Source organism: Streptomyces sp. S4.7 (assembly GCF_010384365.1).
In the GTDB taxonomy this organism is placed as follows: domain Bacteria; phylum Actinomycetota; class Actinomycetes; order Streptomycetales; family Streptomycetaceae; genus Streptomyces.
In genome coordinates, this window is sequence record NZ_CP048397.1 from 7,145,592 (window position 1) to 7,203,262 (window position 57,671).

The window sequence follows — 57,671 nt, forward strand, 5'->3', positions numbered from 1 at the left end:
GGAAAATCGGTCGACAGACAAGTCGGTGGAGCACTGTGATGGCTTCGACCGCCCGCCGCACGGAGCGGGCCCACCGCAGGAGTTCCTCTTGGCGACCGGGAGAACCGCGGACCCCCGCCCCGCGATCGATGCCGTCCTGGCCAGGCGCCTGGTCGACACGCAGTTCCCGCAGTGGGCCGGGCTGCCTCTCAAGTCGCTCGACCCGGCGGGCTCGGACCATGTGATCTACCGGCTCGGCGAGGACCTGTCCGTCCGGCTGCCCCGCCATGCGGGAGCCATCGGGCAGGCCATGAAGGAATCCGAGTGGCTTCCCAGACTCGCCCCGCACCTGCCACTGGCCGTCCCGGTACCGGTGGCGGTGGGTGAGCCCGGCTTCGGCTATCCGTGGCCGTGGGCGGTTTCCCGCTGGCTGGACGGCGAGGTGGCGACTGCCGAGGCCCTCGCCGACTCGTCCCGCGCCGCCGTCCAACTGGCGCGATTCCTCAGGGCACTTCAGGAATTCGCGCACGAGGACTTCCCGGCCGGGGCCGCTCGTCGGCTGACGCCGGCTCACGTCGGCCTTCGTCGCCACACATCGGCCACGGGGAGCGGCCAGCCGTGCGCCAACTCCCCTACTCGGATGCGGCGTTGGGGTGGGGCGTACGTGAAAGTCGTGAGAGTTCGTACGAGATTCCCGGGATTCGGTCACGGGCGCGGAAACCTGGAGAGCTCACTCGGCGCTTTCCAACAGGCCGGGCGCCGACCCATGCGATGGGAGACCGATCAACGATGTTCACTCTGGTACGGAGCAGAGTGCGGACGGCCGCGCTCGCGCTCTCGGCCGTCGCGGCCCTCGCCTTCGGCACGACCACCACGACCACCACGACCACCACGACCGGCGCGACAGCGGCCCCCGCTCCCGCTCCTGCTCCCGCGAAACAGGGCCCGACCTCGGTGGCGTACGTCGAGGTGAACAACAACAGCATGCTCAACGTCGGCAAGTACACCCTCGCCGGCGGCGCCGACAACGTCTTCGACGTCGCCGTGATCTTCGCGGCGAACATCAACTACGACACGGGCACGAGGGCGGCGTATCTGCACTTCAACGAGAACGTGCAGCGTGTTCTCGACAACGCCGCCACGCAGATACGGCCGTTGCAGCAGAAGGGCATCAAGGTCGTCCTCTCGGTGCTCGGCAACCACCAGGGCGCGGGCTTCGCCAACTTCCCGACCCAGCAGGCGGCTTCGGCGTTCGCCAAAGAGCTGTCGGACACCGTGGCCCAGTACGGCCTCGACGGCATCGACTTCGACGACGAGTACGCCGAGTACGGCAAGAACGGCACCGGCCAGCCCAACGACAGCTCGTTCGTGCACCTGGTGACGGCGCTGCGCGCGAACATGCCGGACAAGATCATCAGCCTCTACAACATCGGCCCGGCCGCGTCGCGGCTCTCCTACGGCGGCGTCGACCTCTCGTCCAAGTTCGACTACGCCTGGAACCCGTACTACGGCTCCTGGCAGGTCCCCGGCATCGCACTGCCCAAGTCGAACCTGTCGCCGGCGGCCGTCGAGATCGGCCGGACGTCCCAGAGCACGGTCGCCGACCTGGCCCGGCGGACCGTCAGCGAGGGGTACGGCGTCTATTTGACGTACAACCTCGACGGCTCCGATCGCAGCGCCGATGTCTCCGCGTTCACCAGGCAGCTGTACGGCAGTGACGCCGTCTACACACCGTAGGGCGCGACCGGACGCCCCGGCTCGCGTGGGGCCGTGACCGTGCGAACCGCGCCCCCGACAACGATATCAGGGGCGCGGTCGGTGCCGGACGTCCGATGCCGGGGCGGTCAACGGGCGTGGCAGTCAACAGGCACGGCGGTCAGGGGCGCGGCGTGCCGACGGTGCTCACTCGAAGAACTTGAGGCCGAACCCGACGTTGGTGTTGGCGCCGGGGACGTTGGCCCTGCGGTATGTGGTGTTGCCCCACCAGACGGCCGTGCCGCTGTACCAGTAGCGGTTGGCCCATGAGTACGGCGTGCCCTTGGCGACCGCGTGGAACATGGTCGGGAACCGGTTGCCGGAAGGCGGGCCGGCGGCGGCGTCGCCGCGCGGCAGGACGAACGTGTGGTGGCCGGGGCCGTCGACGTTCAGCGTGGGGTCCCAGCCCGCCATCATGGTCGAGGCGTGCGAGCCGAACAGGCAGCCGTTGCTCTTGTACCAGTCCCACACGTACGTCGGATCGCCCCCCGCTCTCAGCCGAAGGTCGGCGATGCAGTACTGGTTGCTCCAGCTGCCGTTCGCCGAGTACACGACGTGCAGTTGTCCGCCGGGGTCGACGATCGGCTGTGGTGCCTCGTTGATGTACGGGTTGCCCACGACCCGTTCCCACGGCTCGCGCGGCTGCGATACGACGTAACGGCCGCCCGTCGTCGTGGTGGGGCTGTTCATCCGGGCGATGTACAGGTTCTGCTCGATGTTGGTGTCACCGGCCCAGCCCGACCATACGAACCAGCGCTGGCCGCCGAAGGTGAACGGCACCCCGTCGATGGCCCATTTGTCGTCGGGCAGGGCGACCTTGGTGGCGGCGGAGTAGCCGGTGTCCGGGCTGGCCGAGCTGATGTGGTAGGTCCGGTGGGCCGCGCCGGTGCCGGCGGCGAAGTAGATGCGGTACTGACCGTCGTGGTGCACGATCTCGGGGGCCCAGACCTCGCCGAGGCTGGCGGTGTCCCGCCACACCTGGTGCTTGGGCGCGGTGGCGACGCCCTCCATGGTGGACGCCGAGCGCACCGCGATGCCGCCGTCCACGGACTTGGCGGAGACGTAGAGGTCGCCGACCTTGATGACGCTGGGGTCGGCGCCGCCGACGAGCGGGCGGCCGAGCGTGGACGGCTGGTCGTCCGTCACCGCGGTGACGGCTTCGGCGGTGGTCACTTGCCCGAAGGCGAATGTGCCCACGAGTCCGAGGGAGACGATGTTGGCGAGCCATCGGGTGGGGGACAGGGGCATCAGGTTCCTACTGATCATGTCCACGACAGAGAGCGCTCTCACCTGCTGACCATCAGGTGAGCGGCCGTCAAGAGGGTGAGCGGTCCCGCCCCTCCGCCGACAGCCGTGCGATGAGCTGTTTTGCGACAGCTCTCCGTCGTCCGTCCTCAACGGCTGCTGAGCCGGCGGTTCACTCCGGCCGCTTCTTGTCGGCGTCGGCGTCGGCGACGGCCTCGGTCCCGTTCTCGTCCGCGGCGCGCGGTGCGCCTCCCGTCTGCGTGGCGTTGCCGCAGAGCGTGGAGGCGGCGCACAGGTCCGCTCTCGGCCGGATCGGAACACCGTTGGAGCGCAGCACCTTCCGGACGTCGAGGATCAGCGGGAAGACCTCCTGGTTCCAGTCCGAGCCCTGTTCGTCCCAGGCCCGCTGCTCCGACTCCACCGCCCTCCGGTCCTCCGCGAAAACCCGCTCGGTGAAGCGCCGGATCAATGGCCAGGCGAGCCGGAGCGCGCCGGGGACGGACGGCTTCCGGATCATGAGCAGACCGTAGACGTGATTGGTGCGCTGCTCGGCGTCCTCCGGTACGTACGCCACCCACAGCGAGAACGCGGGGAGTTCGGCCTTCTCGGGGAGTGCCTGAAGGGTCTGGTACGGATACTCCGTACGGATGGTGATGACGTCCGGCGACTCGCCGCCGCCGATGCCTTCGGCGGAGAGCAGACCCGCACCGCGGTCCTTCTTTCCGCCGGCGGGAGTGAACAGGTACCGGGCTTCCACGGAGTGCGGACCGGTGTCGTAGCCGAGCAGTTCCGGGCGGATCCGGCCGATGACGCCCCGGTGGAGGAACTGGTGGTTCATGTCGAGCAGGTTCTCGTGCATGAACGAGTAGTGGCACTGCACCGTGCGCGAGAACGTCATCGTCCTGTGCTCGGACGAGGCGAAGGCGGGCAGGTCGGGAAGTGGTGTCTCGGCGGCCTTCTCCGGGTCACCGGGGAACACGAAGACCAGTCCGTACGCCTCGCGGACCGGGTAGGCGCGCACGCCCCGCGGCGGCCGGTCCACCCCCTTGGGGAGATACGGGATCTGCGAGATACGGCCGTTGCCCCGGTAAGCCCAGGCGTGGTAGCAGCACCGCAGGGACTCACCTTCCACGACACCCATGCTCAGCGGTACCTGACGGTGAGCACACCGGTCCTCCAGGGCGTAGACCGCGCCGCTCCCACCCCGGTACAGCGCGATCCGCTCACCCGCGAAGGTGGCGGCGAAGGTGCTGTTCTTCCGTACGCTCCCGGACACGGAGACCGGATACCAGAAGTCGGGATTGATTCCGGTACGGCGGAGGTCGGCCACGGCGGGGGCGGGGGAGGGAGCGACGTGCCGCTCGTTCGCGATTCGGGGGCCGCCGGTCCCGTCCTGTGCGGACTGCGTCTCGGTCATGCGATTCTCCCTCGCCCGCGGCTCGTTCCAGTGATGGGCCCAGCTCCGGTCCGGACCGCGACACGATCGCGGACAACGCGGGACCGGCGATCTCGGGCAGCCTGTCCCATACAACGGGCGTCCGGTGGGAACAGCACCTTTTACGCATCCGGTGGAGCGACATCGGCGAGCGGGAACGGCCCGCCACGAGGATTCGCGGGCGGGCCGGCAGGGCCCGGGGACGTCCCGAACACCGCGTCCGCACCGGACGGCGCGAGCGCGCGGACACGCTCCACCAGCCCCGGCCCGTACGTCGCGGGCGGTCCCGAGGCGGCCCACCACCGCCCGCCGTCCGGCTGCCGACGCGCGTGACACACCGGGACCGGGGCCTCGTGGAACCGGGATCCCGCGACGGCGCCCCTTGGGACGCTCCGCCGGGCGACCCGGCAACAGGCGTTCGCAGTGGCGGGCGGGGTCACTCCTGCGGGGTGAGCAGGACGATCGGGATCTCGCGGTCCGTCTTCTGCGCGTACTCGTCGTACAGCGGGAAGATGCCCGCCATCCGGAGCCAGAGGGACTCACGTTCGGCCGGGGACGCGACCCGGGCGCGAGCGGTGAACCGCCGGCCGCCGACCTGCACTCCGACGCTCGGGTCCGACCGGAGGTTCTTGAACCACGCCGGATCCTCGTCGGCGCCGCCCTTGGAGGCGACAACGACGAAGTCGTCGCCCGCGGTGCCGTAGAGCAGGCACGTACGGCGCGCGATGCCGCTCCGGCGGCCGGTCGTGGCGAGGATGAGCGTGTAGACGCCGTTCGACTCGTGTCCCTCGGTGCCACCGGAGGCCAGATACGTACGAGTCTGCTCCGCGACCCAGTCCCACTGGGAGTCGGTGGCGTGGTCGAGGTCATCGGCGACAGCCATGACGGGCGGTCCTTTCTTTCAACGGTCTTCCAAGGGAATTCCGGGATGGGTACGTGCTGATGGGCGATCGGTCTCAGTCGAGCTTCTCGACGAGTCCGATGACGACGCCCTCGGGGCCGCGGACGTAGCAGTACCGGTAGAAGTTCGCGTACTGCGCGACCTCGCCCACGAGTTCGGCGCCGTGGGCGCGCAGGCGGTGCAGGACGTCGTCGACGTCGTCGACGGCGAACGTGATGCGGGGGATGCCCGGGGTGTTCACCGGCGCCCTCGGCGCCACGCCGGTCGCCGCCGGCGCGTGGAACGTCGACAGTTCGACCCGGCTGTGGCCGTCCGGGGTACGCACGAAGGCGAGGTCCGCCCGGACTCCGTCCAGCCCGACCAACTGGTCCACCCACTCACCCTCGACCGCTGCCTCGCCCTCCAGTTCCAGGCCCAGTTCGACGAAGAACGCGACGGCGGCCGCGAGACCCTCCACCACGAAGCCGACGTGATCCATCCGGTAGATCGTCATTTCCTCCTGTGCCAGGCGGCCCGTCGTGGCCGCTCGTGCTCCTGGGACGGAGTCGGCGCGATGTTCTCGACACAACAGTGTCTGTGACGGCCGTCACAGGGTTGCCGGGCACGGCGAGGTGCGGGCATCCGACGGAAGCAGGAGGTCGGTCTCCGATGCCACGGACCCCGGCTTCGGTGGCCGGGGTCCCGTGGCGGTGGTCCGAATCGGAGGTTCTTCGCGACTCCCTAGCGACGGCCGAGGGCCCGGTCGACGGCCTTGATCAGGTCGCCTTCGGGGGTGTCACCGTCCAGGGACCAGAACATCGCGCCGCCGAGTCCCTTGGCGCGGACGTACGCCGACTTGGTGCGCAGCACCTGGGGGTCGTCGTACGTCCACAGCGTCTTGCCGTCGAAGAGCCAGGCGTGGCCGTTCCTGAGGTCGCGGTGCACGGTGTACGTCCCGGAGTCCGCGAGCTTCTTCAGTGCCTCGTAGTCCTCGTTGCCGTTCGCCCAGGTGCCCGGGGCGGGGCCGGTCGCGGGCCGGCCCATGCCGGTGCCGCCGCCCGAGACGCCCGTCCAGCCCTGGCCGTAGAAGGGCATGCCGACCACGAGCTTGCGCGCCGGCGCGCCGCGCCGCAGCCAGTCGTTGACCGTCTGGTTGACGCTGAAGTCGTCGGACTTGGCGAAGAGCGCGGACTGCTGGGCGGTCGTGGGCTCCCAGGTGCCGTGGAAGTCGTATCCCTGGAGGTTCACGAAGTCGAAGTCCCGCATGATCTTGGAGACTTCGTAGCCCGCGTCGATCTTGGCCGGGGCCGTGGGGACGAAAGCGGTCAGCTCGTAGCGCTTACGCTTCTCCTGGCCCTTCCGGGACTTCGCGTGCGCGTCGAGCTGCCGGCGGAACTCCCGTACGAGCGCCGTGAAGTTCTCCTTGTCCTCGGGGCGGAACACGGTGCCGACGTCGCCGGCCGAACCGGGCCACTCCCAGTCGAGGTCGATCCCGTCGAAGAGACCCGCGGCGGCTCCCGCGCCGCCGCGAGTGCCGTCGACGGGCAGATTGCCCTTGATGTAGAGGTCGATGCAGGAGGAGACCAGCGCGCGGCGGGAGGCGGGAGTGAGGGCCGCGTCCGAGAAGTGCTTCGACCAGCTCCAACCACCCAGCGAGATGAGGACCTTGAGACCGCGATGCTTCGCCTTCAGCTCACGCAGTTGATTGAAGTTGCCGGCGAGGCGCTGGTCGTCGGTGTCGGCCAGGCCGTCGACGGAGCCGGCCGCGTCGAGCGGGCGCGCGTAGTCGGCCCAGGCGTCCGACTCTCCCGGGGTGTTGCCGGTGAAGCACTTCCCTTCGGCGCTCACGTTCCCGAAGGCGTAGTTGATGTGGGTCAGCCTGGCTGCCGCCCCACTCGTGTCCATGTCCTTGACCTGGTAGTTCCGCCCGTAGACACCCCATTGGGCGAAGTAGCCGACCCGCTTGTACGAGTTTTTCGAGGGGTGGGAGTTGTTCGAGCCATGCGTGTCGCCCTGCGAGGTGGGTTCGGCGCCCGCGGAGGGGGCGAGAGTGGCCACGAGGCCGAGGGAGAGGGCGGCGATGGCCAGCCGGGAAAGGTTCTTTCGAGGCATGAGGCTCGTTTCCTGTGCGCGTGCCGGAAGGGAGCGGTGCGCACAGGAACGTATTGGTCTGGACCATTAACGTCAAGATGTATGGCAGTTCTACCGCAGGTAAGTGTGCGTACGGAGTCAAAGTGCTATTCCTGGTGGGACTTTGCCCGATGTCCGGACGATCGCGCCGCGCCGTCGTAGGCGGAGGCGACCCGCATCGCGAGGTGGCCGCCCCCGTCGTGGCCGACGAGGTCGACCGGTCCGTCGGCGGAGCCGCGGACTGATCCTCGCCGTCGACGGACACCCGGCGGACCGGCAGCCCGCCGCGATCGCGTCGGCCCGGCATCCTCCGGTTCGGCCTCACGACCCATCCGTCCCAGTAGGCGGGCGGCCCGGAAATCCAAGCGCGGCACGCCCGGGTGCGCCGGCCTCCGCGGTGCCGGAATGACGCTCCGCGAAACACCCTTGTTACTCGTGCGTAATGCACGCCGTGTCGGTGACATCGGCGACTATGGGCCGCCCTCACCACCGTGGCAACGTTGGCGCTGTCGCCGACGAGGGAGGGTGTGTGAACAAGGGTTACGCCGTGTTCTGCGACGCGGACCGGCAATTCTACGACTCGCCGCACCACCTTTCCCCGACCGCCGAACCGACCGGAACCGAAGAGCCGACCGGAACCGATGACGCGACCCGAACCGCCGAATCGGCGGGCGCCTCCGAATCAAGGGGCATCTCCGAATCCGCGGGCCGTTCCCCGGCCCGGACCGGCGAGTGGTACGAAGCCGCCCGGCGCCCGGTGCCCGAAGGATGGCAGCGTCATCACAGTGGTGACTGGCTGGCATTCCGTCCGGTCGAGCACGAACTCCCCGCCCAGGGCTGGAAGATTCATGTCTCCGCCTGCCTGGACAACGCCGAGTCGATTCTCGACCGGACGATGTCCCACTGCGTCGACCGCCGTATCGCTTTCAAATTCGTGCCGAGCAGATATCTGCTGCACACGCGGAACGCCAAATACGCGGACCGCGGCGCCAGCGGGAAATTCATCACCATCTACCCGGTGGACGACGAGCAGTTCGGGCGCATAGCCGGCGAACTCGACGCACTGCTGGCCGGTGAGCCCGGCCCGTACATCCTCAGCGACCTCCGGTGGAACGCCGGCCCCGTCCACGTCCGCTACGGCAGCTTCACGCGCCGGGACTGCTACGCGGACGGCATGCTGCGGCCGGCGATCGAGAACGCCGAGGGCAGGCTCGTACCCGATCCGCGCGGCCCCGTCTTCCGGACACCCGACTGGATCACCCCGCCCGACGTGCTGCGCCCCCATCTCGAAGCGCGCGCCGCCACGACCGTCGCGGCGTCGCCGTACGTCGTCGAACAGGCGCTGCACTTCTCCAACGGCGGTGGTGTGTACGTCGGTCGCGACAGCAGGACCGGCGCGAAGGTGGTGCTCAAGGAGGCCAGGCCGCACGCCGGTCTGGCGGCCGATGGCGCCGACGCGGTGACCCGGCTCGCCCGGGAGCGGTACGCGCTGGAACAGCTGTCGGGGCTCGCCTGCACCCCGGAGGTCCTCGACACGTTCGAACTCGGCGGCCACCACTTCCTGGTGCTGGACTTCGTCGAGGGCAGACCCCTCAACACCTTCTTCGCCCGCAGGCATCCGCTGATCGACGCGGACCCCGGCGCGGAGCGGCTCGCCGAATACACCGAATGGGCACTGCGCCTGTACGGGCTGGTGGAACGGGCCGTCGAGGCGGTGCACGCACGCGGGATCGTCTTCAACGACCTGCACCTGTTCAACATCATGGTCTCCGAGGACGAGTCCTCCGTCGTACTGCTGGACTTCGAGGCCGCGGCGCCCGCAGCCGACAACGGGCGCCAGACCGTCGCCAATCCGGCGTTCGTCGCCCCCGCCGGCCGACGCGGCCTCGACGTCGACCGCTACGCCCTCGCCTGTCTGCGCCTCGCCCTCTTCATACCGCTGACCAGCCTCTTCGCCATCGACCGGGGCAAGGCCGCGCACCTGGCGGACGTGGTGGCACGGGAGTTCCCCGTCGACCGTGGCTTCCTGGACGCGGCGGTGGCGGAGATCGTGCGCGAGCCGGGCCGGGACACGGCCACCGGTACGGCTGAGGCGGACACCGGTACGGATACGACGTCCGGGTCCGGCGCAACGGTGCCCCGGACCCCGGCACCCGCCACGTCCGGCCCCTATCTGCCGGCCGAGCCCGCCGACTGGCCGCACAGCCGCGACTCCATGGTCCGCGCGATCCTGGCCTCCGCGACCCCCGAACGTGACGACCGCTACTTCCCCGGCGACATCGCCCAGTTCGCCACCACCGGCGGAGGTCTCTCCTTCGGATACGGCGCGGCCGGAGTCCTCTACGCACTCGCCGAGAGCGGCGCCGACCCCTGCCCGCGGGCCGAGGAGTGGCTGCTGGAGCGCACCAAGCAACCCGAGTCGGGCACCCCGCTGGGCTTCTACGACGGCCTCGCGGGCCTCAGTTGGACCCTGCACCGGCTCGGTCACCCCCACCGTGCCCTGGAACTCGCCGAGTTGACGATCCGTCAGCCATGGGACGAGCTGCCCGCCGACCTGCACGGCGGCGCCGCCGGCCTCGGACTCGCACTTGACGCTCTCGGCGCGGCGACCGGCGAGAGCGCACTGGCCGACGCGGCCATGCGCTGCGCACAACTCGCCGCCCGCGCCATGGACACGGCCCCCGAAGGGACGGCCGACGGAAAGCGCCGGGCCGGACTGCTCCACGGCGGCGCGGGCACGGCCCTCCTCTTCATCCGCCTGTACGAACGCACCGGCGACACCGCCCTGCTCGACCTCGCGGCACAGGCGCTCCACAGCGACCTGGACCGGTGCGTACAGAGCGCGGGCGGCACCCTCCAGGTGGACGAGGGCTGGCGCACCATGCCCTACCTGGGCGCGGGCAGCGTCGGCATCGGCATGGTCCTCGACGACTATCTCGTCCACCGCGCCGACGAGCGATTCGCACGTGCGCGCGGCGACATCGTGCGGGCGGCCCAGGCGACCTTCTACGCGCAGCCCGGACTCTTCCGCGGCGCGGCCGGCATGGTGCTCCACCTCAGCCGTACGTCGGTCACGGGCCCCGGCACCGAACCGGCCGACATCGCACGGCAGATGGGCACGCTCGCCTGGCACGCGCTGCCCTACCGGGGGCATCTCGCCTTCCCCGGAGAGCAGATGATGCGGCTCTCCATGGACCTCGCGACCGGCACCGCCGGTTGTCTGCTGGCAGTCGCCGCCGCCCACGCGGACGGACCCGCGCGACTGCCGTTCCTCCCGCCGCTGAAGAAGCGGCCCATGAACCGGCTCCTCCTGGAGTCGTGACCAGCACACCGTCCCCATAAAAGAGAGGCACTGTCATGAACCTTCTTGACCTGCAGTCGATGGAGACCCCCAAGGAAGAGGCCACGGGCGACGTCGCCACCGGCAGCCGGGCGAGCCTGCTGCTCTGCGGTGACAGCAGCCTGAGCATCACCACCTGTAACTGACACCTCTGGTCGTCGGCAGGCCGATGACCCGGTGCGGCGCCGGACGGGCTTTGAGCCCGTCCGGCGCTCACGGGCGTCGGTCCCTACGCTTACGTCCTGCCGACCGCCCGAACCGAGAGGACCCCTTCTTGAAGACGCCGCCCGTCCCGGAGGACCGTGAAGCGACAGCCGCCGGTCTCCTGCTGGGCGCCGCGCGTCACAGCGCGGGCCGGACCACGGCGGTCTTCCTCTGCTCCGCGGCCTCCGCCGCCGCGTCCCTCGCGCTGCCGGCCGTCCTCGGCCGCACACTCGACCTCCTGCTCCGGCGCAGCCCGGACGCCGACCCCTGGCTGCTCGCCTGCGCCGCCCTGATCGTCGCCGAGGTGCTGCTGGACGCGGCTGTGGCCCTGCTCGGCGGTACGGCAGGCGCGCGCTCCGCCGCCTGGCTCCGTACCCGGGGCGTGGGCCGTCTGCTCGCCGCGTGGCCCGGCCACGCCTCCCGCTTCCCGCCCGGCGACGTGGCTGTCCGGCTCACGGCGAACGCCACCGAGGCGTCCACCGCGCCCGTCTCCGCCGCGACGCTCGGGGCATCGCTGCTCGCGCCCGTGGGAGCGCTCGTCGCGCTGTTCCTGATCGACCCGTGGACCGCGCTCACGTTCCTCGCGGGGCTCCCGCTGCTGGTGCTCGTCCTGCGGGCTTTCGCCCGCGGCTCCTCCGACAGCGTCGCGAGCTACCAGCACGTGCAGGCCGACATCGCCACACGTCTGGTCGAGGCGCTGGCCGGGGCCCGTACCATCGCCGCCGCAGGCACCGAGGCACGCGACCGCGACCGCATCCTCGCCCCGCTGCCCGAACTGGCCGCGCAGGGCAGCCGGATGTGGCGGATCCACGGCGCCGCCGTCGCGCGCAGCGGTGTACTCATGCCGCTGCTCACCGTCGCGGTCCTGGCGGTCGGTGGCATCAGGCTCGCGTCCGGCGACATGAGCGTGGGCGAGCTGCTGGCCGCCAGCCGGTACGCGGCGCTCGCCGCCGGCGTCGGTACGGCCGCCGGACTGCTCGGCTCCCTGATCCGCAGCCGTTCGGCGGCGCGCCGGGCGGCCGAACTGATGGCGCTGCCCGCGATGACGTACGGAGCCCGGACCCTGCCGCCCGAGGCGCGCGGAACGCTGGAACTGCGCGGAGTGAGCGTGAAGCACCAGGACAGGACCGTCCTCGCCGGGGTGGATCTGACGATTCCCGGCGGCACGTCCGTGGCGGTGGTGGGCCGCTCGGGGGCGGGCAAGTCCACGCTGGCGGCGGTCGCCGGGCGGCTCACGGAGCCGGACGGGGGGACCGTCCTGCTGGACGGCGTTCCGCTCGGCGCCCTCCGGCAGGACGAACTGCGCCGCGAGGTCGGCCATGCCTTCGAACGCCCCGTCCTCTTCGGCGCCACGCTCGGCGAGGCACTGGCAGGCGGCTCGCCGATGCCCGGGGAACGTGTCCGTGCGGCGGCTCGCGCGGCGAGCGCGGACGCGTTAGTACGGCTCCTGCCGCAGGGGTACGCGACCGCGCCGCATGCCGCGCCGCTCTCCGGGGGAGAGCTTCAACGCCTTGGCCTGGCAAGGGCGTTCGCGCGAGCCGGACGGCTGCTGGTGCTCGACGACGCGACGTCCAGCCTGGACACCGTGACGGAGCATCAGGTGGAGCGCGCCCTGGCACGTGACGTCCGGCACGGCACCCGGCTGATCGTCGCCCACCGCCTCTCCTCGGCGGCCCGCTGCGACCTGGTGGTGTGGCTGGAGGAGGGCCGGGTACGGGCGACCGGTACGCATGAGGCACTGTGGCGCTCCGAGGAGTACCGCGCCCTGTTCGCTCCTCCGGAAGCCACGGAGCCCGCTGCTCCGGATCTCGCGCCGGCGGCGGCGTCGCCCACGGACCCGTACCCGCACGCCGCCGTTCCCGGTCCCACCGCGGCCGAACGGGCCGACCGGTGAGCGCCGCCGCGAAATCGCCGGCCGGTGCCGAGCCGCCGGCCGCCGAAGTGTCCTCCGGCAGGGGCGCGCTGCGCCGGAACCTGCCGCCCGCGCGGCGCTTCCTGGCGGGCAGGAAGCGGGCCCTCGTACGGCTCGGCGGGTGGTCGCTGCTGGAGTCCGCGCAGACGTTCCTCGGCGGGTACTGCCTCGCCCAGGCCCTCGACCGCGGCTTCCTCGCCGGACAGACCGGGACGGGGCTGCTCTGGCTCGCCGTCGCCGCAGCCTCGATCCTCGGCGCAGGACCTCCGATGCGCGGCGTCTTCGCCCAACTCGCCGAGCTGACCGAGCCGTTGCGGGACGCGCTCGTACGGCGCGCGGTCCGGCAGGCGCTGCGCCGGGCGGTCACCGATCCGGCCCGCACCGACGACCGCTCGGACACCGGCGCGGTCTCACGGCTCACCCATCAGACCGAGATCGTCCGTGACAGCTTCGCCGGACTCGTCCTCACCGTAAGGGCGTTCGTCTTCAACGCCGTCGGCGCGCTGATCGGCCTGCTGGCCCTCGCTCCCGAACTGCTCCTCGTCGTCCTGCCCCCGCTGGTCCTGGGGATCGCCCTCTTCCTCGCCACGCTGCTCCCGATGGCCTCGGCCCAGCGCGACTTCCTGGACGCGGACGAGGCCGTGGCCGAAGGCGTGGGCGCGGTGTCGGCCGGCCATCGCGACCTCGTGGCCTGCGGAGCGCAGGCGGACGCGGCGCAGCGTACGGGGCGGCTGATCGACGTCGCGGAGAGGACGTCGAGGGTGCTGGCGCGCTGGGCCGCGCTGCGCACCGTGGCGCTCGGTGTCGCGGGTCAACTGCCCGTACTGCTCCTGCTCGTCACCACTCCGTGGCTGCTGCGGCAGGGGGTGACGACCGGCGCGCTGGCCGGGGCGCTCACCTACCTTCTCCAGGCGCTGCTTCCCGCGCTGCACAGCATGATGACCGCGCTCGGAGCGGCGGGGACGAGACTGCTGGTCGTGGTCGACCGGTTCCAGGACGCCACCGCCGCCCCCTTGCCCACGAAGGCCCCGGCCCCGGACCCGGCCGGCGCCGGCCGCCGGCGCCCGTCCCGCGGTCGGCGCCCCTCGCGCACCGTGCCGGCGGTCGAGGTGCGCGACGTCACCCACGCCTACGGCCCGGACTCGACTCCCGTGCTCGAACGCCTCGATCTCACCGTCCGGCGCGGAGAGCACATCGCCGTCGTCGGTCCGAGCGGCATCGGCAAGTCAACGCTCGCGGGTGTCGTCTCCGGGCTCGTCGCCCCCGACGAAGGTACGGTCCTGCTCGGCGGGGAACCGGTGACCGGCAGGACCGCTCGGGACCTCGCGGACCGGCGCGTCCTTATCCCGCAGCAGGCGTATGTCTTCACCGGCAGCGTCCGCGACAACCTCCTGCACCTGCGGCCGGACGCCACGAGTGGCGAACTGGCCCACGCGATAAGGACGTTGGGCGCCGAACCACTTGTCCACCGGCTCGGCGGCCCGGACGCCGCACTCGCCCCCCGGGGCCTGTCCCACGGTGAGCGCCAACTCCTGGCGCTGTGCCGCGCGTACCTCTCCGCCGCGCCCCTCGTCCTGCTCGACGAGGCCACCTGTCATCTGGACCCGCCCGCTGAGGCTCGCGTCGAACGCGCCTTCGCCGAGCGGGCCTCCGCCGACGGGGCCCGCGCTCGTGACGGCGCCCTGATCGTCGTGGCCCACCGGCTGTCTTCCGCGCGCCGGGCGGACCGGGTGCTCGTACTGGACGGCACGACGCCGCGGTTCGGCACACACGAGGAACTGCTGACGAGCTCGGCGCTCTACCGGGATCTCTTCGGCCACTGGCAGCACACGCCGTCGCCGCCCGTCGGCCGCTGACCGGCCGAGGGCGGGAGCCCCGTCGCCGCTACAGCCATCCCGCGTCCTGCGAGATGCGCACGGCGTCGATGCGATTGCGCGCGCCGACCTTGCGTATCGCGGAGGCCAGGTAGTTGCGTATCGTCCCGCTCGACAGATGCAGCGAGGCCGCGATGTCGCCGATCGGCGAGCCCTCCGCCGCGAGCGCCAGTACGCTCAACTCCCTCGGCGTCAGGGGCAGTTTGGTGGCCTGGAGGAAATCACAGGCCAGCGAGTCGTCGACATACCTCTCACCGCGCGCCACCCGGTGAATTGCCTCGATCAACCGGCTCGGGTCGCCGTCCCTGTTGACATACCCGAGCGCCCCCGCCTCGAATGCTCTCATCAGAGCTCCTGGCTTTCTTTCCGACGTGAGCACCAATAACGCTCCCATACCGCCCTGCCCGTTGCCGGATCCGGGCATTCCCGTGCGCGCCGGGTCATCGAGACAGTCGATATCGGTCACCCATACATGCGGCGATGAACAGAGCGCCTCCTGATGGGTCGGGCGCTTGAGGGACGCCGAAACATGGAGCGTCTCCTCGCAGCGCAACAGCGCGACAAGAGCTGAACGGAACAGTCCGACCCTGTGTACGACTTGAACATGGATCATGCATGTCCCCCTGTAGGTGGTGGGTCGCCGGTCGGCATCACATCCACTGCCCGTCATGCGCCGACGGGAACTCCTTGCCGACCGGAAGCTGAGGCACTTTTCAGATTGCCGTGAGCCCCCGGCATGCGCGTGTGCTCCCCAGTACGCCCCCCAGTTTTTATCCGGTCCCCGTCCCCCTCGGAAAAGCTGTCACATCGACCCGGCAGAGGGAAAGCGAAAGATACTTCCGGTCAATCGGCGATTGAATCTAGTCGAAATCGGCGAGGTGGCCAATCTTCGTCGGTCAACTGCATATGCCCGCAGCAACCGGACCGGAAGGCGCTCCGTGAGATGCCGGAACCCATGGTCCTCGTACGGCCTTCCGTGGTGGTCCGGCGGCGGCTCCGCCGAACGCCTGGGACAGTGAGAGACATGCGGCCGAGCGCGCCGGGACCTGGCGGTCGGCCCACTCGGGGCCGTTGACCAGGGCTGGAGGGCCGATGGCCGTACGACATCGATTGATCGAGCGGCCCGTGGCGGACGTCTGGGCGGTGCTCGCGGACGGTTCGCGCTACGGCGACTGGGTGGTCGGTACATCTGACTCTCGCCCCCAGGAGGGGGCGTGGCCGGAGGTCGGCTCCGGCATCACGTACACGATCCGGCTGGGGCGATGCGCGGTGTCGGGCAGCACGGTTGTCCGGCGGTGCGAGGAGCCCGGTGTGCTGGAGCTGGAGGCCGACAGCGGCCGGCTCGGCACCGCGCGGATCGCCGTGGAGGTCCGCCCGTGGGGGGAGAACGCCCTGGTGATCATCGACGAGCACCCGCTGCGCGGACCGGGCGGCCTGCTCCACAACACGGCCGTGGACGCCCTGATCCAGCTCCGTCACCGCACCATGCTCGCCCGATTGGCGGACGTGGTGGAGAACGCGCCGTCACCCGCGCGCGCAGCCGCCTGAACGGCCCGGCGAGAACGCCAGGAGGCAGTGATGCCGGACACAGTGATCATCGGCGAGGGACCCGACACTCTCGTCGCCGGGTCGCGGAGTGGCGAGGTGAGTCGATGCCCGGTCTGATCGGTACGTACGGTCGGGGCGGCCGTGTGGTGCTTCCGCGCGGGGTCTACGGGCCGCAGGGGGACACGCTGCTGCTGCGGGAGGCTCTGGACCGGGAGTCGGTCGGCGGCGGGGCGACGGTCCTGGATGTCGGTACGGGGTCCGGGTTTCTCGCTCTCGCCGCCGCGCGGCGGGGGGCGCGGGTGACGGCCGTGGACCGTACGCGCCGTGCCGTGCTCGCTACCCGTGTGAACGCGGCGCTGGCCGGGCTGCGGGTCGAGGCGGTCCGGGGTGACCTCCTCGGGCCCGCCGTCGGCAGGCGGTTCCATCTCATCCTCAGCAATCCGCCCTACGTGCCCGCGCCGGACGCCCTGGTGCCCCCGCGGGGCCCGGCGCGGGCGTGGGACGCGGGGCACGACGGACGTCTGGTCCTCGACCGGCTGTGCGACGGGGCGGCGGGCCTGCTCCACCCCGGCGGGGCACTGCTCCTCGTGCACTCGGCGCTGTGCGGGGTGACCGCGACCCTGGAGCGGCTGGAGCGCGCGGGTCTGCCGGGTGAGGTGACCGACCGCCGCCGCGTGCCCTTCGGCCCCGTACTGGCCTCGCGCAGGCGGTGGCTGCTGGACCGCGGCCTGATCGCGCCCGGCGACGAGAAGGAGGAGCTGGTGATCATCCGTGCCGAACGCGCCGGGTGACGGGCCCCGCCGCGTCCGCCGCGTCCGCCGCGTCCGCCGTGTCCGCCACGGGTCCGGGGGCACGCCGCGCTCCTGAGGGCGAACGTTTGCGCGGACGCGTACGGGTACTCGGGAGGCATGGACGACACGGAATCCCCGGCCCTCGTCCCCTGCGAGGTCCCGAATTGACGGCGGTCCAGTGGCTCCGGCGGGCCCGTGACGGGGCGGGCGACGAGCGGCGGTCCCTGCTGCTGACCGCCAAGAGTGTCCTGGCGGCGACCGTGGCGTGGGTGATCGCCCACGACCTGCTTGACGCGACGTCGCCGGCGTTCGCCCCGTTCTCCGCCGTCCTGCTCATGCACGTGACCATCTACCGGTCACTGGCACAGGCGCTGCGTTACGTGGGGGCCGTCACCGCGGGCGTACTGGTGCAGGCCGGGCTCGTGTATCTCGCCGGTCCCGACGTGTTCACCTTCGTCCTGGTGGCTCTGATCGCCCTGTTCATCGGGCGGTGGCCCGCGCTCGGCCCGCAGGGCAACCAGGTCGCCACGGCGGCGTTCTTCGCCTTCGCCACCTACACCGCCGCGGGCGACGAACGCGACACCGCCCTCCAGCTCGGACAGATCATCCTGCTGGTGCTCATCGGCGCCGTCGTGGCCGTCGTCGTCAACGGCACGATCGCGCCGCCCCTGCGCTACCGCGGCGCCGAGTACGGCATCCACCTGCTCGCGGACGCCATGAGCGACCTCCTCGAAGACATCGGGCCCGCGCTCGGCGAGGGACGGGCCGACCGGGAGCACACGGCGCGATGGCGCTCGCGCGCCGAAGGGATCGGCGCCAGCATCGACCAGGCCCGGACGGATCTGCGGACCGCCGAGGAGAGTCTGCTGTACAACCCGCTGCGGCTGTTCGGCAGCCCCCGCACCAGAAGGCACACCCGCGCCACCTTCCACGGGTACGCCGCCGTGCTGTCGGCGCTGGAGCGCGCCCTGTACCAACTGGGCTCCCTGACACGGAGTCTGGACCAGTGGCGCAAGGAGGAGCACGAGTACCACTACGGCCCCTTCCTGACACGTTACGGCGCCTTCCTCGACGCGCTCGCGGAGATCACCCGGCTCCTCGGGAGTCTCGACGAGGACGCACTGGACGGCCAGGGGCGGCAGTTGTACCGGCTCGTCGGCCGGGCGCGTCGCCGCCGGTACGAGATGACGGAGGAGGCCGAACACCGGTCCCTCCCACTGATGGACCCATCGCGCCCCTACGGGGTGCTGGTGGTCGAGGCGACGCGCCTGATGGAGGAGCTGGAGCACACCACGGACGTCCTGGGGGAGTACCGGGAGCGCGTGGAGCGCTGAACGTACCGGGTGGATTTCCGGTGCACCGTACGACCAGACGGACGGCACGGTGCCCGACTCCGGCGCGTTACAGGAGGCGCGACGGACGCGGCGGGGAATTCTCGTCGCTGACCGTCGGCCGCGGCGACATCGCCCGGTTGAGAGTGCCCGGACCGGGTACCCGGTCGCGTGGTGTACGACCCGGTGTACCGCGCCCCTGGTCCGTCGCGGAGAGGCAGGACAGCCAATGAGCGTCATCGAAGGCGCTGTCGATGTCGATGTCCCCATCCGTATGGCCTACAACCAGTGGACCCAGTTCGAGTGCTTTCCCCAGTTCATGCGGGGAGTACGCCGGGTGGAGCGCTCACGCTCCTCCATGACGCACTGGGTGACCAGATTCGGCGGCGTGACCCGCGAGTTCGACGCGGAGATCACCGAGCAGCGTCCCGACGACCGCGTGGTCTGGCGCACGGTCGGCACATCACGCCTGACCGGTTCCGTGCGCTTCCGGTCGCTGGGCGACACCCGCTGCCGGGTCGATTTCCGTATCGAGTTCACTCCGCGCGGCGCCGCCGAGCGGGCCGGGGACGCCCTGGGCGTGATCCGCAGACAGGTGCACGCGGACCTCCGGCGCTTCAAGGAGTACATCGAGGCCCAGGGCCGGGAGACCGGGCAGTGGCGGGGAACCATCAGCGACGGCCATGTCAGACCGGACGCCGACCGTCCGCCGCCGCAGATGCCGGACTGGCCGACCGGCTGAGACATCCCGTACGACAGTGAAGTGGCCGAGCGGAAGGTTGGGGCGTTGAGAAAATCATCGAACGGTGACCCGGGCGGCGAACGGGCGAAGATCACTCCGCCGAAGACATGGGCCGCCGGGGTCCCGGCGGTCGCCCACGCCGTCCGGTACTCCCTCGGGGAGACCTCGGCACGGCGTACGGCACTGAACCTGCTCGACATCAACCAGACCGGGGGCTTCGACTGCCCCGGCTGCGCCTGGCCCGACCCCGCGCCGGGGCAGCGCCACAGGAACGAGTACTGCGAGAACGGCGCCAAGCACGCGAACGACGACGCCACGACGCGACGCGTGACCCCCGAGTTCTTCCGGCGGCACCCGGTCTCCGAGCTGGCGGGCGCCTCGGACCGGTGGCTGAACCAGCAGGGCCGGCTCACCCGGCCCATGGTGAAGCGGCCGGGCGCGGACCACTACGAGCCGATCAGCTGGCACGACGCCCTGGGCCTGATCGCCGACGAGCTGCGGTCCATGGACTCGCCGGACGAGGCGATCTTCTACACATCCGGCCGGGCCGGCAACGAGCCCGCCTTCGTCCTCCAGCTCTTCGCCCGTGCCCTGGGGACCAACAACCTGCCGGACTGTTCCAACATGTGCCACGAGTCCAGCGGGGCGGCGCTGCACGAGACACTGGGCGTCGGCAAGGGCGACGTGAGCCTGCTGGACATCCACCACGCCGATCTGGTGCTGACGGTGGGCCAGAACCCGGGCAGCAACCACCCCCGGATGCTCTCCGCGCTGGAGGAGACCAAGCGCGGGGGCGGGCAGATCGTCGCCGTCAATCCGCTGCCCGAAGCGGGCCTCATGCGCTTCAAGAACCCGCAGAAACCGCGCGGGGTGGTCGGCCGGGGCATCAACATCGCCGATCAGTTCCTCCAGATCCGGCTCGGCGGCGACCTCGCCCTCTTCCAGGCTCTGAACCTGCTCCTGCTGGAGGCCGAGGACGCCGCGCCGGGTACGGTCCTGAACAGGGACTTCATCGACCGGCACACCACCGGGTTCGAGGAGTTCGCCGCGCACATCCGTGCCACCGTCTCCTGGCCGGACGTCCTGGCGGCCACCGGCCTGACGCGGAGCCGGATCGAGGAGCTGCGGGACCGGGTCCTGGCCAGCGAGCGGATCATCGTCTGCTGGGCGATGGGACTCACCCAGCACAAGCACGGGGTGCCCACCATCCGCGAGCTGGTGAACTTCCAGCTCCTGCGCGGGAACATCGGCCGGCCCGGCGCGGGTGTGTGCCCCGTACGCGGGCACAGCAACGTCCAGGGCGACCGGACCATGGGCATCTGGGAGCAGATGCCCCAGACGTTCCTGGACGCGCTGGGACGGGAGTTCTCCTTCACCCCGCCCGCCCACCACGGGCTGGACACCGTGGGCTCCATCCGCGCCATGCTGGAGGGCCGGGCCAAGGTCTTCCTGGGCCTCGCGGGCAACTTCGTACGGGCCGCCCCGGACAGCGACCTCACCGAGACGGCGATGCGCAAGTGCCGTCTCACCGCGCACATCTCCACCAAGCTGAACCGCTCCCACACCGTCTGCGGCGACACCGCGCTGATCCTGCCGACCCTCGGGCGCAGCGAGAGGGACTGCCAGAGCGGCGAGGAGCAGTTCATCACCGTCGAGGACTCCATGAGCCAGGTGCACGCCTCGTCCGGGCGACTGCAACCGGCGTCCAGCCATCTGCTCAGCGAGGTCGCGATCCTCAGCAGGCTGGCCCGCCGGACACTCGGCGACAAGGTGCCCGTGCCCTGGGAGGACTTCGAGGCGGACTACGGCAACATCCGGGACCGCATCGCGCGGGTCGTGCCCGGCTTCGACAACTTCAACACCAGGGTGCGCAAGCCGGGCGGCTTCGACCTGCCGAACCCGGTGAACGAGGGCGTCTTCCCCACCCCCAGCGGCAGAGCGCTGTTCACCCGCAACGAATTCCAGGCACTGAGCGCCCCTCAAGGCCATCTGCTGCTCCAGACGCTGCGCTCGCACGACCAGTGGAACACCGTGCCCTACACCACCGACGACCGGTACCGGGGCATCCAGGGATCCCGCCGGATCGTCCTCGTCCACCCCGCGGATCTGAGCGCCCTCGGATTCGAGGACGGCGCCCGGGTGGACGTGGTCGGCGTCTGGCAGGACGGCACCGAACGCCGCGCCGAGGACTTCCGGCTCGTCTCCTACCCCACGACCCCCGGCTGCGCCGCCGCCTACTACCCGGAGGCCAACGTCCTCGTACCGCTGGACAGCGTGGCCGAGACCAGCAACACCCCGACCTCCAAAGGCATCGTCGTCCGGCTGGAACCACGGGGCTGACACCCGACCGAACCACTCGCGTACGGAATGCGGCGCCCGGCGGCTTGTACCGACGGGCACGGCGCGGGGGCGGCCCGGCGGTCCGTCACCGTGTTTCGTGCGAGAGCAGGTTGCCTAGCGGGCCGAGGTCCAGGTTGAGGTCCTCGCGGCGCAGGCCGTGCAGCTCGCAGAGTTCCGTCATGCGCTCGTCGAGGAGCATCAAAGTGGTCCCCACGCGCTCCTCCTGCTCCTCCGTCAGCTCTCCGCTGTCGAAGCGGCGGATCGCCTGTCGTTCCATCAGCTGTCTGAGCAGCTCCACGACGGTCAGTACCAGGGACGCCAGATCACCGGCCGCGCTGTGCGGATCGATGTCCACACGGGTGTCGTTCACAGGGGCCCGCTGTCGGCCCACGGCGCGGGAACACGCTCGCTGACGGATGCCAGCAGGGCGTGAAGGGAGAGCCGGACCAGCGGAACGTCCGCGATGGCGATCACGAGATCCCCGCTGATGACGACACCGGTACCGAGCACTCTGTCGAGCAGGTCGACCAGGGGGACGCCGATGGGGGCCGTGGCCTCCGGGCCCTGCCACGCAACGGGGTTACGGGTGCCCTGCAAGTTCTCCTCCGTCCGTGAACGAGTAGGGGGCCCAGGGCCCGGAGACGTCGATCTCGATGCCGCTGAACTCCGGTGACGCGCGGAGCCGGCCGATCGTGGCCGTCAGTTCCCCGCTCCTGTCCTCGGCGATCAGATAGGCGGTGTTCATGATCTGTGTGCGGTCCTTGCCGGTGACCTCGGGGCCGTGCGGCCGACGAGGGACTGTGGCGACCGCCAGTCTCCGCACGGCGGCGTCCACCTGCTCTGCGGCGGTCAGTGCGCTCTCCCGGTGCTGCTCGCGCAGGTGCTGGCGGCCGCGCAGGCGGTTCAGGTAGTCACGGCCCGAGACGCGTGGGCCGGCGGCGGCCGTCTCCCCGGTGCCGGCGCCGGTGCCGGGGGCGGCGGAGTGGGCCGTCGTCCCGGCCTGTGTCAGGTGGACCTTGACGGCCCATTCGGCCCGGCCCGCGATGCGCTCCAGCGCCAGACGGAACCGGTCCCGGTTCTCCCCGACGGCCGCGCGCACGCGCTCGTCGCCGAGGCAGATCGTGGCCAGCGGCATCGGGACGGTGGGGCCTCCCGCGGCGGCGGCGGTGACGACGCCGTGGTGGGCGCGTGCGCAGCGTTCGAGTTCGGCGGCGTCGCCGAGCCGCTCGCGCAGCGCCGTTTCGGAGAACTCCGCAGCCGGCACGTCCTGGACCACGGCGCCCAGCGAGCCGACCGTCAGCAGACGCGGCGGCCCGCCGCCGGGGTGCCCCTCGGCGCGGGAGAGGAACCCGGGGTGGTCCGATCGGCAGACGGCGAAGACGTACGTGGCCCAGGATTCTCTCCCGACCGGAGCCGTGACCGTGGGCGAGGGGTGCGGGGTGGAGTTCATCGGCGGCGCAGCTCCCTTCTGACGCCGGCCCGCGGGACGCTGTCGGCTTCCTGGGAGTCCTCGCCCTCCAGGGCCTCGATCCGCTCGCGCAGCTGCTTGTTCTCCTCGTACAGGGCGTCGTGGGCGGCACGCGACGACAGCGCGGGATCGGTCTCCCACCAGTCGATGCCCGCCTTCTTCGCCGTCTCCACCGACGAGATGAACAGCCGCAGGCGAATGGTGAGCAGTTCGATGTCCAGCAGGTCGATCTTGATGTCACCGGCGATGACGATGCCCTTGTCCAGCACCCGCTCCAGGATCTCGGCCAGGTTGGCCGTGGCGGGCGGGTGCGACCGGGACTCCGTTGTCCAGCTGTCCAGTTCCGTCACGGGCTCACTCCAGGTACGGGTACCGGCGATTTTCTGTCGAGAATGTCCAGCAGCCGCTCCTCCTCGCGCTCGAAGCGCGCGAGGTCGATCTCACCGTCGTCCAGGGCGCGGTTCAGTTCGGCGAGCTGTAGGCGGATCGCCGCCGGGTCGTACAGCTCCGCCTCCGCCGCGTCGATGAGCCGGTCGGAGATCCAGACCACGCCGTGTACCGGCGCCAGGGGGAGGAGAAGCACCCCGGAGAGCAGACCCATGTCAGACCCTGGCCGGGACGGGTTCCGGGGCCACGAAGCTGTAGCAGGGCAGCGGGCCGGTCACCCGCAGTTCGACGCGGTCCGGATGGTCGGCGGCGAATCGCTCGGCGACACGGCGGAAACGTCCTTCCTCGCGGCGCGGTACGAGGAAGGACGCGTTCAGGACGCAGCCCTCCACGTCCGGCCCCGGACACATGTCGTCGGCGATCCCGGCGAATTGGGGTGGCAGCAGGGCCGCCGCGTCGGCCGCCCTTCGCCGCAGACCTTCCGCCACGGCCTGGCCGAGCCGGACGTTCGCCTCGTAACCGGGCCGGCGCCGCGTCTCCTCGCGAACCCGCTGGACCACCGGGTCCGCCCGGATCAGTGCGGCCAGGTCGTCCTGTACGGGCATGATCTTGACGTTCATCTCGACGCGGGAGTCCAGCCGCTCCAGCACGGCGGCGTGCTCGCCACGCCGCGCGGCGACGCCCGCCAGTACCGTCGCCTCGTCCGGCGCCACCATGCCGAAGCGCATCGGCAGCACGGGGCCGGCCGCGGCCAGCTCCAGGAGTAGATTCTGATGCGCCATCAGATCCCGTCGCCGGGCCCTGAGCCCCGGGTACGTGGCGCTGACCACGACGGCGAGGTCCTCGACCGGCAGCAGCCGCACCGGTGCGGGAGGCTCACCGATGCCGGCGGCGGAGGGGGGAAGCGCATGGGAGCCGCCCACGATGCCGTACACATAGATACCTGAAGCGGTCATGGGTCAGCGCTCCTCCTTGCGGCGGCGGGATCGTTCGCTTGCGGTGCTCCTGGAGCGGGATGTCTTGGACCTGCGGGGGCGTTCCGCCTCCTCCAGCTCGTCCTCGTCCTCGTCGTCGTCATCGCCGCCGGGGCCCACGGCCCGCTTGACCTTCTCGCCCACGGACTTCGCGGCCTTCTTCGCGCCTGCCTTGCCGACGCTCTTCGTCATACCGCCGCCGAACAGCTCCGGCACCGTCCTGCTGGCCGAGTCGTTCTCCAGGTCCAGCCGGTTGCACGCTTCGGCGAACCGCAGATAGGTGTCGACACTGGCGACGACGATCCGCGCGTCGATCTTCAGGATCTCGATGCCGACCAGCGACACCCGTACGAAGATGTCGATGACCATGCCGCGGTCGAGGATGAGTTCCAGGACGTCGTAGAGGGTGCCGGCGCGGGGAACGCGGACAACTTCCTCACTGTATGTGCTCAAGGAATGACCGTCTCTCGGGGTCGGGCCCCAGTTCTGGGCGCTCATGTGTCCGCCTGACCGCGGCGGTAACGACGCACTCTGCGGTACCGAAGCAGTGAGCCGTCCTCATCGATGTCCACCTCGTAGGTGGCGAGCAGACTGGTGGTGTCGGGGATGCGCGGGAGCTCCAGCACATCGATGTCGACCTGCCAGCCGTCATCGGTCCGCGAGACCGCGGAGACGCCCTCGGGCCGGTGCCTGATCAGCTTGCTCAGGCTCCGGCAGGCGCGTTCGGCCGCCTGCTCCGCTCCCCTCAGGTGTTCCTCGCCCGCGGCGGAGCGGGTGGATCGGGAGGTCCGGGCGCGCCCGGCACGCTGCTCTGACATGTTCCCCAGCCTCCCGGCCCTCTGACCTCTCCGCATGCGGTGATGGACCGAACGGGCTGCCGCCGGAAACCACACGAATGGCGGCTCGGCGAGGTCCGGAGGACAGTGGATGAGGGAGTGCCCACCGCGATGCGGGCAGCGCCCGCTGCCGCGTCGCCGGACCACTCGCAGACAATTCCCCTCTTCTTCTCTGGAGGATCCGATGGCCAGCACCGACACCAGCAGCCGCCCCGCTACCCATGCGAGCAGCACCAGCGCGAAGGGTGGGGGACCGGGCGGCACGACCACGATCGCCGACAGCGTCGTAGCCACCATCGCGGGCATCGCCGTCCGCGAGTCCGACGGAATCTACGCACTGGGCGGCAGCGCCTCGCGGGCGCTGGGATCAGTGCGGGACCGGATGTCCAAGGCGCCCGACCCCAGCAGGGGGGTCAAGGTCGAGGTCGGCGAGACGCAGACCGCGGTCGACGTGGACGTCATCGTGGAGTACGGCGAACCGATCGCGGAAGACGCGAAGGACATACGCACCCGTGTGACGGACGCGGTGGAGACGATGACCGGTCTGGAGGTCGTCGAGATCAACATCAACGTGCTCGACGTCCACCTGCCCGGATCGGACGACGAAGACGAGGACGGCGGCCGCCGTAGCGACCGGGTCCAGTAACGGCGCCTCGACGCCGTTCCGTCCAGCATTGCGAGGCACTCATGGAGAACAGCAAGAAAGTCTCTCTCGCCGCCGCTGTGGCGGCGGGCTATGTCCTTGGCCGGACCAAGAAGGGGAAGCTGGCGCTCGGTCTTGCTCCCCTTGTCGCGGGCCAGCAACTGCCGATGAATCCAAGGGAGTTGCTCATCCTGGCGATGCGCAAGCTGGCAGAGAATCCAACGGTGGGGCCGCTGGTGGAGCAGGCGCGGGGTGAAGTACTCGAGGCGGGGCGTTCGGCGCTGTCCGCGACGGCGAACCGTCGCCTGGGAGCGGTCGCCGACTCGCTCCAGCAGCGGACCGAGGCACTTCTCGTGGTACCGGTCGACGAGGACGAGGACGAGGAAGAGGAAGCCGGGGAAGAGGAGGACGAGGAGGAGTTCGAGGAAGAAGAGGAGCCCGAACCGGAAGGGTCCGAGCAAGAGGGGTCCGAGGAAGACGAAGAAGAGGAACGCCCCCGGCGTCGTGCGGCGAAGCGCCCGGCGTCGAAGAAGGCACCGGCGAAGAAGGCACCGGCCAAGAAGGCACCGGCGAAGAAGGCGCCCGCCAAGAAGAAGGCGGCGGCGAAGAAGCCCGCCGCCAAGAAGTCCGCGCGAGACAGCCGGAGGAGGTAACTCTCATGGCCAAGCAGACAGGCAAACCCACGGACACGAGTGCATCCGGCTTGGATCAGGTGAAGGAGCAACTGTCCGCCTACGTCGGTGCCCGGGGGCAGAAACTGCTGGATTCCGCCGGCGGGAAGCTGACCGACGTCGCGCAGGGCCTTGGTGGAGGCTCGGACGGAGGCGGGTCGAACGGCCTCCTTGACGTCGGGAAACGGGTGCTCGGCGGCGAGAACCCGGTCAAGGCCCTGGTCGGCGAGAAGGCCGGATCCATGAAGGACAAGGCCGTCGATTCGGTCAAGAGCGCCTTCGGCGGCGGGGACGCGAAAGCCGGCAGTGCCAAGGTGACCAACATCATCGAAGCCATCGACGTCGGCAAACCACTGCGCACGGTCTATGACCGCTGGACCGAGATAGAGGAGTTCAACTCCTTCGCCAAGGGTGTCACCGACGTGAAGCAGTCGGATGAGATCGAGAGCGACTGGAAGCTCAAGGTCGCCTTCTCCAACCGCAGTTGGAAGGCGACGGTGCAGGAACAGGTCGCCGACGACCGCATCGTCTGGACATCCGAGGGCGCCAAGGGGACGACGCACGGCGCCATCACCTTCCACGAACTGGCCCCGAGCCTGACCCGCATCGTCGCGGTCGTCGAATACACCCCGTCCGGATTCTTCGAGAAGACCGGCAATATCTGGCGTGCCCAGGGACGGCGACTGCGCCTGGACCTCAAGCACTTCCAGCGGTACGCCACACTCACCGACGACGAGGAAGTCGAAGGCTGGCGCGGCGAGATCCGCGAGGGCGAGGTCGTCCGGAGCCACGAGGAAGGGCTTGAGGACGACGAACCGGAAGAAGAGGAAGGAGAGGAAGAGGAGGACGAGGGACCGGAGGAGCCCGAGGACGAAGCCGACGACGACTACGACGAAGAAGAGGAAGAGGCAGACGAAGAGGAGCCGGACGAGGAGGACGAAGAGCAGAGGTGAGCGCCACCCGCACCGTGCCGGGACGCCGGTGAACGCCAGGTCCATGACCGGGGCATCGGCGCGTACGTCTAGATCGCGAACAGAACCGGATCCGCCTCGGCATCCTCGGGCCGGGGCTCCGGCAGGTCGAACAGAGGCTGTTCACCGGGCATCGGCAGATCCACGACGGCGAGGGACCCGGGGCACGACACCAGCGAGCCGTCCGGGTCGCGGCGCGCGCCCGGGGCGTCGTGCCGCCAGACACGGCCCCTCCTCGGCCGGCCGACGACCGGCCCGGCAGCGATCGCACGGTGGCAGACAGCGCAGTTCACGCGGGGAAGCTTCACACCGACCAGTGTGCCGGTGGACGGTGGACCCCCGCCACGGCCCACGTGCACGGCCCATGTGACCGTGCCCCGCGGAGCGGCCCCGGTGCCGGTGTCAGCGGCGGACCAGTGTCGCGTGTGTGACGTTCGGTGAGCCGACCAGCTCGGACACCCGGTAGCCGTCGATACCGTCACCCAGGTTGTCGAGCACCCGTTCCCCGCGCCCGATGAGGAGCGGCGCGATCACCAGGTGGAGCTCGTCGATCAGCCCCGCGCGCAGATACTGCCGGATGATCGCCGCCCCGCCGCCGATCCGGACGTCCTTGCCGTCCGCGGCGTCGAACGCGCGCCGCAGCACCGTCTCCAGCGGCTCGTCGGTGAAGCGGAAGGTGGTTCCGCCGCTCATCTCCAGGGCCGGGCGGGGATGGTGGGTGTGCACGAACACGGTGTGGTGGTAGGGCGGGTTCTCGCCCCACCAGCCCTGCCAGGACTCGTCCTCCCACGGCCCGCGCTGCGGCCCGAACATGTTCCGCCCCATGATCGTCGCACCGATGTTCTCCTTGCCGCGGACGAAGTACTCGACATCGGTTCCGGTCCTTCCCGCGGCGGCGTCCTCCGTCGCGGACACGAACCAGCCGTGCAGGTCGTCGCCCCAGCCGACGCCGTCCCCGAACGGGGCGTCCAGTCGCTGGTTCGGGCCGGCCGCGAAGCCGTCGAGGGAGATCGTCACGTTGTGCACGCGGACCTTGGGCATGGCCTTCACCTCTCGTGGTGGTGTTGCTCTCTCACCTCTACGTCGTACAGAGCCTGCCTGGATCGACATCCCGCGCGCATCTTTTCCGGGACCTGTCGGACGGTGGATCAGCGGGCCGTCGGCGGCGCGTGATGGGGGGCATTCGTCAGAAGCGAGGTGTGGCGTCCCGACGAAGCGCAAGACCGGAATCATCGGCGGGCCTGGCCTCCGCGGGCGTCGTCGCCGGCGCCGGCGTGCTGCACAACCGTCGCCCCGATCGCAGGGAGTGGCTCCACGTCACGGTCTTCAGCGAGCCCGGCTACCTGGGCCGCAACCGGACGCTGACCTGGACCGGAGGTGAGCGCGAGGTCGTCCCGCTCACCCGCGTACAGCTGCCGCGCGTCGGCTCGATCAGGCTGGAGCGGCTCGTGTACCGCTTCCGGCCCGAGGTGCGGCCGCCGAACATGTTCATCCTGTGGCACGCCCTCACCGAACGCGCGGACCGCACGGACCCCGAGGAGGGTGTGGCCTCCTTCATCGCCATGCACCAGCTCGCCGGGATGTTCTCGGCAGGCCGGTGGGAGCCGGTCCGCGAGTCCGCGGCGCGGTCGAGGGTACGGCTCTGGGCCGGGCGCCCGGGCGGTCCGCCGCTCGCGCACGACACGGGGGACCCTGCCGGCGGCCGGCCGTGGCACGACGTCCAGGCCAACACGCCCGACCTCGGCTCCTGGCGCACCCGCACCCGCTACCTCGAACTCGGCTACCACGACGGGAGCGGCCCCCGCGGCTGACCGGCCGGGGCGGCGCGTGCGACTCAGGAATGCGCCGCGGCCCGGTCGGACTCGCTGCGCAGTACGCAGAACTCATTGCCCTCGGGATCGGCGAGGATCGCCCAGCCCGAACCATCGGGATTCCGGTGATGGGCCACAAAGCCGGCACCGAGCCCCAGCAGCCGCTCCACCTCCTCGTCGCGCGAGGTCCCGGGGCGCAGACACAGATGGATCCGATTCTTGACCGTCTTGCTCTCGGGCACCTGGTTGAAGTGCAGTACCGGGCCCTCCGCCAGCAGCACCTGGGTCTCGCGGGCGCCCGGCCGGTCCTCCGGGTCCAGCGGACGGCCGGTGACACCGCTCCGGAAGCGGGCAAGCTCATAGGGATCCGCACAGTCGATCGCCACGTTCTGCAATACCGAGACCATGCGCACGAGCCTTCCTGATCTCCACGGCGAACGCCACCGGGTCGCGCTCCGTCTTTCGCTCCACGCGCGGATGGGATCAGGGAGACGAGTCGGACACCACGCGCATGCCCAGCCCGCGCACCCGGTAGATGCAGGTGTCGTCGCCCCACAGCGACGCGTCCGCCAGCGCGTACGGGCCCCGCTCGTCCGTGCCGCGCTCCACGATGTCCATGTCCACCCGGATCAGCCGGTTGGCCGGGGTGATCTGGCCGCGGTACGTCCAGGTCGTCTCGCGGCCGGGGAGCACCGGCTCGAACCGGGGGTGCAAAACGCCGTCCGCCGCGCCGCGCTCGAGCAGGTGGTACTGGAGCAGCTGGCACATGGCCTCGACGCCCAACGAGCCCGGCTGCACCGGATCCTGGAAGAAGTGGGCCCGGAAGAACCACTCGTCCGCGACCACGTCCTTCTCCGACCGCAGCCGCCCCAGCCCTCTGCTGCCCCCGTCCGGCCAGCAGCCGGTGATCCGGTCGAGCATCAGCAGCATGGGGCCCGGCAGCCGCGGCTCGCCGACGAGGTGGCGGGCGGGCCGGGCCGTCAGATCGACCACCCGGTCGCAGGGCTCGTCCAGACGCCCCCGCTCCCGGGCCGACACGGCGAGGCCCTGCTGGTCGTCGAAGGCCGACGGCGGGAAGTAGCCGAAGACCGTGGAGAGTTCGAACAGCGGCACGCCGTCGGCCGTGCACCTCACCCGGAACGACTCGATGATCATGTCCCCGCTCCGGGAGACACGCGTCAGCTCGGCATGGGTGCGGACCGTACCCGTCGCCGGAGTGACCTCACCGGTGACCGTTCCCGCCCCGTCGAGATTGCGGAACAGCAGATCCGCGTCGGTGGTCAACGCGCTGCCCACGTACGAGGCCAGCCACCCGCACGGTTGCAGCGCGATCTCCATCAGGACCGCGAACGGCATCGTACGGCCGCCGCTCTGCTCGAAGTACCAGGCCCGCGCGGGCACGTCGTACTCCGCGACGACACCGCTGCCCTCCCGCACACCGCCCTGCGGACCGTCCACCGAGACGATCCGGCTCATGAAGTGGTACGGGGGACCGGGCAGCCGCGCGACCTTGCGGGTGCCGTCGAAGGGCTCGTACGCCGTACCGAACGCCTCACTCGGTCTGCCCCAGGCGCACGCCAGCAACGAGGTGTAGTCGAAGGGGAATCCGTCGGCCGCCGTCGCCACCGGCTTCCTCTCCACGTGCCCGGCCAGCCCGCCGAGCAGGGGGAGCGGCACCGGTGCACCGCTGTCCTGCACGACGGGCGGGCCGGAGCCCCGCCAGTGCGACAGCGGCCAGTCGGGTACGAGCCGCAGCGCCACGTCCCGGCCCAGGAACGCCCTCGCGCCGTCCACCGAGCCCAGGATGTCGGCGTACAGCGTCGGCACCGGCCCGGCCGAGAAACCGCGTACGAACACCTCGTAGACGACCCGCCGGCTGAGCGGAGTCGCCTGGCCCCGGCACATCGCCCGGCACGGATGATCGTCGACGGGCTCGAAACGCCAGCCGTCCCGGTCCACGGTGCAGCCCATGGCCGCCAGGTAGAACGCCATCGCCTGGAGACCGCCCTGGAGCATCAGGGTGCCCGGCATACAGGGGTCGTTCTTGAAGTGCCCCGCGAAGAACCAGTCGTCCGGCGACAGCGGCGTCTCGGCCCGCAGATAGCCGCGGCCCCACGGCCCTCCGGCCGGGTCGAACGCGGTCACCTCGTGGAGCAGCCGCAGTCTCCCGTCGTCGAGCCGGGGCGGGCGGACGTGGGCCGCCGTCGCCTCCCAGCCGGGGCCGAAGCAGTCCGCCGGCCGCCCCTGTGTCAGGGCCCGCACCCGGTCCGCGTCGAAACGGGTCGCATCGCAGCGCACCGCGGGCGGGTCGAGCGGCAGTTCGTCACCGGGCGTCCGCTCGGCGGGATCCCACCGCACACCGCCGCTGTCGGCGAGCTCCTCGGGGGTGAAGAACCCGGCCTGGCCCTCGCGGACGCTGAGCCGCAGTTCGCCGTCCACATAACAGTCGTAGTGGAAGAAGGCCAGCCGGACGCCCTCGTGCTCCGCGTGGCCGTCGATGTGGATCTCGTAGCGCAGGGTGTCGCCCGCTCCGGGCGGGCCGCCGTGGTACGTCACCTCGCAGCCCAGCAGCCGGTAGGCGCGCTCCCCACGGTTGAGCAGGTCCACGCCCAGCCAGCTCAGCAGGAGCAGATCCGCCTGGCCCGCCTCGATCAGCATCCCGGCCGGCACACGTCCGGTGGAGTCCAGGTACCAGCTGTCGGACCGGACATCGGTCTCCGTCCAGATCATCCCGTCGGTGCGCACCGGGCCGGGCGTGGCGAGCGCCGCCGGCACGGCGTCGATACCGGTGACCCGGTCCGCGAACAGCATCGGCGGCCCCGGCATCCGCGTCTGCACGGCGTACCCGTCCTGCTCGGCGAACCGCGGGCCGAACAGCGTGGAGATCTCCCGCGAGGCGAGCTGCTCCAACTGGGCGCGGTCGAACTTCGGCCCCGGCCTCAGCGGTGGCGCGGGTGCCGCTTCCGGCGCGGGAGCGGGCAGGAGCGCCGGGCGGGGGTCGGTCCGTACGGGGGTCGGCGGCGGCCCGGCCGTCGTGCGCGCGGAAGGCGCGCCCGGTGACCGTACGGGAACGGGCCCGGTGCCCCGCAGCGCGGTGACGGCGAGAGCGGACGTCCGCACGAACCGCTGATGGGCCTCGATGTGCCCGGCCGTGATCTCCCGGTGCAGCGCGGCGACCCGCCGGCTCTGCCGCAGGACCGCGGCGAGGGCGCCCGCCGCCGCGGGGTCGCGCCCCTCCGAGCCTGTCGGCCGGACATCCGGCAGTGGGCCGGGCTGCCCGGCACCGGGGGAGGGCACGGCGACGCCGTCCGGTGCGCCGGACGGGCCGGTTGCCCGGTCCGGTACCGGCGCCAGCTCGGGGGCCCGGGGCAGGGTCACCGTCGCCGGCTCCAGCGGCGGCAGAGCCGGAGGCACGAGCACGGGCACGGTGACGGTGGGTCCGGGACGCGGCACCTCCGTGGCGGCTTCCGTGAGCCGGGCGAAGAACTCGTCGGCGTGTACGGGTACGCCCGCGACGACGAGTTCGGCCACCGCCAGACAGGTCCCGCGCAGCCGGGTGTCCCCCGGGGCGTCGAGTGCGACGGCCACATGCTCCCGGTCGCCGAGCACCCGCTTGATCCAGCCGGTGCACAGCTTGCGCGGCCCGTGCTCCACGAAGACCCGGACACCGTCGGCCCACGCCCGCTCGACCGTGGCCGCGAAGTCGATCGTGTTCAGCCCCTGCGCGGTGAGCGCCTCGGCGGCCCGCTCGGCCGTCGGCCGGTACGACCGCCCGGTGGCCCCGCTGTAGAAGCGCACACCGGGCACGTCGACGGTCGGACGACGGTGGACCGCACGCCACACGTCTCGGATCTCCGCCAACTCCGGTGCGTGGGCGGCCATGTCGTAGTCCAGCTCGATCGCGCTGTCGGCGCCGATCCTCGCCACGACGGCCGCGCACGCGCGGGACTCGCCGCCGATGACACAGATGCCGGGCGCGTTCACCGCCATCAGATGGACCGCCGCCTCCGTGGCGAGCTGGGCACGGACCGTTTCCAGCGGCGCACCGACCAGATAACTCGACCAGTGGCGGCCAGTGATGCCCAGCCGCTCCCAGTGGCGCCGCACCGCCCGGAGTTCACCGGTGAGTTCGGTCGTGAACAGACCGCTGTCCCGGGTGGCGTCGTACAACCCCGCCGCGTCCGGCCAGGCACCCAGCGCCACCAGGGCGGCAGACTCTCCCGACGAGTACCCGAGAGCGGCCTCCGGCCGGAGCCCGAGCACCTCACGGGTGAACACGGTGTGGTGGACGGCGAGTTCGGCGGCGCCCCAGATCTGGTCGAGCACTCCGCGCTCGGACCCGGACCGCAGCCGCGCGCCGATCGCCCCGTGTCCGGCACGGACGGCCTCGCCGAGCGAGGGCAGCGCGAGCATCAGCTCATGGCCCATACCGGGGTAGGCCGCCGAACCGTTGGTGTAGACGAAAGCGGTCCGCCCCGTGACCGGCCTGTCCCGGTACAGCACATCGGCCGGACGCGCCCCGCCCTCGGCCAGCCAGCGGCGGGCCGCCTCCTTCCGGGCCGAAAGCGCGCCGTCGTCGGCCACGAGCGCCAGCCGGGCCGGTCCGGCGCTCGATTCCGCGCTGGACTCCGCCCCGGACTCCAGCGCGGCCAGCACCTCCCGGCGATCGGCCCCGGAGAAGACGCGCAGGCGCGGAGCCGGGCCCCGCAGCCACGGCCGGACGTCCGCCGCGCGCAGCCGGACGCTCGCGGCGGGCCCCTCCAGCGGTGTCACCGCGACCTTCGCGGTGTGCGCGCCCGCGGCGGTATCGGCGGGAAGCCCCGCTCGCGGCACCGCACGGTGCTGGAGCGAGAGCGCCGCGACCGCGACGGAGACCAGCCCGTACGCCGCGTGGGCGCGCCCGAAGGACGACGCGGGGTCGAACACCGCGTCGGGTACGTCCCCGATGACCATGTCGGCTACGTCGGCGCAGTCCTCGTCGAGCAGGGCGACGACGGTGTCACCGTCCCTGCGCGCGGTCTCCAACGACTTGAGGACCAGGACGACGGCGGCGTCCCCCGGTTCGTCCTCCCGGCCCAGCTCCCGCCAGGCGCTGCGGTGCACCGCCTCGCAGGACAGGTCGGTGGCACCCACGAGCGCGGCGTCGGCCTCCCCCGACCGGAGGGCCCGCGCCGCGAGTTCCAGCGCCACGAGCCCGGACGCCTCCTCCGCCGAGACCGCGAAACCCGGTCCCGCCAGGTCGAGTTGGGTACTGATCCGATTCGCCACCAGATTCGGCAGGGTCCCCACCACCCCCTCGGCGGTCACGGGTGGCAGGAACGCGTCCCGGGCGAGGTCCACCGACTCGGGCGTGGCCGCGAGCCCGGCCCGCTCCAGCCAGTGGGGAACGCGCCAGCGCCCGCCCGCCCGCGCCACCTCGGGGTCCACCCCCATACCGACGACCACCATGGTCCGCTCCCGGGGGAGGGACACCGACCGGGCGGCCTCCCGCGCCGCCTCCAGCACCAGGAGCTGATGGCGCACCGTCCGCTCCAGGCCCACCGGCGGGAAACACAGGTCCCTCAGCTCCACGGCGATCCCGGCGGCGGGCCCACGCCGCTCACCGCCCAGCACCGCCCGCCGGAAGTCCTCCAAACAGGTCCCGTCGCCGACCCGCGCGCCGAGGGCGACGATCGCCACCGGCGTACGGCCGCCCGGCGATTCCCGTACCCCGGTCGGGGCGGTCATGGCGGCGGCCGGGCGGCTCGGCCACCGTACGGCGGACACCGGGTCACCGTCCGGAAGGTCCACCACCAGATGCGCGTTGGTCCCGCCGAACCCGAACGCGCTCACCGCCGCCCTGCGCGGCCCGGACCACGGCTCCGGCGCGGTCACCACCCGCAACGGCGTACCCGCCAGCGCCTCCAGCGGCCGGTCCACACCGAGCGTCGCCGGCCGCACCCCCGCACGCAGCGCGCCGAGCACCTTCAGCAGACCGGCCGCACCGGCCGAGGCCAGCAGATGCCCCACGTTCGACTTCACCGAACCGATGGGCACGTCGCCACCGGTCCCGAAGACGCGGGCCATACCGCGCGCCTCCACCGCGTCCCCGACCGGCGTTCCCGTCGCATGGCACTCCACGAGCGACACGCTCTCGGGGGCGACGCCCGCCGCGTCGTACGCCAGGCGCATCGCCCGGATCTGACCCTCCTCCGCCGGGCTGATCAGCCCGGAACCGCGCCCGTCGTTGGACAGCCCGACACCACGGATCACACCGAGCACGGGGAGCCGGGCGGCCCGCGCCTCGGCCAGCCGCATCAGGGCGACGAACCCGGCGCCCTCGCCGTGCACCAGCCCGTCAGCGTCCCGGTGGAAGGGCCGGCTGCGCCCCGTACGGCTCGTCGCGGAGAGCCCGCAGAAGCCCACTTGCAGGAAGAGGGGGTCCGCCCGGCTGACCGCACCGGCCACCATCAGGTCCGCCGTACCGTCGTGCAGCCGGTCGCACGCCAGTTTGACGGCGTACAGCGACGACGCGCAGGCGGCGTCGAGCGACCACGCGCCCGCGCCCAGCCCGAGGGCCCGGGCCGCGAGCCCTGCGGGCAGCCCGGACGAGAAGCGGTTGAGGGCGTCGGGCCGCCGCCGGCGCTCTCCTGTCAGCAACGCGTCACGAAGCGGGGGCCGTTGGGCGGACAGCCAGACGTGCTCGGCGAGAACCGCCCCGGTGGGCGTGGGATACGACAGATTTCCCAGCACCAGCCCCGCACCCGGCAGAGGACCCTCGCGGCCCGCCTCCGTGAGCGCCTGCCGGACGCCGTACATGACCCAGTGGAAGAGCGGGTCCAGCGACAGGATCCGCTCCGGTGCGATCCGGAAACCTCTCGGGTCGAAGACGGACTCGAACCCCTTCACGTACCCGCCGACATCGGTCCAGGTGCGGTCCAGGTGGTCGTCCACCGAGCCCATGGCCCGACGGCGCGGCAGCCGCCACCGGTCCTCCGGGACGGCCGACAGGCTGGTGCGGCCCGCGGCGATGTTCTCCCAGAACGTGTCCGGATCGAGCGCGTCGGGCAGCACGCAGCCCCGGCCGACGACGGCGATCGGTTCGAATTCCATGCAAGGTCTCACTTCACGCGGGGGCGGGGCGGGGCTGGTTCGGTCGGGGCCGGTCGGGAAGGGCCGGGCTCAAGAGGGGCGGCGGACGAGCTCCACGCCGAGCAGTTCCAGCCGGACGGCTCCGTCGGCGTCGATCAGCGCCACATCGCAGCGCGCCCCCGTGCTGTGCACCTTCCGGCCCCGCAGCACACACCGCACCGTGCCGTCCACCGGGCCCCGCCGGTACACCACGCACTCCGCGACCGCCATCGGCAACGTCGCCGCACCGAATGCCTCCCGCGCCCAGACCAGGGCGAGTTGGAGCGCCCCGTCGACGGCGGCCGGATCCAGCGGCCAGTTCCCGCCCGGCCATTCCAGGACACGCACGCCCGCGACGACCGCCTCGGCCCCGTGCTCCGAAACACCGTGCAGCGAGCGGACGGAGTGGAAGCGGGGGCCGTGGAAGAGGCTCTCCCCGTCGTACAACTCGGTGCGGTCCAGCGGCTTGAGGCCGTCCGGACAGGCCCACGCGGCCGGATCGGGCACCTCGGCCCCGGTGTCCAGTACGGCCCGGAAGTGCGCCGGCCCGCTCTCCCCGCGCAGCTCCGCCTCCAGCCCCGCCGACGAACCGGCCGCGCCCCGGCTGCCGTGCACCGTGAGCCGGTGCCCGGCGCCGGCCAGCTCGGGCAGGGTGCACTTCTGATACACCCTCAGATCGCGCAGGACGAGTGAACCGGCGTCCGGCAGCCAGGCGGTGGCCGCCCCCGCGAACCAGTTCAGAACCATCGCCACGGGCAGCACGGGAACCCCCGCGAGCGCGTGATCGGCCAGCTGCGGCAGGCTGTCCGCCCGGACCAGCAGCTCCGCCGGCAGCGGATCGCCGACCGGGGACATCGCCGCCGGATCGTCACCCGCCACCAGGACGACACGGGCCTCGCCCGGTGCGCCCTCCAATTCGGCGGTGAAAGCGGCGGCCCCCTGCTCCAAGGGGATCAGCGGAACCCCCGACCGGCCGAAATGCCCTTCCAGCGCGGGTGTGACCATGCCGCCGCGCCACGGCCCCCAGGCAACGCACCGCACCAGGCAGCCGGGGCGGCGGGCCTGCTCCGCCGACGCGACCTGAGCCAGGACCTCGTTGGCCATGGCGTAGTCGCTCTGCCCCGCGTTGCCGAACACGGCGGCCACCGAGGAGAACAGACAGATCACGTCCAGCGGGTCGTCCGCCGTCGCGGCCAGCAGCGCGCGCAGACCGTCCACCTTGGTGGACATCACGTGCTCGACCTGCTCTTCGGTCTTGTCGGCGATCCGCCTGTCGGCGAGGACTCCCGCACCGTGCACGATGCCGGTGACCGGCCCCCAGGCGTCACGTACCTCGCGCAGAGCGGCTGCGACAGCGTCGCCGTCGCGGACGTCCACCTGCACGTACCGTACGGGTGATCCGGCCGCCTCCAGCGCCGCCAGTGTCGCCCGTACCTCGCGCGCGGCCAGGATCTCCCTGGCCCGCGCCGCGATTCGGGTGGGCGAGGAGTCCTCCGCGCCCCCGGCCGAACGCTCGGCGAGCAGACGCGTGAGCGCCGGTTCGTCGGTGGCCGACGCCAGCCCCGCGGGCTCGGGAGCGGGCGCCGTCCTGCCGAGCAGCGCGATTCGCGGACCGTGGGTCCTGGCCAGGTCCAGCAGCGCGGCGGCGGTCACCCCGCGGGCCCCTCCGGTGGCAACGATCACCGACTCCGACGTGATCCGCCGGCTGCTGCCGGGCACCACCGGTGCCGGAACCGTCCGCGGGGTGGTGCGGGTGCCGTCCGCGCGGAGACCCGTCTGCGGGTCGGGGCCGCCTTCCAGCAGCTCCCGCACGATCGCCTCTGCGACGTCCTCGTCGCTCCTGCCGCCCCGCTCGCAGTCGACGGCTTTGACCGGGACCCCCGGCCACTCCTTCGCCGCGGTCCTGGTCAGCGCGGCGACGCCGCCCAGCCAGGCGCGGTCGGGTGCGCGGCCGCCGAGCCCGAAGTCGCCTCCGGTGTCCTGCACGGTCACGAACAGTCCGCCGTGTTCCGGTGCCTGCGCCGCCACCGCGCGCGCGGCGCGGAACACCGACCGGTGGACCTCCCGCGCATGGTCCGGCGTGCCGTCGCCGGTCAGCCCTCCGAGGTGCACGACCGAGCGCGCGTCCCCGGGCACCTCCGCCACGGCGGTGGCGTCCACGCCGTGCTCCGCCAGCTTCCGCACGACGAGGGCGGTGATCGCGTCGCCGTCGGCGTCCCCGCCCGCCACCAGGAGCGGCCCGTCCAGGAGCCCGGCCGTCGCCAGGCCGGACGCCGGGGACTCGACAGCGCGCGGCACCAGCCTTGTCAGCGCGGTCGTTCGCCCGGACCCGGTGCGCATGGCGGGGATCTCCGGGACGGCGGGGATCTCGGGGACGGCGGCGGGGCGGGTCACGGCCGGGGAGTCCGCCGCCGGGGGCCCCTGCGGCCCGCCGGCCGCGGTGAGCGCCTCCACGATCTCGCGCAGCGTACGGAGCTTGCCGAGCTGCCCGATGTCTCCCGTCGCCACGTCGCCCACCGTCCGGCGTACGGCCGACAGGATCTCGACGCGCTTGATCGAGTCGACTCCCAGATCCGCCTCCAACTCCATGTCCACGTTGAGCATCTCGGCCGGGTAGCCGGTCAGCCGGGCCACGACGGAGAGCAGCAGTTCCTCCAGTTCCGGCGCCGACAGGGGTGCGGCACCCGCGGCCGGTGAAGGGGCCACCGGGCCTGCGGCCGGGGCCCGTTCCCCTGCCGCGACCGGTGCGGGTGACGGTGCCTCGGGGGGACCGGCGGTTACGACGGCGGGCACGGCCGCGGGAACGGCGACCGTCGCCGCCGGGGACGGTGTCGTGGGTGCCGGGGCACGCCGGGGTGCCGAAGGGCGGGGGAGTGGCAGCTGTGCCGCGGGAGCCGGGGCGTCGGGCAGGGGGCCGACGCCCTGTGCCCCGAGCATCGCGGCCAGAGTCGTCTCGGTCATCCGCAGAAACGCCATATGGCATTCGGTCAGCATGCGTTGGCAGGCCGCGTGGGCCTCCGCCGTCTGCCGCTGGACGCTCTCCACCGCGGCGTACCACTGCGTGCCGAGGGCGGTCCCGGCCTCGGTGCCGTATGCCTCGGTCTCGGGGTGGCACGCGGTCCCGGTGCCGTACGCGGACACGTGGTCGTGCGACGGCCCGGCTCCGTACGCGGGCTCCGGTTCCCCGGCGGGCGCTGTCCCGTGGGAGGGCGGTTCCGGGGTGTGGGCGGGGAGCGGTTGGCGTTCCGGCGCGGGCACGGGCGGCAGCTGCGGTGCGGCGCCTTCGGCGCGGGGCGGGTAGAGCTGACCGTAGTTGGCTCCGCTGATCTGCACGGTCATCCGGGGCTTGCGCTCCTTCACTGAGGTTTCGGGCGCGGCATACGGCGCCCAGAGGGGTTCGAGGTCCAGCGGGACGCCGCGTACGGCGAGTTCTCCGAGAGCGGTGTGCAGGGCGCCGACCCCGCACCGGTCCGCCCGGTCCACGGGGACGGCCGCGTGCTCGCGGTCACCCAGGACCTGTCCGACCAGACCGGTCAGCGCGGCGCCCGCGCCGACCTCGACGAAGGTCCGCACCCCCGCCGCGTACATCGCCTCGATCTGGTCCTGGAAGAGCACGGGTGAGGCCAGGTGGCCGGCGATCCGGCGGCGTACCTCGTCGGGCGACGACGGGTACGGCTCCGCGTCCGCGTTTGCGTACACCTCGATCCGGGGCCCCGCGACCGGGACGGTGCGCAGGAACGCGGCGAGCGGGTCAACGGCCGGGGCGACCAGCGGGCTGTGGAAAGCGGTCGAGGTGGTCAGCCGGTGTGTGCCGACGCCCTCGGCCTCGAACGCCTTCTCGGCGCGCGCCACGGCCTCCGTCGTGCCCGAGAGCACCACCTGGAGCGGCGAGTTGAGGTTGGCGGGCCAGATGTCGCCGAACCCGTCGCGGGCGAGCACCGCCAGCACGTGCTCGCGGTCCGCCGCCACGGCCAGCATCGCGCCCGGTACGGCGGCGGCGTCCCGCATCAGCTCACCGCGTCTGCGGGCGAGAGCGACCAGCGCGTCGGCGTCCAGGGCACCCGCGCAGTGCAGCGCCACCAGCTCACCGAAACTGTGGCCCGCCACGCAGTCCGGTCGCAGCCCGAGACCGCGCAGTACGGCCAGTGAGGCGAGCGCGTGCACCGCGAGCGCGGGCTGCGCCCACTCGGTGGCGGCCAGCCTCGCGGCCCGGGCGGCGCGTTCCTCGTCGGTGAAGGCGGGCGGCGGGAACACCAGCCGGTGCAGGGGCCACCCACCGGAGCCGGCGCCGCCCAGCCGGTCCCACACGGCCTGGGCGGCCGGTGACAGCATCGCGAGACCGGCGCCCATTCCGACGTACTGGGACCCCTGACCCGGAAACAGGAACGCGAGACGGCCGGGCACGGGCTCCCCGGACGCGTACCGGACACCGTTCGGTGCCGAGAACGCCGTGCCGGGCCGCTGCCGGATCAGTGTGAGCGCCCGCGCGTACTTCTCCCTCAGGTCCTCGGTGTCCGTGGCGACGACGGCCAGCCGCACCGGATCGGTGGGCGAGAACGCGCTGTGACTCTCGCGCGCGAGCGCGGCCAGCGGCCGGTCGCCGAACGTCTCCGGCGCTACGAGCCCGGACGGCGACGCGCCGCTGAACAGGACGAGTTCGCTGGGCGCGGAGCGATGGCGCGGCGGCACCCGCGCCGGGGTGCCCGAGGGCACGTACTCCTCCAGCGTGACGTGGAAGTTGCTCCCTCCGAAGCCGAAACTCGACACCGAGGCCCGGCGCGGATGACCGGCGGGCCGCACCCACGGCCGGGCCTCGGTGTTCACGTAGAACGGGCCGTCCGGGGCGCCGGCCGCCGGCGTCGGCCTGTCCACCTTGATCGTCGGCGGCAGCACCTTGTGGTGCAGGGCCATGACCGCCTTGAGCAGCCCCGCCGCGCCCGCCGCGCACTTGGTGTGGCCGATCTGCGACTTGACCGAGCCGATCGCGCACCACTGCCCGTCGTGCCCCGAAGCCTGGAACACCTCGCGCAGTGCCGTCAGTTCGGCGGTGTCCCCGGCCTTCGTGCCGGTCCCGTGGGCCTCGACCAGCTCCACGGTCCGCGGACCGTAACCCGCCTCCTCGTAGGCGCGCCGCAGAGCCCGTGCCTGACCGTCGGGAAGCGGCGCGTAGATCGCCGTACTCCTGCCGTCGGACGAGCTGCCGATGCCCCGGATCACGGCGTGGATCCGGTCGCCGTCCCGCTCGGCGTCGGACAGCCGTTTCAGTGCGTACATGACGACCGCCTCGCCCAGCATGGTGCCGTCCGCCGCGTCCGAGAACGGGCGGCAGTCACCGGTACGGGAGAGCGCGGGCGTCTTGGAGAAGCACAGGAACATGCCGATGTCGTTCCCGGTGTCCACACCGCCGCTGATCACCAGGTCGGCGCGGCCGAGCGTCAGTTCACCGACCGCGGTGGACAGCGCCGCCAGGGAGCTGGCACAGGCGGCGTCGGTGGTGTGGTTCGCGCCGTGCAGGTCGAACCGGTTGGCGATCCGGCCCGCGACGACATTGCCGAGCAGACCGGGGAATGTCGACTCCTGCCACGGACTGAAGTGCGCGGAGATGCGGTCGCACACGGCCTGCGCCTCGGCCTCCGCGAGACCGCTCTCCCGCAGGGCCTTCAGCCACACCGGGCGGTGCGCGCGCCCGTACATGTGCGGGAGCAGTTCCAGGGAGGCCGCGCCGAGGACGACGCCGATCCGGTCCCGGTCCATGCCCGGCAGACCTCCGGCGTCGGTCAGCACCTGGTCGGCGACCATCAGGGCGAGCAACTGGGAGGTGTCCGTCGCCGGCAGATTGGCGGGCGGCACCCCGTACGCCAACGGGTCGAAGTCCACCTCCGGCAGGAAGGCGCCGCGACGGGCGTACGTCTTGTCGGGGGCGGCCGGGTCGGGATCGTAATGGTCCGTCACCAGCCACCGGGAGGCGGGTACTTCGGTGATCAGATCCCTGCCGCCGGTCAGGATTCGCCAGTAGCCCGCCGCGTCCGTCGCGCCGGGCACCAGGGCGCCGACCCCGACCACGGCGACGGGCACCTGCCCACCGGTACGTGCTGACGCATCGTCATTTCCGGTCTCCACGGTCGTCGTTGACGCCTCCGGGGCGCCGGGGCCGCTCATGCCAGTCCGCGCGGGGTGAAGGCGAACGCCTCGGACGGCAACGGCACTCCACAGGTGCGCAGTTGATGCGCGCGGGTGAGTACCGCGGCGCCTTCGAGCAGATTGAGCGCGATCTGCACCACGGACCGGTTCGCCGGCTCGGCCAGGAACGTGCCCGCGACCCAGCGGTTGAACGCGCCCGTCGCCGGGCCGCACCAGATCTGGTAATCGGTTCGCCGGGCCGTCTCACCGGTGATCGCCCACCGACTGGAACTGCCCAGGTACCAGCGGAAGACCAGCGCCATACGGTGCTTCGGATCCGCCTCCGCGCGCGTGATCTCCGAGGGGTCCCGCCGCTCCCAGAACGCCCGTGTGTGCTGCCAGACCTCGTCGAACGAGGCGCGCAGCACGTTCTGTTCGATCGCGGCGCGCAGGGCGGGCGGGATCTCCTCCAGCGAGCCGTGCGCCCGGTAGGCCGCGTGGAGCCTGGCGGCCCGCTGGGCGAACATCGTCCCCCGTGACAGGACTTGCAGCGTGACACCCAGCTCGAACATGTCCGCCGCCGGCGCCATGGCCACATCGGCGACATCCGCCTCGCAGAGCATCGCCTTGGCCTCTTCGGACAGGCCCGCCTCGGTGGCCGTCTGGTTCACCGAACCGGTGACGACGTAGGACGCGCCGAGGGCGAAGGCGGCGCCCACCGCGGCCGGCGTGCCGAGCCCGCCCGCCGCGCCGATCCTGACCGGCCGGTGGTAGCCGTACCGGTGGCAGAGCGCGTCGCGCAGCAGGGCGATCCTCGGCAGCAGGACCGACAGCGGCCGGTTGTCGGTGTGACCTCCGCTGTCGGCCTCCACGGTGATGTCCTCGGCCACCGGCACCAGGGCCGCCAGGCCGGCCTCCTGCGGGGTCAGCCTCCCCTGGCCCACGAGCAGGTCCAGCAGCGCGGCGGGGGCGGGTGCGAGGAACCTCTCGGCCACCTCGGGCCTGGAGACCTTGGCGAGGATCCGCGTACGCCGGACGATCGAGCCGTCGGCCCCGCGCCGCAGCCCCCGGGCCGAGCACAGCACGACGGCCGGGGTGAGTTCCATGTACGCCGACGCCGAGATCCGGGGGACACCGCAGCGCAGCAGCAGCTCGGCGACGCGGAACTCCAGCGCGGGCTCGGCCGGTGAGTGGATCAGGTTCACGCCCCAGTTCGCACGGGTCCGCAGCTCGTCGGCCAGCGCGTGCACGGCCCGCTCCACTTCGGCGTACGCCAGGCCGCCGGCGCCGAAGAACCCGAGCATCTCCGCCCCGGCCATCGCGGACACCATCCGGGTGGTCGCGATGCCGTTCGCCATCTCGCCCGCCACATAGGGGAAGCGGACGCCGTGCGCCTCGCAGAAGGTGCGACCGCCGAGCCACTCGGGGTACAGCGGCGGCAGCGTCCCGAGTACCGGGCCTTCGGGTAAGGGACCGGCGGCGAGCCCCAGTTCACGGCCGGCCGGCCCGCTGACGATGTGCACGGGTTCCCGGATCCGCCGGGCCCTGGCGGCGATCTCCTCGGGGGAGAAGACCGGCGGGGACGCGGCGGGGGCCACGGGAGCGGAGAGGACGGACACGGAGGGGCTCCAGGGAGAGGAGGTGTGCGGGTCAGGCGCAGGGGGCGGACGGCAGGGCGGAGGTGGGCGACGGCCCGGCGGCAACGAGGCCCCTCGGGACGAGGCCGGACCACAGCTGGTCCAGGTCCACCCGGTCGGAGGCCGCCGACGAGCCGAACAGGGCCCGGACGCGGGTGTCGTCGAAGCGCCGTCGGTGGGTCAGATAGGTCGTCAGGTCCGGGTAGCAGTCGACCAGCGCCTCCAGGGCCGACGGGTCGTCCGGCTCCTCGGCGACCAGTTCGACGGACAGCTCGACCAGCCGTTCCAGCAGGGTCACGATCGTCGGCACGGGCACGTCGCGGTCGTGGACCACGTGGTAGGTGTCGACTCCGCCCGAGGGCGTCCGGTCGGCCAGCCGCACCATGATCCCGGCCGCGTGGTCCACCGGCAGCAGATTCAGCCGGCCGTCCGGACGACCCACCAACCGGACACGGGCACGGCCTCCGGGCTCGGCGGTGCGCCGTGCGTCGCGCAGGATCCGCTCGACGACCTGGAGCGGATGCGAGGGCAGTTCCGGATGCGGCGGCAGGTCCGTGACGAGGATGCTCGGCCGCAGCACCACGACCGGGCGGCGGTGTTCCCGCGACCACGCGTGGATCAGCACCTCCGCCTCGTACTTGGAGCGTTCGTAGGCGTTCTCGAAGCCGTACGCGCCGTCCAGCTCGTCCTCGTACGCCACCCCCTCACGCCGGCTTCCGGCGACGAACGCGGTGCTCACGTGGTGGACCACGGGTCTCTCACGTCCGGCGGCGGCCAACTCCAGCACGTGCCGGGTCCCTTCGACATTGGTGCGCCGCAACTCGGCCAGGTCACCGGCCAGGTTGATGCTGCCCGCGCTGTGCCAGATGGCGCCGAGGCCGTCGGCCAACTCCTGGAACGCGTGCCGGGACAGCCCGAGTCCGGGTCGCTCCAACTCGGTCTCCACCACCCGCAGCCGGCCGGGGAGTTCGGCGAGAGCTGCCTCGGGCACGCCGGTCAGTGCGAAGTACCGGGTGATGCGGTGGAGCGCGTCACCCGAGCCCGCGTGGACCAGGACCGTCACCGACCGGTGCGTGTCGAGCAGACGGCGCAGCAGGCGCAGCCCGAGGAATCCGGTGGCGCCGGTGAGGGCGACGTGCATGACCTTGGCTCCAAGGGCTCCGAAAGGGACAGGACCACGACCGCGTGCGAGGGCGGTGACGCCGGGGCCGTCGCGGCGGCCGGGGAGGCGGGACGCGGTCGGCCGTCCCACGGCGCGGCGTGCCACCGGCGGTCGCGGAGTGCGCGGCCCGACTCGTCCGGCCGACCCGGCACGACGGGCCTCCGCCGATCGTCCGGTTTCCTCCGGCCCGCCGGGTTGCTCAGGCCCTCTGCCGGGCTTGATGACGCCGACGCACGGCACACAGTGTCAGACGGCGGACGGTGATGGAGCCCTCGATCCCACCGGCTCACCCGAATGCAGTACCCACGCTATGGCTGGTGGTTCTCCGCCGTGAGCCGGGGCGCCGGGCGTACGTACGCAATCGGAAGCGGTCGGGACCGAGCGGGCCGCCCGGCGGGCCGTCCCCCTTTCGGGTGACCTCGCGGGCAGTGGACGGCAGGCGGTTCCGGTGGGGCGGGAGGGGAGCGCGTACTCGGGGGCCCGTGGGCGGGAACGGCCGCTCCCCGGGGCCGGATATAAACCGTACTCACCCATGCCGGTGACGGGTTCGGCGTCGCCGCACGCGCGCACCGGTCGGTCGGGGTGGCCGCCGCCCGGACGTCCGCGCCCGGACTCGCCCCGCCCGCCCCCCTTGGCACGAACTGGAGCCGAACCGATGCCCGAGTCCGATCCGTCAGCCCGGTCCGTTCCCTTCACCGGCCACCCCGCCCACTCGGTCGACCGCGCGTTCTTCGGCATGGAGCGCCGCCACCCCGACGTCCGCTGGGACGCCGGCGGAGTCGCGTATCTGAGCGGTCCGCCCCCGAACCTGGCGGACTTCCGCACCTACGTGGGCTCCCGCCTGGGCCGGCTGCCCCTGCTCATGAGCCGGATCGAGGGCGGTGCACGGCGCGCCCGCTGGTCGCCGGACGCGGACTTCGCCCTCGAAAGGCACGTCCACGAGGCGGTCGCGGAGGGGCCCGCCGGGTGGGACACCGCTCTGCGGACCGCGCTCGACGCCCCGTTCGCGCCCGGCGCCTACTGGGGGATCTGGCTGGTCCACGGCCATGCGCCCGACGAGTACGCCGTCTGCTACCGCTTCCACCACGCCTGCCAGGACGGTTCGGCCGCCGCGATGACTTTCCGCACCATGCTGGGCGAGGGAGAGCCGTCGGCCCGCCCGGTGCCGGGGGAGGGCCGCCCGACCGGCCTGCCCCGGCGGGTCGGCACGGCGGTCGGGCTGGCCACGATGTTCCTGGCCGGCTCCCTCGCCGTCCGCGGCCGGCGTCCGGCCGCCCCCCTCGTCCCCACGGGAGAGCGGCGGCTGTGGCGGGGCCGCGTACCGGCGGACACGCTCCGCCGGATCGCCGCGGCCCACGGCGGATCGGCCCACGACGTCCATCTGGCCGCGCTCGCCGGGGCGTTGTCGCTCTGGTCGGCCCGGTCCGGCGTACCGCTTCCCCGGGTGAGGGCGCTGCTGCCCGTTGACGTACGCCGCCCGGACGAGGAACAGACCTGGGGCAACCGCTGCTTCGCCCTGCCGCTGGAACTGCCCGTGCGCACAGCCTCGTCACGTGGGACCGGATCTCATGACGGCGACGCGCCCGTGCGGCGGCTGGAGCACGTCATGGCCTCGACCCGTAAATTGCGGGGCGAGACCTGGCGGCAGGCCGTTCAGGACCTGGTCCAGTACATGCCGGACCGTCCGACCGCCTGGTACCTGCGAAGGATGCTCTCCCCGCGCGTCACCGACGTCATGGCCACGTCCATGCCGGTCGCCGACAAGGGAAGTCTGGGGAACGGCGAGGTGACGGGCGTCGCCCTGCTCCCGCTGCTGGTGCCCGGACACCTCTTCGGAGTGGGGCTGTCGTTCTTCGGCAACTGGGCCGAGACGTCCTTCGTGGCCGACCGCGCCCTTCCGCTCGGCGAATTGCTTCCGGAGCTGTGGGAGCAGGCCGTGCGCGAACTGGACTGACCCGCTGACCCCCCGTCTTGGTGCCGTTTCCGTTGCGCCGCCTGCTCGTTGGGCACGGGCGGACCCGTTCCGCCGCCCATCGGAAGACGCGTACCGCTTCCGTGGCCATCCGGAAGACCTGGCACGACGGAGCAGCGCGATGGACGTCGCAGATGTGCACCACTCCTACCGGCAGCGCGCCGTACTGCGCGGCGTCGGCCTCCGGCTGAGGCCCGGGGTCCTCGCCGGGATCGTCGGGGAGAACGGCGCCGGCAAGACGACACTGCTGAGGATCCTCGCGGGTGAACTCCGGCCGGACCGGGGCTCGGTGCACCACAGCGGCAGGTTCGGCTACTGCCCGCAGTCCGTGGTCCTGGACGACTCCTTCACCGTCCGCCAGCACCTGGACTTCTTCCGGCACGCCTACGGGCTGGCGGATCTGCGGCGGGCCGAGGAAGTGATGGAGACCCTGGCCTTCACCGAGTACCTCGACCAGCGCGCGGGTCTGCTCAGCGGCGGCTCACGGCAGAAGCTGAACCTGACCCTCGCACTCATGCACGACCCGGACGTACTGCTGCTCGACGAGCCCTACCAGGGCTTCGACTGGGAGACGTACCTGCGCTTCTGGGATCTGGCTACCCGGCTGCGCGACGCAGGGCGGTCGGTGCTGGTCGTCTCCCATCTGGCGTACGACGTCGAGCGGCTGGACCAGCTGTGGCGCCTGGAGGACGGCCGTCTCCACCTCCGGGACCGGTGCTCGGAGGCGGCGGCATGAGGCGGCACTGGTCCCTGTTCGTCACGGCCTCCCGGTACGCGCTGATCGGTCACGCCCGCAACCGGTTCGCGATGCTGCTGGTGGTGGTCTACATCCCCGTGTGGATCGCCCTGGCCTACGTGACCATCCCCGACCGGGCGGCGCCGTTCCGGCTGCGGGCCACGGACGAGATCCTGACCCCGCCCGGCAATCACCTCACCCAGATCACCGGCGCGTTGAACGCGGTCACCCTGATCGCCGGTTTCATGATGTTCGCCGCCACCTTCACCGGAGGTGCCTTCGACCGGCGCCTGGCCATGGCGGGTTACCCGCGTCATCACCTGGTCCTCGCCAAGCTCTCCGCGCTCACCCTGGTCTGCGCCGCCGTCGCGGCGTACGCCACGGCCGCCGCCGGCTTCGCCTGGACACCCCGGCAGCCCCTCATGCTCGCCGCCGCGCTGTTCTGCGCCGCCCTGACCTACGGCGCGCTCGGAGTGGTCTTCGGCTCGGTGCTCCGCCGTGAGGTGGAGGGCATGTTCGCCATCCTGATGATCAGCATCATCGACGTCGCCCTGCAGAACCCCCTGTCGAGCTCCGGCTCAGACAACGCCGTGGTCCGCTTCCTGCCGTCGTACGGAGCCGTACAGGCCAGCATGTCCGCGGCCTTCTCCACCGGGCCGGTGGCCCAGGGCCTCGCGATCCAGCTGCTCTGGCTCCTGGGGGCGGCGCTGGCCGCGTTCATGGTCTTCCGCCGGCGCACCCGCGACGCGCTCCCTCCGGAACGGAGGCGACGCACCCCGGACCGTCCCGGTCGCGGTGCGGACGCGGGCGCCGATACGGGCGCGCCCGCGCACGCGCCGGAGCCCGGCGCGGTCGCACAGCGCGTACCACCCAACTGACGGACGCACCGCCCCCGTCCGGCCCGACGGCCGCGTGACCTGCGGGAGCCGGAGATCGTTCTGGAACCGGGCGTCGAATCGCCGCCCGACCACCACGTTCTTCACGCAAGGAGCACGATCCCCCATGACCCTTTCGCGTACCGTCCGGAGCACGGTCCTCACCGCGGCTCTCGTGTCCGCCTCGGCCCTGACCTTCCCCGCCTCCGCGCAGGCGGCGCCGCTGCCGCCCGCGTGCCAGGAAGCGCTGCTCACCACCCTCGACAAGTTCCCCGTCGCGGACTTCACGGTCCCCGACAAGGTCCAGAGCGGAATGCTGGACGAGGTCGGCAGCCTGACCGAGGCCGACCAGCGGGCGTTCACCGAGCAGGCGTGCGCGGCCTGGAACACCTGGGCCGCCAAGAACGGCCAGGCGGTGGCCACGGACCTGGACACCCGCTACCGGAACGCCGCCGGGCCCGTGTGCAACAAGTTCACCACCTCCGCCATCGGGACGATCAAGAAGTACGCCCCGAACGTCCCCGCCGAGACGCGGGAGTTGGAGAAGGTGGCCAAGAAGGTCTGGCAGAACGTGATGCAGAAGCTCTCCGTGGAGGCCACCAACGCCGACTGCCGCCGGGCCTACAACGGGGTGAGGACCGGCTGGTAGCGAGCCCCGTCGCATGACGACCCCGCCCCCGTCCCCTGCCGGCCGTCCGCCGTCGCGTTCCGCTGCCGGGGCCGGGGGCCGGGGTCACCAGGGGATGCCGCCGTCGTCCTCGAAGAACGAACGGGTCGGCCCGCCCCCTGTTCGGCCGCGGCCTCGGTGAACGGTCCCTCGGTGCCGTTACGAGGGCGCCTGGACGAAGTCCTTGGTGTGGATCGTGGCGAGGGAGACCACACCGGCGACGAGGGCGATGAGCGCGGCGACGAGGAGGATCTCGTTGAGCCCCGAGGTGAAGGCCGCCGTGGCGAGATCCTTGACGGGGGCGCGGACCTCGGGCGGGAGGGACCCGAGCGCCTCGGTGACCGTGCCGGACTGGACGGCTGTGGAGATCTGCGGGCCGAAGTCCCCGACGCCGGGGATCGCGCCGATGTGGTCGGTCACATAGGACTTGATCTTGCTGGAGAACAGGGTGCCGAGCAGCGCGATGCCGGTGGCGATGCCGATCTGGCGGAATGTCGAGTTGATGCCCGAGGCCATGCCCGCGTGAGCCGGCTGGACCACACCGACGGCGGTCGACGCCAGCGGTGGATTGACCAGACCGAGACCGGCTCCGGACATGATCATGCCGGGGATGAGGTGGGTCCAGTCGCTGGAGGCGTTCAGGCCGCGTATCCACAGCAGCCCGCCGCCGATCAGCAGCAGCCCGGGTCCGATCAGGAACCGCACCGGCATCCTTGAGGAGAGCCGTCCGGAGATCGTGGACACCACCAGGATGCCGGCGGAGATCAGCAGCAGCCGCATGCCCGCGCCCAGGGCGCTGTATCCGAGTACGTCCTGGAGGTAAAGCACGAGGTAGAGCAGCATCGACAGGATCGAGGCGCTGAGACCGAAGGCAGCCACCAGGCCGCCGGTGAAGGTCGGCTTCCGGAAGAGTGACCGGTCGAACATGGCCTGAGCTGTCCGCAACTCGACCACCACGAAGGCGATCATCAGCACGAACGCGGCGGTCAGACACGCGATGCCGACGGGGTCGGAGAACGAGTCGTGACTGGACTGGATGAGCGCGTACACCAGGCTCGACACAGCAGCGGTGAAGAGTACGAAGCCCGGCCAGTCGGGGTGGCGGGCCCCGGGCTGTCGGGACTCGGCGACCTTGACCAGGGTGATCGCGACGGCGATCGCGCCGATGGGCAGGTTGACGTAGAAGATCCACTCCCAGGACAGGCCCGTGGTGAGCACACCGCCGAGCAGCGGCCCGATGGCCACCGCGAGTCCGGTGATCGTGCCCCAGATCCCGAACGCGACCCGCGGTCCTCGCCGCGGAACGCGTCCGCGAGCAGGGCGAGTGAGACCGAGAACATGATGGAGCCGCCGACCCCCTGGATGCCCCGGGAGAGTTGCGGCATCAGCCCACTGTCGGCGAGGCCGCAGAGCAGTGACGCGAGACTGAAGATCGTCAGCCCGATCACATAGAGCTTCTTGCGGCCGTACATGTCGGCGAGGCTGCCCGCGGTGAGCAGCAGGGAGGCCAGGGTGAGGGAGTAGGCGTCGACGACCCACTGGAGGTCGGAGAAGCTGGCGTGCAGTGACCGCTGGATGTCGGGCAGTGCCACGTTCACGATGGTGATGTCCAGCAGCAGCATGAACGTGCCCAGGCAGACGGCGGTCAGCGTCCACCACTTGTTCAGCGCGGTCGGGGCGTGCCAGGCTCGGGGCTCACCGCGACCGTGACCGTGCGGGCCGGCTCAGAAAGCGCCTGTGGCGCGGGACAGGTGGGAGTCGTCCGGCTCGTTCTCAGGCATGGTCATACCCTCTTCTTGGCCTGACGGGCGTGCCCGTCCGACCGAACTCTCCCCTCCGGGCGCCCCCGGCCGTCTCCTCACCGCGGGCCAGCCGGGCGAACCTGAGCCGTGGTGTCACCGGATCGGGTGACGGCCGGCGTTTCGGGTGTCCGTGTCCCCGGACACGGGGCCCCGTCGACCCTGTACGCGGCGAGGGCCGTCCCACCGTGGCCGAGCCGGCCAGGAGCTACTGTCGCGGGCATGGTCCGACACGATGCCCTCAGCGCCACCCGCGATGCCTACGACGCCGCTGCCGTCACCTATGCGGAGCTGTTCAGCGACACGCTGCGTGACAGTCCCCTCGACCGCGCGGCCCTGGGCCTCTTCGCCGAGGTCGTCGGCGCGAGCGGGGACGGTCAGGTCGCGGACCTGGGCTGCGGACCGGGCTACATCACCGCTCATCTGCGCGAGTTGGGGCTGGCGGCGTTCGGCGTCGACGCCTCTTCGGTGATGATCGAGTTGGCCCGACAGGCCTATCCACACCTGCGGTTCGACGTGGGGTCGATGACGGAGCTGGACATCGCCGACGGCGCGCTGGGCGGCATACTCTCGCGCTGGTCCGTCATTCACACTCCGCCGCAAGAACTCCCCGTCATCCTGGCCGAGTTCCACCGGGTGCTGGCACCCGGTGGCCACCTGCTGATCGGCTTCTCGGCAAGCGAGGATCCGTCACACCCGACACAGGTCTTCGACCACGCGGTCGCACCCGCCTACCGGTGGTGGCCCGATCACCTCGCCACGCTGCTGCGCGAGTGCGGCCTGGCCGAGGTGGCCCGGATGATCCGCGAGCCTCGGCCCACCGACCGGCGCCAGTTCCGCGAGGTCCACCTGCTCGCCCGCAAAGCCTAGTCGGGGGGCCGCCGTCACGGATTGCGCGTCGCCCGCGGCGGACCGGGTCGGGACCGGCTCATCGAATTCGCCGACGAACCGGCCGAGTTGCTCACGGAACGGGCCCTGGACCGGCCGAACCTTCCGACCCTTTGACCAACATGCCGGGCGTGCGACCCGCGGCGGCGTACGGCGTTGACGTAGCCTTGCACCCCACGGCTGAGACGGCGTCATTCGTGATGAACGAGGAGGGCCCCGGGTGCCCCTGGACATCAGGCCGGTCAGAGAAGTCGACGCCGTCCTCGTTCACGGACTCTTCTCCTCGCTCAGGACGTGGTCCCACTTCGAAGCGCTGATCGCCGCCGACAGGGAGCTGGCGCACATCGACACGCTGCCGTTCGGTTACGTGTCCCCGGTCGCCTCCTTCAGCCCCCTGCGCCGTATCCCGTCGTTCGACGATGTCGCGGACAGCCTCGGCGGTTTCCTCGAAGTGGAGGGAGGCGGATACGAGCGGTTGGTGCTCGTCTCCCACAGCCAGGGGGGACTGGTGGTTCAGCGCTATCTGGCCCGGATGCTCAATGAGGGCCGGGGAACGGAACTCGCCCGGATCAGCCGGGTCGTGATGTTCGCCTGCCCCAACTCCGGTTCCGAGCTGGCGCTGACGCTGCGGCGCGCTTTGTGGCGTCGCGGGCACGCGCAGGAACGGCAGTTACGTCCCATCCACGCCGCGGTCACCGAGGCGCAGCGCACGGTCCTCACCCGCGTCGTGCACGCCCGGTCCGTCACGGCGAACTCCTGCCCCTTACCGGTCACCGCGTTCGCCGGCGAGACGGACGGGGCTCCTGCCCCTTACCGGTCACCGCGTTCGCCGGCGAGACGGACGGGATCGTCACACCGGCCTCCGCCAGAAGCCTGTTCCCCGACACCGGGGTGCTTCCCGGCGACCACTCCGGCATCATCCGCCCGGACTCGCCGGGCCACCGCTCCTACACGGCCCTCAAACGGCTGCTGCTGATCCCACCGGACGGCGCCCCGGATCACGTACATCGTCGAGCGACTCCTCAGGGACCTGGCCGGCCCGACAGGCCCGTGGGTTGTCAACGTCCGTGGTGTCGGCGGTGTCGGCAAGACGACGATGGCGTACGAGGCCGCACGGCGCGCCGCGCGCGAAGGGATCTTCGACCGGATCGTCTGGACCACCGTCCGCGGCGGCGCCCACGAAGCGGGCCTGTGGGAGGCCCTGTTCGATCTCGCCGCGCAACTCGGCGTGGCGCTCGGGCCGGACAGACGCGGATGGGAGGCGGAGCTGGGGGTGGCGCTCCGGGCCGCGGGTGAACAGCGGCGCGTGCTCGTGGTCGTGGACAACCTCGAGGTGGCGAGCCGGGCCACGGCCATCGTCGACGGGCTGCGCGGGGCCGGTGTCGTACGGCCGCACAAGCTGCTGGTCACCAGCCGCGGCGTGGTCCACGATCCGGACCACGCGATCAAGGAGCAGTCGGTCACCGGCCTCACCCAGGAGGCCGCCGTCGCGTTCATCCGGCACGTGGGGGCCGACGACCCGGAGCTCGCCGATGCCACGGGGACCACCTTCACCCCCATCGTGCGGATCACCGAGGGGAACCCCTATCTGATGAGGCTGGCCATTCGGCGCTACCTCTCGACGGGGACGCCCCTCCACGAGGTGATCGATGAACTGACCGCTCTGGAAAGCCGGGTGCCGGACGGCGGGGAGGGACTGGCCACACGTATCAAGGCCCATCTGTTCGACCGCTCGCTGGGGGAGTTCGACCTCGTCGCGGGGGCCGACCCGGCCCACAGCCTCATGGCCGCGTTCTGCGCCAAGCGGCGCGGGGACCGGATCGCCAGGGGCGAGCTCACGGAACTCAGCGGGCTGCCGGACCGCGACTTCCGGCACGCTCTGCGGTGCGGGCACGATCTGGAACCGGTCCAGGCGTCCCGGCTCAACGAGGAGCACTCCATCCACAGCCTGCTGTACGAATACCCCAGGCCCAGACCTGGCACCGGACCCGGCACAGTGAGTCCGTGACGTCCAGGCTCGGCTACTGCGGGGAGCGCCCGGACGTGTGGATCGCCACCGTCCGGCGGTCGTTCGGCAGAGCCCCGGAGCACGTGGAGGCCGGCCGTGAGGTGTCGGACACGCAGCTGACGGACGCCGCGACCGTCCTCGACAACGTGATGCGTTACGGCGTGGAGGTCGACAGCCTCCTGCTCTCCCACTTCCTGACGCGGCCCGCCGGCTACCACTTCCACGGCCGCGACTGGGGCGGGCTGCTGCGCCGCGGAAGCGTGGCGCTCGGGGCCTGGATCAGGCTCAACGGCGCGGGCGATTTGGTCCGGGCGGTCTTCGGATCAGTGGAGTACGTCGTGTCGCCACTGCGGCAGCGCCTGCGCCGCGGCCCGCGCACCCCGGCTCCCGCAGGGGCGCTGCGCTGCCCCTGCGGGAACTGCTTGCGGGCGAGCGGGACCTGACACGTCGGCGTCCCGGTACGGCCGACTGGCTCCCGCCGGGCGACCGCCGGGCGCCCCTGCCGTCAGGGGCGGCTCGTCAGGTAGCCGCCCATGGAGGTGAAGTACTCCGTCGCGGGCAGCTCCCGGCCGTCCTCGGTCCGTACGCGTGTGATGGCCAGACCGTGGTGGCGGCCGGTGCGGGCGTCGGATCCGGCGACGATCACCACGCCTTCGCCCTCGCGGTAGAAGATCCGGCCGGGCGTACCGCCGTAGCGGCCCTGGGACACCACGGCGGCGAGGACTTCGAGTCGCTTGCCCCTGTGGAAGGTGAAGGCGGTGGGGTACGGCTCGGACTGGGCGCGGACCAGGCGTTCGAGGTCCTCCGCCGGCCAGTTCCAGTCGACGCGGATGTCCTCGGCGGACCGCTTGTGGAAGAAGGTGGCCTGCGAGCGGTCCTGCTTGGTGAACTCCGTCTGCCCGGCGGCGATGAGCCCGAGTGCGCCGACGGTCACCGGCGCGATGAGATCGACGGTCTTGTGGAAGAGGTCGGTGGCGGTGTCCGCCGGTCCGACCGGGACCGACTCCTGGCGCACGATGTCGCCGGCGTCGAGTTCGTCGTCCATCATGTGCGCGGTGACGCCCACTTCGGACTCGCCGTTGATCAGGGCCCAGATCAGCGGGGAGAAGCCGGCGTACTTCGGCAGCAGCGAGTCGTGGACGTTCAGCGTGCCGTGGCGGGGGAGGCCGAAGATCCGCGGGGGGATCCAGGTCCGCCAGTTGTTGGCCACGATGATGTCCGGGTCGGCCTCCTTGAGGCGCTCGAACAGCTCCTCGTCGTCGGGGCGGTTGCGGATCAGCACCGGGACGCCGTGCTCCTCGGCGAGGTCGGCGACGGAGTCGCTCCAGATCTTCTCGTACGCGTGCTCGCTCTTGGGGTGTGTCACGACCAGTACCACGTCGTGCTCGGACTCCAGAAGGGCTTGCAGGGTGCGGTGCCCCCAGGTCTGGTAACCGAACATGACGACCCGCATGGGGTTCCTCCTCAGAGCAGGGAATGACCGAGGGTAGTTAAGCAAGGCTTACCTTAGTTTGCAACTGGCCCATCTGGCAGGTCAGTCGGAGGGCGCGGGCCCCGGCCGTCCACTCGACAGCCGTCCGGGATTAGCTTAGGCTCACCTAAGTTCAAGGTGGGGTCGCTTCCTCGGCGTGCCCACCTTTCGTATGTCCCACCTGCCCCCCACGCCTGACAGGCGGCTTCCCCCGTATGAATGGGAGTGACATGTCACAGGTTCTTCCTGGCGACGCAGCACCGGTCTACGACCTCATCGGCATCGGCTTCGGGCCGTCCAATGTGGCGATGTCGATCGCGGTCAGCGAGCACAACGCACGCGTCGGCAGGCAGGAGTCGGTGACCGCCCACTTCTTCGAGCAGCAGCCGTCCTTCGGCTGGCACCGCGGCATGCTGATCGACGACGCGACCATGCAAGTGTCCTTCCTGAAGGACCTGGTGACGCTCCGGAATCCGACCAGCGAGTTCAGCTTTCTCTGCTACCTCCAGAGCAAGGGCAGGCTGATCGACTTCATCAACCACAAGAACCTCTTCCCGCTGCGGGTGGAGTTCCACGACTACTTCGAGTGGGCCGCTGCCAAGGTCGACGACATGGTCAGTTACGGCCACGAGGTCGTCGGCGTCACCCAAGTGGTCCGCGACGGAGCCGTGGAGTACCTGGACGTGACGGTCCGGTCGGGGGAGGGGCTCGTCGTCCACCGCGCCCGTAACCTCGTCATCGGCTCCGGGCTGCGCCCCCAGATGCCGGAAGGCATCGAGCGCGGCGACCGTGTCTGGCACAACTCCGAACTGCTGAAGAAGGTCGACGCACTGGAGGGCACCTCGCCCTCCCGGTTCGTGGTGGTGGGCGCCGGGCAGAGTGCCGCCGAGAACGTCGCCTACCTGCACCGCCGTTTCCCGGAGGCCGAGGTCTGCGCGGTCTTCTCCCGTTACGGCTACAGCCCCGCCGACGACAGCGCCTTCGCCAACCGGATCTTCGACCCCGAGGCGGTCGACCAGTACTTCGCCGCCCCCGAGGACGTCAAGGGCCGGCTGATGGGCTACCACGGGAACACCAACTACTCCGTGGTGGACATCGACCTGATCGACGACCTCTACCGGGAGATGTACCGGGAGAAGGTCCTGGGCACCGAACGGCTGCGCTTCCTCAACGTGTCCCGGCTGGTCGACGTGAAGGAGACCCCGGACAACGCCCGTGCCACGGTGAAGTCACTGGTCACGGGCGAGGAGTCGTTCCTGGACGCGGACGTCGTGGTGTTCGCCACCGGTTACGGTCCCGCCGACCCCGTCGGCCTCCTCGGCGAGGTCGCGGACCGCTGCCTCCGGGACGACGAGGGCCGTGTCCGCGTCGAGCGCGACTACCGCGTCGCGACCGACCCCGACCTGCGCTGCGGCATCTACCTCCAGGGCGGTACGGAGCACACGCACGGCATCACGTCGTCCCTGCTGTCCAACACCGCGATCCGGGTCGGCGAGATCCTGGACTCGCTGCTCGGCCGGGGCGTCAGGTCCGCGTCGGGCGAGGCCCACCGGGTCGCCGACGGAACCGGCAGCGCCGCCCGCTAGGTCCTGTCCGCCGGCCCGGGCGTGAGGCCCGGCCGGCCGTGCCTTCCGCGTAGATCAAAGGGATAACGTACGTCGACATGAGCACGACTGCAGTGGAGCGCCCGCTGCCCAAGGGCGGAACGGAAGCCCGCAGGCACCGGGGCACGGGACTGGGCACACTCGTGGTGATCCTCCTGATCACGGGGGTGGCCTCGCTGGCTGTCGGCGCCCGCGCGCTGAGTCCCGCCGAGGTGTGGCACGGGCTGTTCGCGGCGCCGGACTCCGATCAGCGGCTCACCGAGATCAGGCTCATCGTGCAGACCGTGCGGGTGCCACGGGCGGTGCTCGCGGTCGTGGCGGGTGTCGCGCTCGGCGTCGGCGGGGCGCTGATCCA

47 protein-coding genes and 1 pseudogene (1 of these 48 only partly in view) are annotated in these 57,671 nt (G+C 71.6%); 25 read left to right on the top strand and 23 right to left on the bottom strand.

Annotation, left to right across the window (positions count from 1 at the left end; genetic code table 11):
* Positions 1-88: 88 nt before the first annotated feature.
* Together SSPS47_RS31415 and SSPS47_RS31420 are read left to right on the top strand one after the other, a co-directional pair.
* Positions 89-535: pseudogene (locus tag SSPS47_RS31415) on the top strand (phosphotransferase); the annotation flags it as partial.
* Between the two features lie 233 nt (positions 536-768).
* A complete protein-coding gene (locus SSPS47_RS31420) occupies positions 769-1,716 on the top strand; it encodes an endo-beta-N-acetylglucosaminidase H (RefSeq protein WP_164253862.1) in 948 nt (315 codons plus the stop codon).
* 165 nt (positions 1,717-1,881) lie between these two features.
* On the opposite strand, the gene SSPS47_RS31425 is transcribed toward SSPS47_RS31420, so the two are convergent.
* The 5 genes from SSPS47_RS31425 to SSPS47_RS31445 form a co-directional block, all read right to left on the bottom strand.
* Positions 1,882-2,976: a glycoside hydrolase family 43 protein gene (locus SSPS47_RS31425; protein ID WP_239065363.1), complete on the bottom strand. Its 1,095-nt coding sequence runs from the start codon at positions 2,974-2,976 to the stop codon at positions 1,882-1,884.
* A 175-nt stretch (positions 2,977-3,151) separates the two neighbouring features.
* A complete protein-coding gene (locus SSPS47_RS31430) occupies positions 3,152-4,396 on the bottom strand; it encodes an aromatic ring-hydroxylating dioxygenase subunit alpha (protein ID WP_164253863.1) in 1,245 nt (414 codons plus the stop codon).
* A gap of 454 nt (positions 4,397-4,850) precedes the next feature.
* Positions 4,851-5,297: a nitroreductase family deazaflavin-dependent oxidoreductase gene (locus SSPS47_RS31435; RefSeq protein WP_164253864.1), complete on the bottom strand. Its 447-nt coding sequence runs from the start codon at positions 5,295-5,297 to the stop codon at positions 4,851-4,853.
* Between the two features lie 73 nt (positions 5,298-5,370).
* On the bottom strand, positions 5,371-5,808 hold the full coding sequence (locus SSPS47_RS31440; RefSeq protein ID WP_164253865.1) for a VOC family protein: 438 nt from the start codon (positions 5,806-5,808) through the stop codon (positions 5,371-5,373).
* Positions 5,809-6,035: 227 nt separating this feature from the next.
* Positions 6,036-7,406, bottom strand: a complete 1,371-nt coding sequence (locus tag SSPS47_RS31445; RefSeq protein ID WP_164253866.1) for a glycoside hydrolase family 18 protein — start codon at positions 7,404-7,406, stop codon at positions 6,036-6,038.
* A 547-nt stretch (positions 7,407-7,953) separates the two neighbouring features.
* Between SSPS47_RS31445 and lanKC the strand changes: the two genes are divergently transcribed.
* The 4 genes from lanKC to SSPS47_RS31465 are packed head-to-tail and all read left to right on the top strand — an operon-like array spanning position 7,954 to position 14,736.
* On the top strand, positions 7,954-10,746 hold the full coding sequence (gene lanKC, locus SSPS47_RS31450) for a class III lanthionine synthetase LanKC (protein ID WP_239065136.1): 2,793 nt from the start codon (positions 7,954-7,956) through the stop codon (positions 10,744-10,746).
* A 35-nt stretch (positions 10,747-10,781) separates the two neighbouring features.
* On the top strand, positions 10,782-10,910 hold the full coding sequence (locus tag SSPS47_RS31455) for a SapB/AmfS family lanthipeptide (protein WP_023536623.1): 129 nt from the start codon (positions 10,782-10,784) through the stop codon (positions 10,908-10,910).
* 23 nt (positions 10,911-10,933) lie between these two features.
* Positions 10,934-12,862, top strand: a complete 1,929-nt coding sequence (locus SSPS47_RS31460) for an ABC transporter ATP-binding protein (RefSeq protein WP_164253867.1) — start codon at positions 10,934-10,936, stop codon at positions 12,860-12,862.
* Positions 12,859-14,736, top strand: coding sequence for an ABC transporter ATP-binding protein (locus SSPS47_RS31465; protein WP_239065138.1), 1,878 nt, complete (start codon positions 12,859-12,861; stop codon positions 14,734-14,736). Before SSPS47_RS31460 ends, SSPS47_RS31465 begins: the two co-directional genes overlap by 4 nt.
* Positions 14,737-14,764: 28 nt before the next feature.
* Here the strand turns inward: SSPS47_RS31465 and SSPS47_RS36325 are convergent, their stop codons facing one another.
* Entirely contained in the window at positions 14,765-15,100 is a 336-nt protein-coding gene (locus SSPS47_RS36325; RefSeq protein ID WP_329037847.1) for a response regulator transcription factor, read from the bottom strand.
* A gap of 746 nt (positions 15,101-15,846) precedes the next feature.
* Between SSPS47_RS36325 and SSPS47_RS31475 the strand changes: the two genes are divergently transcribed.
* The 5 genes from SSPS47_RS31475 to SSPS47_RS31495 all read left to right on the top strand — a co-directional run bounded on the left by SSPS47_RS31475 (position 15,847) and on the right by SSPS47_RS31495 (position 21,506).
* Positions 15,847-16,302, top strand: a complete 456-nt coding sequence (locus SSPS47_RS31475; RefSeq protein WP_164253869.1) for an SRPBCC family protein — start codon at positions 15,847-15,849, stop codon at positions 16,300-16,302.
* Between the two features lie 104 nt (positions 16,303-16,406).
* A complete protein-coding gene (locus tag SSPS47_RS31480) occupies positions 16,407-17,093 on the top strand; it encodes a HemK2/MTQ2 family protein methyltransferase (RefSeq protein WP_164253870.1) in 687 nt (228 codons plus the stop codon).
* A gap of 164 nt (positions 17,094-17,257) precedes the next feature.
* Positions 17,258-18,427 carry an aromatic acid exporter family protein gene (locus SSPS47_RS31485; protein WP_239065139.1) on the top strand — a complete coding sequence of 390 codons (1,170 nt, stop codon included), beginning with the start codon at positions 17,258-17,260 and terminating at the stop codon, positions 18,425-18,427.
* A 226-nt stretch (positions 18,428-18,653) separates the two neighbouring features.
* Entirely contained in the window at positions 18,654-19,166 is a 513-nt protein-coding gene (locus SSPS47_RS31490; protein WP_164253871.1) for an SRPBCC family protein, read from the top strand.
* Between the two features lie 45 nt (positions 19,167-19,211).
* Positions 19,212-21,506 (top strand): FdhF/YdeP family oxidoreductase, encoded by a 2,295-nt coding sequence (locus SSPS47_RS31495; RefSeq protein ID WP_164253872.1) that lies wholly within the window; start codon positions 19,212-19,214, stop codon positions 21,504-21,506.
* An 85-nt stretch (positions 21,507-21,591) separates the two neighbouring features.
* Here the strand turns inward: SSPS47_RS31495 and SSPS47_RS31500 are convergent, their stop codons facing one another.
* Genes SSPS47_RS31500 through SSPS47_RS31535 form a run of 8 tightly spaced genes read right to left on the bottom strand, consistent with a single transcriptional unit; the run spans position 21,592 to position 25,153 of the window.
* Positions 21,592-21,876, bottom strand: a complete 285-nt coding sequence (locus SSPS47_RS31500; protein WP_147874846.1) for a gas vesicle protein K — start codon at positions 21,874-21,876, stop codon at positions 21,592-21,594.
* On the bottom strand, positions 21,873-22,103 hold the full coding sequence (locus tag SSPS47_RS31505) for a gas vesicle protein (protein WP_147874845.1): 231 nt from the start codon (positions 22,101-22,103) through the stop codon (positions 21,873-21,875). The genes SSPS47_RS31500 and SSPS47_RS31505 overlap by 4 nt, the downstream gene beginning before the upstream one ends.
* Entirely contained in the window at positions 22,087-22,956 is an 870-nt protein-coding gene (locus tag SSPS47_RS31510) for a GvpL/GvpF family gas vesicle protein (RefSeq protein WP_164253873.1), read from the bottom strand. Before SSPS47_RS31510 ends, SSPS47_RS31505 begins: the two co-directional genes overlap by 17 nt.
* Positions 22,953-23,324 (bottom strand): gas vesicle protein, encoded by a 372-nt coding sequence (locus tag SSPS47_RS31515; protein WP_164253874.1) that lies wholly within the window; start codon positions 23,322-23,324, stop codon positions 22,953-22,955. The genes SSPS47_RS31510 and SSPS47_RS31515 overlap by 4 nt, the downstream gene beginning before the upstream one ends.
* Positions 23,321-23,575 (bottom strand): gas vesicle protein GvpG, encoded by a 255-nt coding sequence (locus SSPS47_RS31520; protein ID WP_164253875.1) that lies wholly within the window; start codon positions 23,573-23,575, stop codon positions 23,321-23,323. Before SSPS47_RS31520 ends, SSPS47_RS31515 begins: the two co-directional genes overlap by 4 nt.
* A gap of 1 nt (position 23,576) precedes the next feature.
* A complete protein-coding gene (locus tag SSPS47_RS31525; protein ID WP_164253876.1) occupies positions 23,577-24,317 on the bottom strand; it encodes a GvpL/GvpF family gas vesicle protein in 741 nt (246 codons plus the stop codon).
* 3 nt (positions 24,318-24,320) lie between these two features.
* The gene (gene gvpJ / locus SSPS47_RS31530) at positions 24,321-24,788 is read right to left on the bottom strand and encodes a gas vesicle protein GvpJ (RefSeq protein ID WP_164253877.1); all 468 of its coding nucleotides are present in this window, start codon (positions 24,786-24,788) and stop codon (positions 24,321-24,323) included.
* Positions 24,789-24,829: 41 nt separating this feature from the next.
* A complete protein-coding gene (locus tag SSPS47_RS31535) occupies positions 24,830-25,153 on the bottom strand; it encodes a gas vesicle protein (protein WP_164253878.1) in 324 nt (107 codons plus the stop codon).
* A gap of 202 nt (positions 25,154-25,355) precedes the next feature.
* Between SSPS47_RS31535 and SSPS47_RS31540 the strand changes: the two genes are divergently transcribed.
* The 3 genes from SSPS47_RS31540 to SSPS47_RS31550 are packed head-to-tail and all read left to right on the top strand — an operon-like array spanning position 25,356 to position 27,438.
* Positions 25,356-25,817: an Asp23/Gls24 family envelope stress response protein gene (locus SSPS47_RS31540; protein ID WP_147874838.1), complete on the top strand. Its 462-nt coding sequence runs from the start codon at positions 25,356-25,358 to the stop codon at positions 25,815-25,817.
* A 41-nt stretch (positions 25,818-25,858) separates the two neighbouring features.
* Positions 25,859-26,467, top strand: coding sequence for a hypothetical protein (locus SSPS47_RS34990; protein WP_203557976.1), 609 nt, complete (start codon positions 25,859-25,861; stop codon positions 26,465-26,467).
* A 5-nt stretch (positions 26,468-26,472) separates the two neighbouring features.
* Positions 26,473-27,438 (top strand): SRPBCC family protein, encoded by a 966-nt coding sequence (locus tag SSPS47_RS31550; RefSeq protein ID WP_164253879.1) that lies wholly within the window; start codon positions 26,473-26,475, stop codon positions 27,436-27,438.
* Positions 27,439-27,506: 68 nt separating this feature from the next.
* Here the strand turns inward: SSPS47_RS31550 and SSPS47_RS31555 are convergent, their stop codons facing one another.
* Both SSPS47_RS31555 and SSPS47_RS31560 read right to left on the bottom strand, forming a co-directional pair.
* Positions 27,507-27,764 carry a hypothetical protein gene (locus SSPS47_RS31555; protein ID WP_164253880.1) on the bottom strand — a complete coding sequence of 86 codons (258 nt, stop codon included), beginning with the start codon at positions 27,762-27,764 and terminating at the stop codon, positions 27,507-27,509.
* Between the two features lie 94 nt (positions 27,765-27,858).
* On the bottom strand, positions 27,859-28,497 hold the full coding sequence (locus SSPS47_RS31560) for a dihydrofolate reductase family protein (RefSeq protein ID WP_164253881.1): 639 nt from the start codon (positions 28,495-28,497) through the stop codon (positions 27,859-27,861).
* Positions 28,498-28,730: 233 nt separating this feature from the next.
* On the opposite strand from SSPS47_RS31560, the gene SSPS47_RS31565 reads away from it, so the two are divergent.
* Positions 28,731-29,267, top strand: coding sequence for a hypothetical protein (locus SSPS47_RS31565; protein WP_164253882.1), 537 nt, complete (start codon positions 28,731-28,733; stop codon positions 29,265-29,267).
* Positions 29,268-29,290: 23 nt separating this feature from the next.
* On the opposite strand, the gene SSPS47_RS31570 is transcribed toward SSPS47_RS31565, so the two are convergent.
* The 5 genes from SSPS47_RS31570 to SSPS47_RS31590 all read right to left on the bottom strand — a co-directional run bounded on the left by SSPS47_RS31570 (position 29,291) and on the right by SSPS47_RS31590 (position 45,275).
* Positions 29,291-29,674 (bottom strand): VOC family protein, encoded by a 384-nt coding sequence (locus SSPS47_RS31570; protein ID WP_164253883.1) that lies wholly within the window; start codon positions 29,672-29,674, stop codon positions 29,291-29,293.
* Positions 29,675-29,750: 76 nt separating this feature from the next.
* Positions 29,751-36,359, bottom strand: coding sequence for a polyketide synthase (locus tag SSPS47_RS31575; RefSeq protein ID WP_164253884.1), 6,609 nt, complete (start codon positions 36,357-36,359; stop codon positions 29,751-29,753).
* A gap of 69 nt (positions 36,360-36,428) precedes the next feature.
* A complete protein-coding gene (locus tag SSPS47_RS31580; protein ID WP_239065140.1) occupies positions 36,429-42,452 on the bottom strand; it encodes a type I polyketide synthase in 6,024 nt (2,007 codons plus the stop codon).
* 80 nt (positions 42,453-42,532) lie between these two features.
* Positions 42,533-44,116, bottom strand: coding sequence for a PfaD family polyunsaturated fatty acid/polyketide biosynthesis protein (locus SSPS47_RS31585; RefSeq protein WP_164253886.1), 1,584 nt, complete (start codon positions 44,114-44,116; stop codon positions 42,533-42,535).
* Between the two features lie 31 nt (positions 44,117-44,147).
* Positions 44,148-45,275: an SDR family oxidoreductase gene (locus SSPS47_RS31590; protein ID WP_164253887.1), complete on the bottom strand. Its 1,128-nt coding sequence runs from the start codon at positions 45,273-45,275 to the stop codon at positions 44,148-44,150.
* 676 nt (positions 45,276-45,951) lie between these two features.
* On the opposite strand from SSPS47_RS31590, the gene SSPS47_RS31595 reads away from it, so the two are divergent.
* From SSPS47_RS31595 to SSPS47_RS31610, 4 genes are all read left to right on the top strand, one after another.
* Complete coding sequence (locus SSPS47_RS31595; protein WP_164253888.1) at positions 45,952-47,250, top strand: wax ester/triacylglycerol synthase domain-containing protein; 1,299 nt, start codon at positions 45,952-45,954, stop codon at positions 47,248-47,250.
* Between the two features lie 139 nt (positions 47,251-47,389).
* Complete coding sequence (locus tag SSPS47_RS31600; protein ID WP_164253889.1) at positions 47,390-48,004, top strand: ABC transporter ATP-binding protein; 615 nt, start codon at positions 47,390-47,392, stop codon at positions 48,002-48,004.
* Positions 48,001-48,882: an ABC transporter permease gene (locus tag SSPS47_RS31605; protein ID WP_239065141.1), complete on the top strand. Its 882-nt coding sequence runs from the start codon at positions 48,001-48,003 to the stop codon at positions 48,880-48,882. The genes SSPS47_RS31600 and SSPS47_RS31605 overlap by 4 nt, the downstream gene beginning before the upstream one ends.
* A 124-nt stretch (positions 48,883-49,006) precedes the next feature.
* Positions 49,007-49,528 carry a hypothetical protein gene (locus SSPS47_RS31610; protein WP_164253890.1) on the top strand — a complete coding sequence of 174 codons (522 nt, stop codon included), beginning with the start codon at positions 49,007-49,009 and terminating at the stop codon, positions 49,526-49,528.
* Positions 49,529-49,705: 177 nt separating this feature from the next.
* Here SSPS47_RS31610 and SSPS47_RS31615 read toward each other — a convergent pair whose 3' ends face one another.
* Positions 49,706-51,205 carry an MFS transporter gene (locus SSPS47_RS31615; protein ID WP_343234912.1) on the bottom strand — a complete coding sequence of 500 codons (1,500 nt, stop codon included), beginning with the start codon at positions 51,203-51,205 and terminating at the stop codon, positions 49,706-49,708.
* A 362-nt stretch (positions 51,206-51,567) separates the two neighbouring features.
* Here SSPS47_RS31615 and SSPS47_RS31620 point away from each other — a divergent pair, with 362 nt between their 5' ends.
* From SSPS47_RS31620 to SSPS47_RS31635, 4 genes are all read left to right on the top strand, one after another.
* The gene (locus SSPS47_RS31620) at positions 51,568-52,215 is read left to right on the top strand and encodes a class I SAM-dependent methyltransferase (RefSeq protein WP_164253891.1); all 648 of its coding nucleotides are present in this window, start codon (positions 51,568-51,570) and stop codon (positions 52,213-52,215) included.
* Positions 52,216-52,453: 238 nt separating this feature from the next.
* Positions 52,454-53,209 carry an alpha/beta hydrolase gene (locus SSPS47_RS31625; protein WP_164253892.1) on the top strand — a complete coding sequence of 252 codons (756 nt, stop codon included), beginning with the start codon at positions 52,454-52,456 and terminating at the stop codon, positions 53,207-53,209.
* Positions 53,210-53,239: 30 nt separating this feature from the next.
* Positions 53,240-54,241, top strand: a complete 1,002-nt coding sequence (locus tag SSPS47_RS31630; RefSeq protein ID WP_275405200.1) for an NB-ARC domain-containing protein — start codon at positions 53,240-53,242, stop codon at positions 54,239-54,241.
* Positions 54,238-54,684 carry a hypothetical protein gene (locus SSPS47_RS31635; protein ID WP_164253893.1) on the top strand — a complete coding sequence of 149 codons (447 nt, stop codon included), beginning with the start codon at positions 54,238-54,240 and terminating at the stop codon, positions 54,682-54,684. Before SSPS47_RS31630 ends, SSPS47_RS31635 begins: the two co-directional genes overlap by 4 nt.
* 62 nt (positions 54,685-54,746) lie before the next feature.
* Here the strand turns inward: SSPS47_RS31635 and SSPS47_RS31640 are convergent, their stop codons facing one another.
* On the bottom strand, positions 54,747-55,694 hold the full coding sequence (locus SSPS47_RS31640; protein ID WP_164253894.1) for a methionyl-tRNA formyltransferase: 948 nt from the start codon (positions 55,692-55,694) through the stop codon (positions 54,747-54,749).
* 248 nt (positions 55,695-55,942) lie between these two features.
* Between SSPS47_RS31640 and SSPS47_RS31645 the strand changes: the two genes are divergently transcribed.
* Together SSPS47_RS31645 and SSPS47_RS31650 are read left to right on the top strand one after the other, a co-directional pair.
* Complete coding sequence (locus tag SSPS47_RS31645; protein WP_164253895.1) at positions 55,943-57,298, top strand: lysine N(6)-hydroxylase/L-ornithine N(5)-oxygenase family protein; 1,356 nt, start codon at positions 55,943-55,945, stop codon at positions 57,296-57,298.
* Positions 57,299-57,375: 77 nt separating this feature from the next.
* Positions 57,376-57,671, top strand: the start of a protein-coding gene (locus SSPS47_RS31650) for an iron ABC transporter permease (protein WP_164253896.1). 763 nt of this gene lie beyond the right edge of the window; the window shows 296 of its 1,059 coding nt (coding positions 1-296); its start codon is at positions 57,376-57,378; its stop codon lies off the right edge, out of view.

Coding starts and splice junctions, on each gene's coding strand:
- SSPS47_RS31420 (WP_164253862.1), top strand. CDS start 769: ATGTTCACTCTGGTACGGAGCAGAGTGCGGACGGCCGCGCTCGCGCTC.
- SSPS47_RS31430 (WP_164253863.1), bottom strand. CDS start 4,396: ATGACCGAGACGCAGTCCGCACAGGACGGGACCGGCGGCCCCCGAATC.
- SSPS47_RS31435 (WP_164253864.1), bottom strand. CDS start 5,297: ATGGCTGTCGCCGATGACCTCGACCACGCCACCGACTCCCAGTGGGAC.
- SSPS47_RS31440 (WP_164253865.1), bottom strand. CDS start 5,808: ATGACGATCTACCGGATGGATCACGTCGGCTTCGTGGTGGAGGGTCTC.
- SSPS47_RS31445 (WP_164253866.1), bottom strand. CDS start 7,406: ATGCCTCGAAAGAACCTTTCCCGGCTGGCCATCGCCGCCCTCTCCCTC.
- SSPS47_RS31455 (WP_023536623.1), top strand. CDS start 10,782: ATGAACCTTCTTGACCTGCAGTCGATGGAGACCCCCAAGGAAGAGGCC.
- SSPS47_RS31460 (WP_164253867.1), top strand. CDS start 10,934: ATGACCCGGTGCGGCGCCGGACGGGCTTTGAGCCCGTCCGGCGCTCAC.
- SSPS47_RS36325 (WP_329037847.1), bottom strand. CDS start 15,100: ATGAGAGCATTCGAGGCGGGGGCGCTCGGGTATGTCAACAGGGACGGC.
- SSPS47_RS31475 (WP_164253869.1), top strand. CDS start 15,847: ATGGCCGTACGACATCGATTGATCGAGCGGCCCGTGGCGGACGTCTGG.
- SSPS47_RS31480 (WP_164253870.1), top strand. CDS start 16,407: ATGCCCGGTCTGATCGGTACGTACGGTCGGGGCGGCCGTGTGGTGCTT.
- SSPS47_RS31490 (WP_164253871.1), top strand. CDS start 18,654: ATGAGCGTCATCGAAGGCGCTGTCGATGTCGATGTCCCCATCCGTATG.
- SSPS47_RS31510 (WP_164253873.1), bottom strand. CDS start 22,956: ATGAACTCCACCCCGCACCCCTCGCCCACGGTCACGGCTCCGGTCGGG.
- SSPS47_RS31520 (WP_164253875.1), bottom strand. CDS start 23,575: ATGGGTCTGCTCTCCGGGGTGCTTCTCCTCCCCCTGGCGCCGGTACAC.
- SSPS47_RS31525 (WP_164253876.1), bottom strand. CDS start 24,317: ATGACCGCTTCAGGTATCTATGTGTACGGCATCGTGGGCGGCTCCCAT.
- SSPS47_RS31535 (WP_164253878.1), bottom strand. CDS start 25,153: ATGTCAGAGCAGCGTGCCGGGCGCGCCCGGACCTCCCGATCCACCCGC.
- SSPS47_RS31540 (WP_147874838.1), top strand. CDS start 25,356: ATGGCCAGCACCGACACCAGCAGCCGCCCCGCTACCCATGCGAGCAGC.
- SSPS47_RS34990 (WP_203557976.1), top strand. CDS start 25,859: ATGGAGAACAGCAAGAAAGTCTCTCTCGCCGCCGCTGTGGCGGCGGGC.
- SSPS47_RS31550 (WP_164253879.1), top strand. CDS start 26,473: ATGGCCAAGCAGACAGGCAAACCCACGGACACGAGTGCATCCGGCTTG.
- SSPS47_RS31560 (WP_164253881.1), bottom strand. CDS start 28,497: ATGCCCAAGGTCCGCGTGCACAACGTGACGATCTCCCTCGACGGCTTC.
- SSPS47_RS31570 (WP_164253883.1), bottom strand. CDS start 29,674: ATGGTCTCGGTATTGCAGAACGTGGCGATCGACTGTGCGGATCCCTAT.
- SSPS47_RS31575 (WP_164253884.1), bottom strand. CDS start 36,359: ATGGAATTCGAACCGATCGCCGTCGTCGGCCGGGGCTGCGTGCTGCCC.
- SSPS47_RS31590 (WP_164253887.1), bottom strand. CDS start 45,275: ATGCACGTCGCCCTCACCGGCGCCACCGGATTCCTCGGGCTGCGCCTG.
- SSPS47_RS31595 (WP_164253888.1), top strand. CDS start 45,952: ATGCCCGAGTCCGATCCGTCAGCCCGGTCCGTTCCCTTCACCGGCCAC.
- SSPS47_RS31600 (WP_164253889.1), top strand. CDS start 47,390: ATGGACGTCGCAGATGTGCACCACTCCTACCGGCAGCGCGCCGTACTG.
- SSPS47_RS31605 (WP_239065141.1), top strand. CDS start 48,001: ATGAGGCGGCACTGGTCCCTGTTCGTCACGGCCTCCCGGTACGCGCTG.
- SSPS47_RS31610 (WP_164253890.1), top strand. CDS start 49,007: ATGACCCTTTCGCGTACCGTCCGGAGCACGGTCCTCACCGCGGCTCTC.
- SSPS47_RS31620 (WP_164253891.1), top strand. CDS start 51,568: ATGGTCCGACACGATGCCCTCAGCGCCACCCGCGATGCCTACGACGCC.
- SSPS47_RS31640 (WP_164253894.1), bottom strand. CDS start 55,694: ATGCGGGTCGTCATGTTCGGTTACCAGACCTGGGGGCACCGCACCCTG.
- SSPS47_RS31645 (WP_164253895.1), top strand. CDS start 55,943: ATGTCACAGGTTCTTCCTGGCGACGCAGCACCGGTCTACGACCTCATC.